This is a genomic window from Fructobacillus apis (assembly GCF_023893635.1).
GTDB classification, from domain to species: domain Bacteria; phylum Bacillota; class Bacilli; order Lactobacillales; family Lactobacillaceae; genus Fructobacillus; species Fructobacillus apis.
This window is the reverse complement of the sequence record NZ_JAMWYK010000007.1, coordinates 1-52909: the sequence shown is the minus strand read 5'-3', so window position 1 is coordinate 52909 and position 52909 is coordinate 1. Positions and strand designations below refer to the sequence as shown.

Below are 52909 nucleotides of genomic sequence, written 5' to 3'. Positions count from 1 at the left end.
AGAAACAAATGAATTGATTAGAATGTATTTAACGGACGTAGCTCAAAATATTTTATACACTTATTTTTGTCCAATTTCTTGACATATGAGCCAATTCGTTTAGCTGACTGTCCCACATCGAATGGCATGTTATCAGCGAGATCCTTTAGCAGTGACTGTACATTATTATCTGTTAATGAATACCCAATAAACAAAATTGGAGAACTTGTTAATTCACTCAATATTTTTGCGTTCACAATGGCAGATGTACGTTTTAAACCCTCATAGTCACGCTGCGTTATGACAAGTGACTCTGGTTCTTCAATGGAGCCGTGAATCTTGTATAGCACATTTAATTCGGAACTAGGCTCAAACAACCCTCGGTTACCAACTTTTTTCGATATTTGATTAAAAAGCGTATCTTCTATGAGCGAATCATAGTTAGTTGTCACAATCATACGAGCTTTTCGAATCATCTTCCCAAATAATTTCAACTCGTTTTTAAACTCTTCTCTTGGCTCTAGATGTTCAAAATATTCAGCAATTCTTCTTTTGAAGGGTGACATTTCATTCTGGTGCGCCTCCTCTGGAGACAGGCTTTGCATCGTTATCTTTCCATCATAAAATGCTGTATCGAACTTCTCTTCCAGTTCTTGAGCCAATTTGGTGTAAACTCTAAATTTATCCTTTTGGAATTGTTGTTCCAATTCATGAAAGCGAGAATAGTAAGATTGTTCTTCTCCGGTCTCCTCCCAAAGGCTTTGTAATAAACCATCCCAATTTAAGGCATTCTTAAAATAGCGTTGCGTTATTCCAGAACCAATGAAAATAACCGGGAATTGATTCTTGTTCTTCAAATCAGATAAAAAGTCCATGTATACCTCCTTTTTAGCATCTTTTAATCCGCTCTATTCGTCGTTATTATAGCAAGTTTCAAAACATCTCTGATTTCCATTTCAGAATATTTTCTGGCCTTTTCACGCGTTTGTAAAAAAGGGGCCCGCTTTTTGGGCGGGGCCCTTTTGTTTTCCCCGTGCTATACTGGAACTAACAAAGGAGATCATCATGCAATCCAAAACCGTTCGTTACCTCATCATCGCCGTTGCCGCCGTCTGCGCCCTTTTCGCCGGCTACCACTACATTCACACCATCAGCGACGACGACAAAGTCAAAAAGACAACACCCGCCAAAAAGTCTACTAAAAAGACTTCCCAAAATGACGATAAAACTGCCAAAGGCATGGATCTAGCCGCCATCAAGTCCGGCGACTTCCGATCCGTTGTCGGCACCTGGAAGAACCCCGCCGGTGACACCTTCGTCTTCGACAAGAACGGCCTCGTCTCCCTCACCTCAAACGGTGAAACCCGTTCCGACCGCGAAGTCTTCCTCGCTAGCGTCGACAGCATCCCCGCCGCTTCCATCGACAAGGGCATGCTCAAGACCTTCATCGGCCCCAAGGACCACAACGTCGGTCCTTCCGGTGCCGTCTCCACCTACTTCATTCCCGCCAACGTCAAGCTCGACGGCACGTCCAACCCAAGCGTTGACCGCATCTACTCCGGCCAACAAATGGACGACCACAACATCTTTACCAAGGTCGATTAATTTGAATTTGTATAAAAAAAGCACCCTTCTGAAATAGGGGTGCTTTTTTGTTATGTGCTTTTTTATTGCTGTGCTTGCTGTTGGTGCGTCAAAGCCAACATGAAAGGGCGGGTTGTGATGCCCGCCCTTTTTTGTGGTTCGAAAAAAGCAGCGCCCGAATGGGTGCTGCTTTTGTTTTTTCATTTATTGCTTCTTCTTAGAGAAATACCAAGCGAGTGCGAACGAGCCGACCAGTTCCCCGACCAGCACGCCGTCCACCTTCCAGCTTGCTTCCTTTTCCGTATCCGGCAGTGGTCGCTTTCCCAGCTGGATGTTTTCACCCGCCTTCGTCTGCACACCGTCGTCCGTATCCACCTGTGGCAACCCGTTCCTTGGCTCCGGAGTCGGATTTACTTCCGGCTTAATCGGATCCACGTTATGGTGGTCCGGCACCACTGGCGTTGGGTTAGGCAGCGGATTGACCGGTGTTGGTTTTGGCGTTGGATTTGGTGTTGGTTTAGGGCTAGGATTTGGCTGTGGGTTTGGTGTGGGCTTTGGCGTTGGATTTGGCGTTGGGTTAGGCGTTGGCTGATCGTGGTGCTTCTTACCAGCATCTGCCGTTCCGGACCCCTGCGTCACACCTTGGTAAACCGTGATGCTTTTCTCGGGAATGCTATCCCCGTTCACCTTGGCCGTGTTGGCATAGGCCTTCTGACTGCGCCCATCCGTTATCCGGCTATCCACATCAAACAAGTAAGACTGTTTGATATCACCAATCGTAACCGAAAAGTCGTTGTTGTCTTGATAATGGATGTCACTATCAGGCACCAACTCGCCCGGCGTAAAGTTGTTGGCATCCTTGTTATAGACCGTCTTTCCACCCTTCACAGAACCCGGCACAATCTCCTGGAAAGGCCCCATGTTATCCGTCAAAACGGCGTTTTTAATCGGAATGTCCATCGCGTCCACCCGAATCTGCCAGTGAATCAAGTTCTTATCCTTCGGGTCAAACCATGACCACTTAAAGATCACCTCGTTCGCCGCTGGACCATTCCCTGGGTCAATGACGACATCCGTCGACTTATCACCAAAGCCCCAATCAATGTGGTTCTTTTTACGTACGTGCGTCCCGTTTGGCCCAATGGTCAAACCGAGCTTCAGCTCACCGTGCACCGTGTGGTCCTTCACGGCGTTCTCCGCGTACTGGTTGAAGGTCACAGTAATCGTCTTCTGATTCTTGTCCACGTGCACGCTTCCGAAAACGTTTCCGGAATGAGACATGATGTTAAAGTCATCGTCGGTCAGCGTTTCGAGCTGCTCCGGAATGTGAATGGTCAGCGTGTCCCCAGCGTGCAAGTTCGAATTATCCGGCACAGAAAAGAACCAGTCCGCTTGTAAATCATCGTAGTAACCAAAGTGGCTAGCACCTGGGTGCGATAAATCAAGCAAGTGCACGTCAGTGATGAAGTCCTTTGGATCTAACACTGCAGCAGAAGCGGAATGTCCTTCGTGGAAGCCCGCAAACTCGTTTTGATTTCCTGTAAACGATAAGGAAGAAAGAGCCAAAAAGACCGCAAAAACAAGGAGTACCTTGTAGGCCAATTGATTGACTGCGGACGCGAAAGCTCCTTTGTTCTTCTCCCTTTTGGCATGTGGCGTATTTTTAAACATCACAACACCTCCTATCCCTGTTATACGCCTCTTTTAAAAATTTGAACAGGAATTCGCAATGATTTGTTTAGAATCTTGAGTGGCTGGGAAAGATGTCGAATAGGACGCGGAAGTGACATGTTAGGCGGTCGGGTTTGACTTTGCTAGGAGATTAGGAATGACGGGAGCAAAATGGAGGTAGAAATGTACAAAAGGAGGTCCATATGATTACGAAGAAACGTCGAAAGCAGATTGAGAAGCTGGCGGTGAAGACGAGGAAGAAGTTGACGCTGGATGAGAAGGAAAATTTAAGGCTCCCTTCTTATCTTCGGCTCTTTGACATCGACCTTGGTCTGGCGGACTTATCGGCGAAGTCAGTCAATGCTTATCTCACTTATGACGTCAAAAAGAAGAAACCTAAGATTTACGTGGATGCACACCAGTCTCCTGAGCAATTCCTTTATTCATTAGTACATGAAATGGGACATCTGCTTTTAGAGTGGCAAGTCGACATCACTTCCGCCGTGATGAATATGGAGGAAATTGAAAAGAAGCAACGTGTTAACAAGGACGAACGGCTCCTGGCGACCAGTTATAAAAGTCGAGATCGTGATGGTGAGCGCGACGATTCGGGCAGTGATGATGCGAGAAAAGAGGCCGAGGCCGACTATTTTGCGACGTGTTTTTTGATGCCAAGAAGAAGCACCCGATCGCTTCTTCGTTGGGCCTGTGAACCAAAGCTAGACCTTTTAGACGCCATCAGCACCATCGCCTGGTACTTCGACGTTGAGCAAAGACGAGCTCATCTGCGCATTAATGAATTGATGGGAAAGGAAAAAGGTCAGTAACAATGAAAAAAGACAGAAAGGAGCACAAGGCGACGGCCGCCTCTCGTCAAAACGATGACGATTTGTTCGCCGACACCCTTCAGGACGACAACCTGAAACCGCCATGCAACATCGAAGAAATTACGCTGAATACCGCCTCGCTTTTACAGCATCTCTTGGGTAAAGAACTGAAGGCGAAAATAAAATTACGAAAACGGTTGGTCTACGGCTTAATAATCACTTTTTCCCTCATCACGATGCTTATTTTTTACATCGTTTTCTTCTTGAGCGAACGCGTGCACCCAGAGGTTCAAAAGTGTTTGATCATCGGACTTTTCGGAAACCTCTTTGGTTTACTCATGATTTTGTATCGCTACGCCTTCTCTGACACAGAGAAAATCATGAAAAGTCTCAACGCTTTATTGCAGCAAATCTAAGAAAAAAGCAGCCTTTTGGGCTGCTTTTTTTTAATTCGCTTGTGGATAATTTGAATGGACTTCTGCACTTATTGACAGAGTTATCGACAGATTTACGAATATTTCGGGTAGTTTTCGTAAAAAACAGTCGATAACTCGGTGGAAAAGTGAATGAATAAGGACCAAAGGGGTCCTTCTAAGGAAGTTATCGACAAGGAAAGTGGTTGAAGACAAAAGAAAAACCCAGCCGGGAGGCTGGGGTGTGGGAAATGTTGGGTGTTCACCAGCAGGTTTATTGAGTAATTACATTTCCATTTTGATCATAATTATTGTTCCATTCAGTTTCAGCAGCTGTAGTTGCAGAAGTGGCCTTTTTAAGATCATCTTTTTTAGCTTCCAATGTATCGTGATAAGCCTTTGCATTGGCAACGTCCTTAGCATGATTTTGCTTTTCTGCTTTGAGCTTTGCTGTGGTCATGTTCAAATCATCAGCAGTTGCGTCCAACTTGTCTTGCAAACGACTAATCACACCAGAAACGTTGGCAGGATCAAAGTTTAAATTACCATCAGCAGCATAAACACCACCACCAACAGTAAAGAATGCTGCGGCTGAAGCGATTGCTACCATTGAACGACGTGACGTCTTCTTTGCTACGTTTGAGTAACGTTGTACACGAGTTTCCATATTTTATATTCTCCTTGTTTCTCTATCTTTAACTGCTTTCATTGTAGTCCGAATGCCCATCTCATGCGGTTAAGACTCGGTTACTAATCAACAGTTTGGTAACAAGACACCCTGTATTTGTTTCGATACCGTGGCGATTATGTGAAAAAATTACTTTTGTCGTTGTTTCGACACTTGCCCGAAACATAGTGGAACTTTGTGGTGGGAATAAGAAAAAGGTCTGAGCATTACTCAGACCTTTTTCTTATTCGAGACCAGCTAAACGACGCTGCATCATGTTTGCTTCCCATGTGATGTACTGAAATACCGCTTGCCGTTCTTCCTTTGTCGAGAACTCCCAGAAGTCACAGTAGTCGTTATTATATTTCGCCACGATGGCCCTTGCTTGTTCTAAATTAATCATTGATTAGTACCTCAATTTCTTTTTCGCTAACTTTAGGAGGAAGAATATCCTCTAAACTTTCAGCATCTTCAACAAAATCTGTCACGGTGTTCGTGTAGTCCTTAAACACTATATTTAACATGACCTGTGTTTTAAACCGTTCTTTAATCGTATGCACGTTTTCTCTTGCATGAACGTAACTACTAATAAAGGCTTGCTTCGGAACCACTCGTCCCTCTTCTTCCGCCCTGACTTTAGTAAAACGCCACGCGTCTTCCGGGCTTTGGTGCACAAAGTATATATCTGCTTTATAGCCACGGTTTAGTACGCGCTCAACATTCTGCATTGACTTTGGTCTTGAAAATGTTCCATCTAAAATGAAGGAATACCCCTTTGAAACCACTTCTGTGAATGTATAGTCGACCAACAAAGAAGACCCTCTTTGAAAATCTTCAGCATTTTTTCCGTTATAAGTTCGAAATTGTGATCGAAAGCGATCGGCATCAATTAAAGCGTAACTTGGACCGAATACCTGTGACAAACTCTGAACCATTTCGGTTTTACCAGCCCCAGGTGTACCAGCCATGAAAATTGCTGCTTTTCTACGAGGCTTATCCGAATAACTAAACATCATCTGCAAAAACTCTTTTTTATGAGCTTTCGCATATACAACTGAATTATCTACCATCCTCTCTCCTCTCACTGCATGCGATGTTACTTACGGCGATCGGTTTGTTCATTCACCGTAAGTAAATCATCGTTTGTTGAAGAAAGCGAGAAAATATTTGTTTTCATGTCATTTAGGACACCGCCCGGCCCTATTTAACATTTTTGCTGGATTTTGGTCGCTGGTCCGGGGCAACAAAAAAAGCACACCGCAGGGTGTGCTCGACTTGGCGTTATTTGGCGTTTGTAGGACTAGGCTTGAACGCTTCGTTTGAAGGCGTGCCCTCGGCTGGCACGCCGTTTTGGACAGCCTTATCCTGCTCGCGATCCTCAGACGTCTTCTTCTTCGGCTGGCTCACCGACTCAGTCGTTCTCGGATTCGTCGAGTCGTCCTCCTCCCGGTTCATCGTCATGACCGTCGTCAGCGTGACCGCCAGCGCCACCAGTATAATAATCAGCGAAATCACTTTTTTCCTCTTCAAAACGTGCCTTCTTTCATCATTCTTATCGATGCAAAATTAGTAGATGTGTTCAATATTTATGCTACGCTTTTCTGCTTGAAAGTACAAAAAAGCAGCCTCGGTGGGCTGCTTCTTTTAATTAACATGATGCGTCGTGTCGCAGCAGTCTTTCGACTTATGTGAGCCCGCTTCCGTCTCCGTCGCCGTAATAACGACCGCCAGGATGGTCACAGCCGCAATCAGCATGACCCAGGCCTCCTTGGCGTTAATCTTCACCAATGGTGCTTCGTTCTTCATCTTACGTCTCCACCTGTTTAATAAAAAGTCGAGGCCATTCGCCTCGATTTTTCATGCTTACTTGTGTGATGAGTGATCCATGTCGCAGCATTCTGACATCTTGCTTGATGAGTGACTCATTGACATCGACTTGTGGTGGTCCATGTTGCAGCAGTCGTCTGACTTCTTGTTTGATGCCTGGATGGCAACAAAGGTTCCGGCTACGATAACCACAACGATCACGGCGGTGATAATTGACCAGGTCTTCTTTGATACGTTCTTGAACATTCTTCTCTCCGATTTCCAATTACTTTTTTCGATAATTTATACCGAATCTAAACATCAACTCATTCAGTGTATCACGGTTGAACGCCTTCGCAAAGGCGTTTTTAGCGGTTATGAGGGCGTTTCAACGTTCTTTTTTCATTGGTTTAGTTGAGACGAATTCTAATGTTAGTTGCAACCTTAGAAATTTTGATGGACTTTTAGGATTGAACGGGTGTGGCCTTGAGTTCGAAACGTTTTAAACGGAATTGGTCTGGTGGGAATACGGGGAGGAAATTTTTTTGTTTTTTTGCCCGGTTGTCTCCGCCATCTGGTGCAGGTTTCTGATCGCTGGTCCGGGGTGTGGCCGTTGGAAGCGCTGGCGGCTGCGGTTGGCGGGGCCCTTTTGATGGCATTTTGGTGCACAAAAAAAGCAGCCGGCTGGCTGCTTTTTGTTTTTCCAAAGGGAAAATCGTAATGATTAACGCTTTGAGAATTGTGATGCCTTACGGGCCTTCTTAAGACCTGGCTTCTTACGTTCCTTCATACGAGCGTCACGAGTCAAAAGACCAGCTTGCTTCAATGCTGAACGGAAGTCAGGGTCAACCGTCAACAACGCACGGGCGATACCGTGACGAGTTGCACCAGCTTGACCAGAGAAACCACCACCGTTAACGTTAACGTTAACATCGTAGTTACCCAAAGTATCAGTAGCGTTGAATGGTTGCAAAACAACTTCACGCAAGTTAGGGAAAGGAATGTAATCTTCGATTACCTTACCGTTCATCTTAATAACACCAGTACCTGGTACCAAACGTACACGGGCAACAGAGTTCTTACGACGACCAGTTCCAATGTATTGTACTGCTTCAGCCATGTTATCGGTCTCCTTTCTTAAACTAACTTGTTGATGTCAAGCACTTCAGGCTTTTGCGCTGCGTGGTTGTGATCTGCTCCAGCGTAAACGTGAAGGTTCAAACCTTGCTTGCGACCCAAAGTCGTCTTTGGCAACATACCCTTGATTGACAATTCCAACAACTTTTCAGAATCCTTCTGACGGTAGTCACCGGCAGTACGTTCCTTCAAGCCACCTGGGTGGTTTGTGTGGTGGTAGTAAATCTTGTTTGATGCCTTCTTACCAGTCAACTTAACTTCCTTGGCGTTGATCACGATGACGTTGTCACCCATGTCGACGTTAGGCGTGAAAGTTGGCTTGTTCTTTCCACGCAAAATTGAAGCTACTACAGTAGACAAACGTCCCAATGCAACGTCCTTTGCATCGATGATGTACCACTTCTTTTCAATTTCGCCTGGCTTTGCTAAAAATGTTGTACGCATAATGGCGCGCTCCTTTTATTAGTTGTTTACAGTGTCGAATCGTTCCTTACTCGACGGTTACAATAAGTTTCCGGGGCTTATCGTGAGGTAAACAATACCGACTAATAGTATATAAAATTCCCGGTCTTATGTCAACGAAAACTTCGCTATTCGCTCGTGATTGAGCGGATTTTGCAATCTTTTTCGTTCACAGTTTAGAAACTAATTTTACCAGAAAAGTCAGGGGCGAATCTGACTGATTGCTTTTCTTTCCTATTTTTTTTAGAAATCGACGTGGTGAGTCGTGCGTTTAGCTGTTGGCGGGGCCGTTTTGACGGTTGGTATGGCGTTGTGAGCCGGCCCAGGATGGGGCCGGCGTTTTTATAAGAAGAAAGGGAGCAGCTTATCCTTTTAAAAAGACCCCCTCTCCTTATTTTAAATAGTAAAAAAAGATTTCGTTTTTATTACTTAAATTAGACATATTTGAAATAAAAGGTTAGAATATGTACTGATAAGAATAACAAGACGGAGGTTTCAAATGGAACGAAACACATCGAACACGCGACTCCTCACTGGTCTGATTTTGACCTGCTTGACTCTTTTCATGTTTGGAATCAGCCAAAGCCTGCAAGCATCAGCTAGCGAGGACAACCAATACATCAACGGCGTATCCTTAACGGATATCTCGAATCCGAACGCTAACGGTCACTACGGTCCCATCGACGACATGCAAGTGACCTACAACTTTGATGTGAAGACCGGCGACATCGCTAAAAACGGTCGTGACTTCTCAGTCAAAGTGCCAAAGCAATTCAATATGAAGACATCCTTCAGCTTTGACATCAAGGATTCAGCTGGCAACGTGGTCGCCACGGCCCAAACCGACACCGACACCAGCGAAGTCAAGGTGCACTGGACCGACATCGCCGCATCCAAGAATCAAAGCAGCGATATCAAGGGTGCCTTTGATTTTCGTCTGACCTGGAACTTGACCCAAATCAAGACTGGTGAAAAGACCAAGATTGACTGGATGCTTCCAAACGGTGGCAACGTGACGCCCAACTCAACCGACGTTGTGGTCAACCCCGCCGCTGATGACAACCCCGATGAGAAATTCACGAAGTGGGCCTGGTTCGATCCAAAAGACCCTAAGATGATTCACTGGGCCATCCGTGTCAACCGTGCTGAATCACACATTTCAAACGCGGTCTTGAATGATCAAATCGGACCCAACCAAAAGTTGAACGACGGAATTGTCGGTATCAAGGTCCACTACAACAGCAAGGACGGATCCGACTTTACCGGTCTCGGTAAAGTTGACGCTAGCCAGATTGTCAACGTTACCGATAAGGGCTTCCAAATCAACTTCGGTGACATCGACAATACCTATTTGATTTACTACTCAACCGAAATTACCGGCGCTGCTTCTGACAAGCACTTCAGTAACCACGCCAAACTGACCGGTGACGATTTCAAGAGTATCGTCTTGGACGTCAACTCACCTGAATACTCAGGTGGTGGTGACGCTGACTACCACGGTAATGGTGGCAACGGTGATAATGGCGGAAACGGTGGTAATGGTGGTAACGACACCCCAGATACACCAAGCCCTGCACCAACGCCAGATCCAACACCAATCGTTCCCAACAAGGGTAATGACGGTGACAATAACGGTGCCAAGTCTGACCACAATGACAGCAAGCCCGCTGAACAACCCGTTCAACCCGCACACCCAACTGCCAAGGTTCCTTCAGCATTGCCAAAGACCGCAAAGACTGCTCAAGCATCCTTTGCCTTTGCAGGACTCGCTCTCTTGAGCACGGCCGCCGGACTCTACTTTACAAAGAATAAGAAATAAAAACAGTGCAAACGGAAGCTAAGGGTTCTATCCTTTAGCTACTTTGCTTAAACGTTACTAAATAAAGGTTGGCGCTCGTTTATTCGAGCGCCTCCTTTTTTATACCCGTTTGGAATAAAGGCGGATTTTTGGAGAGGAACCTGCTATGCTTGCTTTGGGTAGCAATACCCCTCCTTTCTCAGGTGGCGGCATCACGTCACCACCTTTCATTGTATTTGCCTCTTGGGGCCCGTCACCCCGTGGTTGGCATGAACTTTTTCCCTTTTTTGTTTTGTTTGAACAAAAAGAGCGGTCGAAGTCTTTTGGATTTCGGCTGCTCTTTTTTAGGAGAAAAGTCGGTTTGTCCACTCTTCTGATTACGAAAAGAAACGGCGGCCGCTATTGCAGCCACCGCCATTCCAGAGTAAAAAATCGTCAAATGAATACTCCGCAGTATTCAAACAGTAGGGTTGGAATGAACAAACCATCGAAATCGAAAAAATGAAAGTTCCTGCCGTCCCAATCATTCTTTCACCCTGTTTCCAAAGGCGTTTTGATGCAAAGCGTTGTGATGCGGTTTCTTGTTGGGGTGGAATCATGTTTCTAGGAGAGGCGCTACGGTTTTGTCTCAATCCTAAACGGCCAGTGCAAACCGTTAGCAGGTTAAAGGGGAGTCGCCAGTACAGATCCAGCTAAAACATTCTCGATTCTACACGTCACTTGCTCTTGCAGGGCCGCGCCCCGGCCTGTGACAGCTCTTTTCTCTGCTTTATTTATACCATGGCCCGTAATAACCCACAAGAATTATTTTCATATTTTTGCACTTTTCGTCGATGTTATACAAATATTTTAATTATGTATTGTAAATACTGATGTGAACGGATTTGTAGCCCTTTCTTTTTCTTTTAGACACGCCAAAAACGATGTCGATTCGACATCGTTTCGCGAGAACTAATGGCCATCATCGTGTCCGATCATCAAAACTAATGACCGGTGAAGCCGTCAATGAAACCTTTACCAAATTCTGCAATCATCAAAACGTGAGAGAAACCGAAGCCACCCTGCGTGTTGGCCATTTCTTTTTCTGTTAATGATGCGTAGTGATTCAAAACATTTTCTTTCATCGCTGTTCCTTTCCTTAAATGCTCAATGCCTAGCGGTAGTGACGCGTCGAATGCATCTTGTGCGTCAGCATGTACTTTAAGGTTTTTCCGCAGCCATGCCCAAAGTCGTAAAGAATACCACCAGCACGGATATTCCCTAGTTCCTTTGGGCTTAACGTTATTCCATTGGCTAAATCATTCATGGAAGTTGCTCCTTTTTCTGGCTACTTCTTAAAGACCGTCTCCAGCATGCCACGAGCAAAGCTATCCACGAAATCAAAGGCAAAGCCAAAGCCCTTCTTAATCAGGCCAATGCAGTGTCCTCCATGGACTAACTCAAGTTCGGAGTTGGAAAGCGTCTTAAAGTTGTTCAATTCGTTCATCTCATCCACCACCCTTCTTAGCGCAACAGCGCGTAGACATTCTTCTTAAAGAGGTAAACTTGCTTGCCTAGCGCTCGTCCCAGAAGGTAGCCCAAGATGTTGTCTCCTCCCGTTACGCTCTTCAGCTCGTCATTCGTTAACGTAGCGAAGTTGTCTGTTAAATTCTTATTCATTGGAAGACCTCCTTTGGTCTTATGGTGAAACACGGGTTCTACAGTCCGAATAGGAATCCGTAGATAAACCCAAAGGTTAAATCACGAAAGGCGTTGCCGTAGTAACGCCCTAAATCAAAGTAGGACGTTATCTGTCGTACCCCGCCACCGTTCACAAGCATCAGGTCTTTTGGGCCTAAGGCTTGGTAACTTCTCAAGGCCTGGTTCTTTTGCATACCGCCCTCCTTTTTAACGGCGCCATTAGTTCTGACTTAGTTATAGCAGGCTTCAAAAGCCCTGTAAATAAGGCTTTCTATCGATACAAAAGGGTCTATTTGTTTGAAAAATATTCGATTTTGGAATAAATTTTTTGGTGTTTTTTGGGGGTTGAGTTCGAGGGATACTGCTTTTGAGGCTTGGTCGGGTCTGACTTTGCAAGACAGGTAAATTGGAATTGTGCAGGGGGTTTCAAAGTAGTTACAAGACTTTCAGCTATGATGTGTAGTGATAAGTCGCAAAAATTTCTTGAAAATATTTTTTTGGATTTTAAGTAAGTGCCAGTAAATAAGAAAAAGCAGCCGGAGGGGCTGCTTTTTTGATTGAACAATTAATGATTCACCAACTCCTGATAGTGCGGATTCTTTTCCAGCAGTTCTTCGTGGGTGCCATCCCCCACCACGCGACCATCCTTTAGCATGACCACCCGGTCCACCCGTTCGGCAATGGTGAGCCGGTGAGCAACAAAGAGGATGGTTTTGTTCTTTAATTTGAGCAGGTTATCGATCACTTTCTTCTCGGTCAGCAGATCGAGGTTTGAGGTTGATTCATCCAAAACCAGCACGGAACTATCCCGAAGGAGCGCCCGGGCGATGGCTAGCCGCTGACGCTGCCCACCCGAAATACTGCCAGAAGGTGACAGTTCGCTGTTGAAGCCCTGGCTCATCGATTGAATATCCTCAAGAATGCAGGCCGTCTGACAGGCCTCGATGATTTTCGCCTGGCTGATACCATCCGGACAACCAAGCAACAGGTTCTCCAGCACCGTTCCGGTAAAGACCTGCACCTCTTGTGGCACGTAGCTGATGAACTTCCGAAGTTGCTGCTTTGGGATTTGCTTCATTGGCTGTCCCATGTATAAGACTCCCCCACCGTCTCCCTCCAGTTCCAAGAAGCGCACAAGCAGTTTGGCAAGCGTCGACTTACCAGAACCCGAGACGCCGACCAGCGCCAGCCGCTCCCCCTGCTGCACGGTTAGGCTCATCCCCTTCAACACCGGCTGTCCATGCTGATACTCGAAATCCACGTTATCCAGGAATAAGAGCGGCCCCTCGTTGTCGATGTCCACCGGTTGCGCTTCAACGAACTCCGAAGGTACCTCAAAAACTTCGTTCAAGCGCTTTGCCGCCACGACGGCCGTCTGGATTTGGCTCTGCAGGTTCAGGAGCGTTTGCAGCGGTTCCGTGAAATAGGCCAAGAGCGCGTTGAAAGCAACGAGCACCCCCGACCGTCAACTCGCCACCGATGACGAGCTTCGCACCCTGCCATAGAACGAACACCTGAAAGGCCAACTTAATGAACATTTTCATGGCATCTTCGATGATGGCTAGCTCGCTCTTTTTGAACGAAGCGCGCAAAAACGTTACGTAATTTTGATCGATTTTTTCGTAAGCAGGCTGCTCAGCGCCAAGCGCCTTGACTGTCTCCATCCCCGTTACGTTCTCGATGATGGCCGACTCCACGTCGGATCCCGCCTGCAAGGTGGCGAGGTTCTTTTGATGTAAAGGACGCACGAAAAGAACCATCACTAAGACGTAGCAAGGAATGGCTAGCAGTGCAATCAGGCAAAGGCGTGGGCTGTAGAAACAGAGCACCGCACTCATGACAACGAGTGTTCCAATGTCCAACAACACCGACAAAACGGTTCGGGCGACCGCCTCGATAATGGTGTTTGCGTCGTTGAAGCGGGAGGTGATTTCACCCACCCGCCGCGTGTAAAAGAAGGTCATCGGCAGCTCGAAAAGGTGCTTCGCATACGGGATGAGGATGTCGATTGACAGGCGCTGACCCAGCACGACGAGCAGGTACTGCTGTGTGTAGGCCATCAGTTGTTGTAAGGCGTAGGCACCAATCAAGGCGAGTGACGTCAGCGCCAAAGTGTTCAGCTCACCTATCGGAATCAGGTGGTCGACAAGCTGCTGAAGAAAGCCTGAGCCAACGATGGCGATGACGGTTGTTAAAAGCGTGGCGCAGACGATTTTAAAAATCAGCGCCTTCTGCTTCAAGATGATGGGAAAAAAGGAGCGGAGTCCGGCCGTTTTCCCCTGCTTGCCCTTTTCGAAGCGGTTGGTTTCCTCAAAGAAAAGAATCACCCCTGTCCACTGTTTGCTGAATTCGTCTTTTGAAAACACCTTGCGGCCAACCTGGTTATCGGGATCTAAAACGTGGATGCCCTTCTTGCTCACCTTCCAGATGACGTAGAAGTGCTCGAGCAGGTGTTTGCCGGCTGGCTTTTGAACGTGCGCGATAGCCGGAAAAGGTAGCGCTTGCTCCTGTTCGAATAGAGAAGCGTCCGCCTTGATGGCTGTCGTGGAGAGGCCGAAGGATTCGGCCGCGACTGATATTCCCAGAGCCGACGAACCGTTCAAATTCGTCTTCACCAACTCGCGCACCCGCGCAATCGACACCTCCCGTCCGTGTGCCGACAGCACCATCGCGAGCGCCGCCGCGCCACAGTCCCGCTCGTCTACCTGTGCAATGTAATGTCCCTTCATTCTTTCTCCTTTCACTGAAAAAGTCCCACCCTGCCCGGAGGCATGTGGAACCAACAGTTACAGTACAAATGGCAGGAAATCGTTCAAGTTATTAGCTATGCTTCGATTCATTTCGCTCGATAATGTATTGGGCCACCGCTAAGATGACATACAAAAAGATGATCACGTTATCGATTGCCAAGTTGAATTGATGCAGCGCCGAACCCGTACCACTCGGTACAAAACACATCATCAGCAAGTTCATCCCCAACATGATCAAGATGTAGGATTCCGCGTAGGCCATGGCGTCCGCCCACAAAATCAACATGACGGACACCAACAAGAAAAGCCAGTTCACTCTGTTCAAAATTGTTTTCATCGCTATCTCTCCTTTGTTCGTTGTGACGTTTTCGGTTTGTTCGCCAAAAATATAGCACCGCAATCAACATTTTGAAATCTTCTTTTCCGTTTAGGTCACGAGGCGGTCGACTTAGGACAGATGCCTTGAAAAAGAGCGAAAAAAGATGACGGGGGCGATTAAACTGTGGGTGACAATGAAAGGAGGATAAGATGGCCGTACTTTTTCCTTATTTAAAAGCAGCAGCCTATATTGCGACCATTGCCGGCGCGATCGCTGCGTATGTTGCCGTTGCTACCTATCTAGAAAACCGTCGGATTCGAAAGGAGGAAATCGAAAAAGAAAAAGTGAAGGCTTCGGTGAATGTGCTGGGTAACTTTTCAATGAATGTATTACCCATGATTGAGCATTTTGAGGATAATTGGTTTCAGTGCTTTGAAAAAATACTTAGAGATACAGGGCACAATGAATCTCTTCATCACCAAAATATCAAAACACTTTCAGTCGAAAACCAACGCTCATTAATCATATTCGCTAAAAACGAAACTGGAGCGAGTGAGATTTTTAATCAATTAGACCAGATCTGCATTTACATCAATCATCATTTGGTAAAAGAAGATCTCATTCACGACATTATGTACAAGCCGACCATTATTTTTATGCAGCAAAACGAAGATGTCTTCCTTTGGCAATATCATCATCGTCACCAATTCACCAATCTTTGTCGTGTCTTGAAGGAATGGCATTACCCGATTGAAATCAATTAGGAGGTTTTTTTATGACCGCAATGAACGAACAAGAGTTGAACGCATTAATCAAACGAAAACTAGACGAGCAAGCTCACCGACTGAGCGACCCGTCTTTTGATTTCGAAAACCCAAACAACAACCCCAAAATCACCATCGAAGTCATCCTCAAGCAGCAATAACGCCCGCACGTCCTCCAAAACTTCAGCCCACAAAAAAACACCACCGAATCGGTGGTGTTTTTTATTAATCCATTAGTCGTTGAAGCTAACAGTCTCATCCCCAGCAAAGGCAGCCAGGCGAGCCGAGTGAATCGTCAGCTCAAGCAAGACTTCCTCTTCTGGGTGCGGGTGATTTTTGTGGAAGACCGGGTTCGTGAAGCAGTCCTTCACGTCTTCCCAGGTCTTTTCTGACGGCGCCATCGTCGCGTTGTTTGATTCCACACGCTTACCACCCTCAGCCATGTTCATCACCGTCATGATGGCGACCTTGTCGTTTTGCTTCAGGTCGGCCATCTTCTTGGTGTCCGGCTGGCTCACCAAGTACCAGTGGTTGCTGTCTTCGGGATCAATTCCGAAGCCCATGATACGAAGGCTTGGTTGTCCAGCCTGTTCCGTTGCGACGTAAATCAGGCCGTTTGCGGCCATCGCGTATTCTTCAAATAAAGTCATATCGTTCTCCTCTTCATTCTCGAATCTTGGTGTTTAGTCGGCCGGCTGATTGTCGGTCTCCTCTTGCTTTAAGTCCTGGCTACCATCGTACGAAATATAATCCAGGTAAAGGCCAGCGGCCGGCGCCGTGTAGCGGGCCTGCTCACGGTCTTTAGCCGCAATCAACTTCGGAATACAGTCCGTCTCCCGACGTCCCGTTCCGATTTCAAGCAGCACACCGACCATGATTCGAATCTGGTTGTACAGGAAGGCGTTCCCCTCGAAGGTGAAAACAAGCTCGTGCTCGTCTTCCTTCACGTCGACATCGGCTCGGGTAATCGTTCGAACCGTGGTCGCCGTCTGGTTACCAGAGGCGGCAAAGGTCGCAAAGTCCTGCTCCCCAATCAGGTCGGGCAGGGCCTTTTCGATGCGCTTTGGGTCGAGCTTCCAGTGGAAGTGCCCCGTGTAGCGTCGCTTGAAGGGGTCGACGTAATCCTGGGTCGACACGCGGTAGTAGTAACGCTTGTTGTGCGACGAGAAGCGGGCGTGAAAGTCATTGTCGACCTGCCGCACTTCGTGAATCAGGATATCGCGGGGAAGAATGGTGTTCAGTCCCTTCCGGACACCTTCGCCTGGAATGTCGAAGGGCAGGTCGAAATGGACGACTTGCCCGTTTGCGTGCACCCCTGTATCCGTGCGGGATGCCCCCACAACTTTAATGCGTTCCTCTGGATTCTTTCCCATCTGGTTCACGGCTTTAATCAGCTCACCCTGAACGGTGCGGTGGCGCTCGACGCCGTTTTTACTTTGAATCTGAAAGCCCAGAAAGTCCGAACCATCATAGGCAACAACTGCACGATAACGTGGCATCTTCTTCCCCCTTTCCCAATAAGATTTTTAGTTAAATTACGAAACAAATAATAGGATGATGAACACGACCAAAAGGGCCAGGCTGGAAACAAGCACCAAGGTGTCGTTTCTCGTGTAGGCCAGTTCCCGGTAGCGCGTCCGGCCCTCGGCCGTTTCAAAGCCGCGGACTTCCATGGCGTTGGCCAAGTCGAAAGCACGCTGTAAGGCACCAACAAAGAGCGGCACTAACAACGGCACGACGGCCTTGGCACGCTTCATCAAGGAACCAGTCGACATGGACATCCCACGTGACTTCTGCGCCTTCATAATCTTGTCCGTTTCCCCCATCAAGAGGGGCACGAAGCGAAGCGCAATGGACAGCATCAAGGCCAGTTCAGCAACCGGCACCTTCACCGCCTTCAACGGCTTCAACAACGATTCAATCGCGGAGGCAATTGACGTCGGTGGCGTCGTGATGGTCAGAATCGTCGACATCAAGACGATGAGCACGAAACGAACCACAACGTAGATTCCGTTAATCAAGCCCGGTTGGGTCACCTTGATGAAGCCCAACTGAAAGAGCACGGGCGTCCCGCCTGAAAAGGCGAGCTGCAAAATAACGGTGAACATGATCAACCACAAGATGGGCTTCAGTCCACGCCAGTAGAGGCCGAGCCCCTGCTTCGTCAGCAGCAAGGCTAAACCAAGGAAGGCCGCTGACCAGGCGTAGGTCCCCCAGTTTTGGGCGAAGACCAGAACGAAGACGTAGCCAATCGTGACCATGATTTTCGTTCTTGGATCAATCTTATATAAGAAGCCATCACCCGGAACGAACTGTCCGATAACCAAGTTATTCATGGTGGTCACCTCCTTCTTCGAAGAGATGTCCATCGCTTGGATGGTAGGCGTGAGCCTTCTTCATACGACCGGCGGTCACTTCTTCGTCGTTCGTCTTTTCGAAGGCCAATGCCATCTTTTCTTCCAATGCGTGGCCAAGCTTTTCTTGTCCCTTGACCATGTTGGCCAGTTCCTGAATGTTCTTGGCCCAGTGGTCGAAGTGCGCAATGCCCTTCACCATCAAAACGCGTTGGAAGACGACGCTTTCTGGCAAATCCAGGTGTTGGTCGGCAAACCACCAACGTGGACGGGAGAAGAGTTCTTCCGTCGTTTCATCGGCGGCAATATGACCATCTTTCATGACAATGACACGGTCGGCCAAGGCCAGCACCTGCTCCATCTGGTGGGAGATAATGACGATGGTCTTGCCAGCTTCCTTCAAAGAAGAAATCAGGGCCAGTAGTTCTTCTTGCCCCTGCGGATCCAAACCGGCGGCCGGTTCGTCAAAGACCATAATCTGTGGGTCCATGGCCAGCACACCGGCCAAAGCAACCCGTCGCATCTGTCCACCGGACAGGTTGAAGGGCGATTGTTCAAGGTAGTCTTCCGAGAGACCGACTTGAGCCAAGGCCTTCTTCGCAGCGACTTCCGCCTCTTCCTGCGTTGAACCAAAGTTCAGTGGCCCGTACATCACGTCTTCTAACACGGTTGGCGCAAAAAGCTGGGCCTCCGGGAACTGGAAAACCATGCCGACTTGCGCCCGCACGGGCGCCAGGGACTTTTCCTTCGTCTTGTTGGTGATGACCATCCCGTTCACGTTGACCTGCCCCTCGGAAGGCAGCAGGAGGGCGTTCAGTTGTTGCACCAAGGTCGACTTTCCAGAACCCGTCTGTCCGATAATGGCTGTGATTTGATTGTCGTTAAAGCTCACATTGATGTCCGAAAGCACGGGAACCGTTTGCTTCCCCGCGCCGTAATGGAAATCTAAGCCTTCGATTGTGATAGCCATTCCACTAACTCCAAGATGTTGTTCTTCGTTGCTGATGCGGGCACGCCGAGCGCCTGGCTCATTTCAACCGCAAAGGGTTGGGCCAGGCCGAGCTTCTTCAGTTCGCTGCCGCGCGAAAAGAGCTTAGCGGGCGCTTCGTCGTACAAGAGCTCCCCGTCATCGATGACAACGACGCGGTCCGCTTCGGCCGCTTCTTCCATGTCATGGGTGACCATTATCAAAGTCAAATCCGACCCATGCTTTTCTTTCAGATCTCTCAAGGTCGACATGACCGCCTGCTTGCCCTCGGGGTCGAGCATGGCTGTCGCCTCGTCCAAGATGATCACTTTGGGCTGCAAGGCCAAAACAGAGGCCAATGCCACACGCTGCTTCTGACCACCAGAAAGCGTGTGTGGTTCGCGGTCGGCGTATTCTTCCATGCCCACTTGTCGCAAGGCTGCTTCAATCCGGGCGGGCATTTCGATGCTTGGCATCTGGCGGTTTTCAAGTCCGAAGGCCACGTCGTCGGCAACGGTTGCGCCAACAAACTGGTTGTCCGGATTTTGAAAGACCATCCCGATGTGACCACGAACTTCCGTCAACGTTTGCTCGGTCAACTTCGTTCCAAAGACATGGACGTCCCCTTGTTTAAACTCCAAAAGACCCAGTACTAATTTGGCCAAAGTCGATTTCCCCGAACCGTTGTGTCCGACGATGGAAAGCCATTCGCCGGCCTTAACGTTCAGATTAAAGTTTTGGAACAATTCACCTGATTCAGGGTAGGCGTATGTCAAATTTTTGATTGTGATTGCGTCTGTCATTATCGTCTATTTTACCATATTGGCAAGGGTCGGGCCTGACTTTACCAGCCCTCACTAATCAAAGAGCATACAAAAAACCCTGACCTTGCGGCCAGGGTTTTGTTGGTTAAAAGAATTAGTCAACTAACTCCAAGATAACCATTTGTGCAGCGTCACCACGACGTTGCACAGTCTTCAAGATACGCGTGTATCCACCGTTACGTTCTGCGAAACGGGGTGCGATATCTTCGAACAACTTCTGCAAAGCAGTTTGGATGCGGATGTTGTCGCCGTCTTCCTTGACGTCGGCAACTTCGTTGCGCATGTAAGCTGCTGCCTTACGGCGGGCAGCCAAGTCGCCCTTCTTACCGAGCGTGATCATTTGATCGGCAGTCTTGCGGATTTCCTTGGCACGTGCTTCAGTGGTCTGAATACGTCCGTTGATCAACAAGTCCGTCGTCAAGTCACGCATCATTGCCTTACGTTGTGATGATGTACGGCCTAACTTACGGTATGACATCGGTCAATCCTCCTTTATCTAAACTTTTGATGAATTAATCTTCTTGACGGAAGCCCAAGCCCATTTCAGTCAACTTTTCTTGAATTTCGTCTAATGACTTACGTCCGAGGTTACGGACCTTCATCATGTCGGCTTCTGAACGGTCAGTCAACTCTTCGATAGTGTTGATGCCCGCACGCTTCAAGCAGTTGTATGAACGAACTGACAAGTCCAAGTCTTCGATTGGAGCGGCATCAGCAGCTGCGTTAACAGGCGCTTCAGACTCAACCATAACGTTGGTTTCTTGTGCTACTGGGGAAATATCCGTGAACAAGTTCAGGTGTTCTGTTAGAATCTTTGAACCAAGACTCAATGCGTCGGATGGCTTGATTGAACCGTTCGTCCAAACTTCCATCGTCAACTTGTCAAAGTCATCACGGGAACCAACACGCTTTTGTTCAACGTGGTAGTTTACCCGCTCAATTGGCGTGTAAATTGAATCAACCGTTAAAACACCGATTGGCATTTCATCACGTAGTTGCTTGTTTTCTTCAGCTGAAGCATAACCGCGACCCTTAACAGCCGTAACCGTCATGTGCAATGACTTTCCGGCTGCCAAAGTTGCAATGTGCAAGTCTGGGTTAAGAACTTCAACGTCTGCTGAACCAACTAAGTCGGCTGCAGTAACGTCCTTTGGACCTTGAACATCAATTTCCAAAGATTGTTCTTCAGCTGAATCCGTAGCAAAGACAACTTTCTTCAGGTTTAAGATCAGCTGTGTAACGTCTTCTACAACACCGTCAACGGTGGAGAATTCGTGGACAACACCGTCAATTTGAACAGTGTTGATTGCTACGCCTGGAAGCGATGACAGCAAGACACGACGAAGGGAATTTCCCATAGTCGTCCCATAGCCACGCTCAAGAGGTTCTACGATGAACTTACCGTAGTTGGCATCCTCTTCGATGTTGTGAATATCTGGCTTTTCAAATTCAATCATCAGTTAACTCTAACCCCCCTCTTTTCAAAGCAAAATGCAATGAAAATCAATTAAACACGACGACGCTTTGGTGGGCGTGATCCGTTATGGGGAACTGGGGTAACATCCTTGATTGACGTTACTTCAAGACCAGCTGCGGCCAATGCACGAATTGCTGATTCACGACCTGAACCAGGGCCCTTAACCGTTACAGCAACGGTACGCATGTTAACGTCCAATGCTGACTTAGCGGCTGCTTCAGCTGCCATTTGAGCAGCGAAAGGCGTTGACTTACGTGAACCCTTGAATCCAAGGGCACCGGCTGATGACCAGGCAACAGCGTTACCTTGTGCATCCGTAATCATGATGATCGTGTTGTTGAAAGTAGCGTGGATGTGTGCCACACCAGATTCAATATTCTTCTTGACGCGACGCTTGCGCGTAGTGCGAACTGCCATAATATGCCTCCTTCTTTTTCTTATAATTTCTCGGATGAGCAAAACTCATCAACATTACACAACTTTGGTTGTGATAATCATTTCTCACGAAAGTGAGGCTCTAATTAAAATTGGCTTAAGCCGCTTTTACATTAAAGAGTTGGTAAGAAAAATTACTTCTTCTTACCTGCAATTGCCGTAGCTGGGCCTTTGCGTGTGCGGGCGTTGTTCTTCGTGTGTTGTCCACGAACGGGCAATCCCTTACGGTGACGAATACCACGGTATGAGGCGATTTCTTGCAATCCCTTGATATCAAGTGATACCTTACGACGCAAGTCACCTTCCAACTGCAAGTTCAATGAAGCGATTGCTTCACGGATCTTGTCTTCGTCATCAACTGACAAGTCACGAACACGGATGTCTTCTGAGACACCGGCCGTAGCCAAGATCTTTTGTGCAGTGTTTGAACCGATTCCGTAGATGTATGTCAACCCAATGACAATTCGCTTGTCACGGGGCAAATCGATACCTTCAATACGAGCCATAACAATTTACCTCCTTTTAATATTTTGAATGAACCATAAAGTTCTATTTCAAGTGTTTTTTATGTGGTAAGTGAAATTACTTACCTGCACGTTGCTTGTGCTTAGCGTTGGCTGGGCAAATAACCATTGTCCGACCGTTACGCTTGATAACGCGGCAAGCTTCGCACATCTTCTTTACTGATGGACGTACCTTCATAATCTATTCCTCCTATTCGGTTAACTGATTATTGACCGAATTCCGTTTAACGGAACCGGTAAGTAATACGACCCTTTGTCAAGTCGTAGGGTGACATTTCAACTGTGACGCGGTCACCTGGCAAGATACGGATGTAGTTCTTACGAATCTTACCGGAAACATGCGCCAAGATTACCGCCCCGTTTTCAAGTTCGACTTGAAACATTGCGTTTGGCATCGTCTCTTTGACTTTACCTTCAATTTCAATGACATCGTTGGCCACGCAGATTACCTCCTATGTAACCATGTTCAACATAATCGATAAGTGCTTAACCTATCAAATTATACCAGAGTTACCTTAGTCTGACAAGAAAAGCCTAGTTCAAGGCATCCAAGACAGTTTTAACGGCTGAATAGATTGTATCCAAGTCGCCTTCCCCGTCAATGGTGTGCAAGACATTGTGCTTTTCGTAATAGTCAACCAATGGCAAGTTTGCTTCCTTGTTGACTTCCAAGCGGTGAGCGATAACATCTTTCGTGTCATCTGCTCGACCACGACCCAAGAGTCGTTCCACCAAGACATCGTCAGAAACTTTGAAGTACAAAGTTGCGGAAACCGCATCATCACGTTCTGACAAGAATTGGTCCAAGAACTTGGCTTGGTCTTCATTTCTTGGGTAGCCATCTAGCATGAATCCGTTTGAAAGCACGTCGTCTTGGTTCAACCGATCGGCGACCATGGCGTTCGTGATTTCATCAGGTACTAGATTTCCTGAATCTATGAAGGACCGTGCCTTCTCACCCAAAGGCGTGTTTTCCTTCAAGTTCGCACGGAAGATGTCACCGGTTGAGATGTGAACCATCGGATAATCGGCAACAATCTTTTCAGCTTGGGTTCCCTTACCTGCACCAGGCAGGCCCAAAAGAATTAAGTTTTTCGTCATGACGAGACTCCTTTTTAACTAGTGGATGAACCCAACGTAGTTTTTCTTTTGCAGCAAACCATCGATTTGACGGAGCAAATCGAGGGTTACCCCGATTGTGATTAGAAGGGATGTTCCTCCCAATCCAATCTTTTCATTCAATCCCCATACATCCGAAGCAATCAACGGTACCAAGGCAACAAAGCCAAGGTAGAGGGATCCAACAAATGAGAGTCGCAGCAACATCTTGGTGATGAACTGTTGCGTTTCAACACCAGGACGAACTGGGACAATGTAGGCACCTTGCTTTTGCAGGTTCTCAGAAAGCTTTTCTGGGTTAACCTGAACAAAGGCGTAGAAGTAAGTAAAGAGAATGATCATCACAGTGTAGAAGATCGCTCCGGTCGTCGTCTGCATTGAGAAGATTTCCTTCAAGATCTTGAACCACTGTTCACCAGAATACTTACTCTGGAAGGCGAAAAGAATCGTTTGTGGCGTGGAAATCAATGACGATGCAAAGATAACCGGGATAACACCAGAAACATTCAACTTCAAAGGTAGGTAGGCTTCTGCACCGTAAGATACAGCGGAACGCGTGTATTGGATCTGAAGCTTACGTGAAGCTTCGTAGAACCAAGTCGTAATCCCAATTACCAAGATAATGGCAAGTGCGAGGACGGTCACGAACACCCAACCGTTAACGAGTTGTGACTTAGAAGCCTGCAACACGTTTTCCTTGAAGATGTCATAGAAAGAACTTGGGGTTTGGGAAATGATACCAGAGAAGATGATCATGGAAACACCGTTTCCAAGACCCTTTTCGGTAATCATTTCACCGAGCCACATGGCAAAGAAAGTACCCATTGTCATGACCGAACCAATCAAAAGGAAGGAGGTCACGTTATTGGTTTGCTTGACCAAGCCATAGGCGGCTAAGGAGTTGAAACCAGCCGTAATTCCGACTGATTGCAAAAAGGCAAAGACGATCGTTAAATACCGGGTTGCTTGATTCAGCTTCCGGCGACCAACTTCACCTTGCTTACTCCATTCGACAAAACGCGGCACGATATCTAACTGCAGCAACTGCACAACGATTTGCGCAGTAACATAGGGTGAAACTCCCATCGCAAAGAGGGAGAAGTTCAACAGACCCCCACCCGAAAAGATATTTAAGATGTTCAAAAGACCAGAGTTGGCCACTGACTGCAAAGCAGCAGGGTTAACACCTGGCACCGTAATGTGAACTCCAATTCGATAAACGAAGAGAATCAAAACGGTCCAAAGCATCTTTTTGCGAATATCTTGTTGACGGATGGCATTAAATAACGTGCGGAACATTAAATCACCTCGGTGTTTCCACCAGCTTGTTCGATTGCCTTAGCAGCGGCAGCTGAGAACTTGTGTGCCTTAACAGTCAACTTCTTGTCAAGTTGTCCGTTGGCCAAGATCTTAACGCCGTCTTTTTGGTTCTTTACGAGACCAGATTCAATCAACAAAGCAGGCGTTACTTCAGTTCCGTTATCAAAGACATTCAACTTGTCCAAGTTAACAACGGCGAATTCCTTACGTGAAATGTTAGTAAATCCACGCTTTGGAATACGACGGTACAAAGGCATTTGTCCACCTTCGAATCCAAGACGCGTCTTAGAACGGGCCTTTTGACCCTTTTGTCCACGTCCAGACGTCTTACCGTTACCGGATGATGTACCACGACCTACACGGTTGCGTACTGAGCGTGACCCAGCAGCAGGTTGTAATTCGTTCAATTCCATGGTTGGTCCCTCCTTTTCTAAATTTTTTTTACTTTACTTCTTCAACAGAGATCAAGTGTGCAATATGGAAGATTGCACCACGTGTCGCTGCGTTATCTGGCTTCACCACTGAGCTTGATACCCGGTTAAGTCCAAGTGACTTAACGATGGCACGTTGCTTAGGCAAGCGATGAGCCGCACTCTTAATCAAAGTGATCTTCAAATCAGCCATAGTATCGCTCCTTATTCAGCCAAGTGTTCCAAAGAAACACCACGCATCTTTGCAACATCGTTTGCGTCCTTCAACTGTGACAAACCGTCAAAAGTTGCACGGACAACGTTAACTGGTGTTGATGAACCAAGTGACTTAGCAGTCACATCGTTGATTCCAGCCAATTCCATAACGGAACGAGTAGAACCACCGGCAGCAACTCCAGCTCCTTCTTCGGCTGGCTTAATCAAAATCTTTCCACCAGCGTGTTCTCCAAGAACATCGTGAGGAATAGTCGTACCAACCATTGGGACAGTGATCAAGTTACGCTTTGCGTCTTCGACAGCCTTGCGGATAGCTTCTGGCACTTCTTGTGCCTTACCAGTTCCGAAACCTACGTGACCTTGCTTGTCTCCTACGACAACCAAAGCACCGAAACGCAAACGACGTCCACCCTTAACAACCTTGGTAACACGGTTAATTGCGACAACGTTTTCTTCTAATTCACCTAATTCTTTAGGGTTTACGAATTCAACCATTTGTTTATTCCTCCTTTCCTTAGAACTTCAAGCCGTTTTCACGAGCTGAATCAGCCAATGCCTTGATACGTCCGTGATAGACGTAACCACCACGATCGAAGACAACTTCTTCGATCTTAGCAGCCTTGGCGTTCTTGGCGATCAATTCACCAACCTTAACGGCTTGTTCTACCTTAGTACCGGTAACATCGGCACTTTGACTTGAGGCACTTGCTAGCGTTACACCCGCTACGTCATCAATCAATTGAGCGTAGATGTTTACATTAGAACGGAAAACGTTCAAACGTGGGCGAGCAGCAGTACCAGAGACTTTTCCGCGGACGCGCTTGTGGCGACGTGCACGGAGCTTGTTCTTATCTGGTTTTGAAATCATAGCTGTGCTTTCCTTTTCTAGGCGGCTCAAGCCACCTGTTCAATTAAAACTTTTGTATCAATAATAAGACGGTTATAAGAAGCTTTAAGCTTACTTACCAGTCTTACCTTCCTTACGCTTAACAACTTCGTTTTCGTAACGAATTCCCTTACCCTTGTATGGTTCGGGTGGGCGTACGGCGCGAACTTCAGCAGCAAAGTCACCGACCAATTGCTTTGAAATTCCTGAAATCTTGATCGTCAAAGCATCTGGTACTTCAACTGACAAGCCTTCACGTTGTTCAAAGTCAACTGGGTGTGAGTAACCAACTGACAAGTTCAAAGTAGAACCCTTCATTGCGGCACGGTAACCAACTCCGACCATCTTCAAAGTCTTAGTGAAACCATTGGTAACACCTTCGATCAAGTTGATGAAGTTTGCGGTTGTCGTACCGTGCAATGCACGGTGCTTCTTGTCTTCGGCTGCACGAGTGAAACGAACTTCCGTTCCATCCATGTGCATCGTGATTTCAGGGTTGATCGTGTATGACAATTCACCCTTAGGTCCCTTAACCGTTACGTGTTGTCCGTCCTGCTTAACTTCAACGCCAGCTGGGACAGTAACTACTTGATTTCCAATACGGCTCATGGTAAGTCTCCTTTCTTAGATATATTACCAAACGTAAGCCAGCACTTCGCCACCGACTTGCTTAGCACGTGCTACCTTATCAGTCACAACTCCGTTTGAAGTTGAAACGATAGCGATACCAAGGCCGTTCAAGACCTTTGGCATGTCTTCGGCCTTGGCGTACTTACGCAAACCAGGCTTTGACACACGCTTAATACCAGTGATGACACGCTGTTGATCTTCCCCGTACTTCAAGAATACGTTGATAACACCTTGCTTGTTGTCTTCAATGTATTCTACATCACGGATGAAACCTTCTTGCTTCAAGATCTCAGCAATGCTCTTCTTCATTTTTGATGCTGGAATTTGAACGGAAGCGTGACGGGCCAAGTTGGCGTTACGAATCCGAGTCAAAAAATCAGCGATTGGATCAGTCATAGACATCTATCGATATCCTCCTTTTATAATTTTGAACGTGTTCACAATTGACACGCTCTTAAGAAAAAGAGAAGTCCTTCTCTTCTTCTTAAAAACGTGCCACTCGTAAGAGTGACCGTTTTTAAATTGTTTACTTAGCAAAAGGCATGCCCAAGCCAGCCAACAATTCGTAACCTTCTTCGTCAGTTTGTGCAGTCGTTACAACAACGATGTCCAAACCGCGAACCTTGTTAACCTTGTCAAAGTCGATTTCAGGGAAAATCAACTGTTCACGGATTCCCAACGTGTAGTTTCCGCGACCATCAAAGGCCTTACCAGAAACACCGTGGAAGTCACGAACACGTGGCAAAGAGATGTTAATCAACTTGTCCATGAATTCGTACATACGTTCTCCGCGCAAAGTAACCTTCGCTCCGATTGCCATACCTTCACGCAAACGGAAACCGGCGATTGACTTCTTAGCACGCGTAATTACTGGTTGTTGTCCAGCAATTTGCTTCAATTCTTCAACCGCTTCATCGAGGTTCTTTGAGTTTGAAACTGCATCACCAACACCCATGTTCAAAACGATCTTTTCGATCTTAGGTGCTTGCATGATTGAAGTAAATTCAAACTTCTTGATCAAAGCAGGTTGAACTTCATTAACATATTTTTCTTTTAATTCATTTGCCATGATAATGATTTCTACCTTTCAATTATATAGCTTTTAATTAGCCCAACTTGTTGCCGGACTTCTTAGCAAAACGTACTTTCTTTCCGTCTTCAAACTTGTATCCAACCTTCGTTGGTTCGTTAGTTGAAGGGTCAAGTACTTGCACGTTTGATGCGTGGATAGGTGCTTCAGTATTGATAACACCACCCTGTGGGTATTCGTTAGAAGGCTTTTGATGCTTCTTAACGAGGTTTACGCCTTCGACAAGAACACGGTTCTTAGATTCGACAGTCTTAGTAACTGTTCCTTCCTTACCCTTGTCCTTACCTGCAATGACGCGAACCTTATCACCTGTTTTTACAAACATGATTGGCTCCTCCTTGTAAGTATTAGAGCACTTCTGGTGCCAATGAAACGATACGCGTGTAGTTAGCGTCACGCAATTCACGTGCAACTGGGCCAAAAATACGCGTTCCAACTGGTGACTTGTCATCCTTAACGATAACAGCAGCGTTTTCATCGAAGTTGATGTATGATCCGTCAGTACGACGAACATCAGATACAGTACGTACGATGACGGCCTTTACGACGTCACCCTTCTTAACGTTACCACCAGGAATAGCTTGCTTAACAGTAGCAACAATCATGTCACCGATGCCAGCAACCTTACGGCCAGAACCACCGAGCACTTTAATCGTCAAGATTTCACGTGCACCAGAGTTATCAGCCACTTTCAAACGACTCTCTTGTTGAATCATGGTTCATCCTCCTTGTTAGCAATTATTACAGACGATTGGTTTCCTAATTAAAGGATAACGGCCTCTTCAATGACCTTAACCAAACGGAAGTGCTTCGTTGCAGACAAAGGACGAGTTTCCATGATTTCAACGATGTCGCCTTGCTTGGCGATGTTGTTTTCATCATGGGCCTTAAACTTCTTCGTATAGCGAACTCGCTTACCATATACTGGGTGGTTGACGTAAGTGTCAACGGCAACAGTAATTGTCTTTTCCATCTTGTCGGAAACGACACGGCCGCGGTTGACCTTACGAGCGTTACGTTCTTCACTCATTTTTCAGCTTCTTCCTTTCGTCTTACTTGTTGGCTTGTGCCAACTGTTGTGCACGAATGACAGTCTTCACACGTGCGATGTCCTTACGAACTTTTGAAATACGGGCCGTGTTTTCCAATTGACCAGTAGCCAATTGGAAACGAAGGTTGAACAATTCTTCCTTGAATTCGGCTTCGCGCTTTTGCAAATCCGCAAGTGACAAAGCGTTTAATTCATTTGCTTTAGCCATTATTCAGCCTCCCGAGCAATAATCTTTGTACGTACAGGCAACTTGTGTTGTGCGAGGCGCAATGCTTCGAGGGCGACTGGCTTAGCCACGCCACCAACTTCGAACATTACCTTACCACGCTTAACTGGGGCAACCCATCCTTCAGGACTACCCTTACCGTTACCCATTCGAACACCAACACCCTTAGATGTATATGACAAGTGAGGGAAGATCTTGATCCAGACCTTACCACCACGCTTCATATAACGGGTCATTGCAATACGGGCAGCTTCGATTTGCCGGTTAGAGATCCAGCTTGAAGTCACTGCTTGCAAGCCGTAATCACCGAAGGCAACCGTCTTTCCACCCTTTGCTTCACCACGCATGTGGCCACGGTGTGGACGACGGAACTTAACACGCTTTGGTACTAACATGTTGCTTCCCTCCTACTTGTTCTTCTTCTTTGGCAATACATCTCCACGGTAGATCCACGTCTTGATACCCAAGTTACCGTAAGCAGTAGCTGCTTCGTCCCATGAGTAGTCAATGTCGGCACGGAGTGTGTGGAGCGGAACAGTTCCTTCAGTGTATTGTTCGATACGTGACATGTCAGCCCCGTTCAAACGACCTGAAACAACAACCTTGATTCCCTTTGCACCGGCACGGCGGGCACGTTGAATAGCACCACGCATTGCACGACGGAAGGCAACACGGCGTTCCAAATCACCAGCGATTTGCATACCCACGAGGTGAGCTTGCAAGTCTGGCTTCTTAATTTCAACAATGTTGATGAAGACACGCTTGAAGCGTCCACGTTCATCAACGTTCGTCAACTTAGCTAATTGAGTCCGCAACTTTTCAACTTCGGAACCACCCTTACCAATAACCATTCCTGGCTTGGCAGTGTGCAAAGTCAAATCGATACGTGACTTCGTTGAGCGTTCGATTTCGACACGGTCAACTGAAGCATCCGTCAAGTTTTCTTCGATGTACTTACGAATACGCAAGTCTTCAAGAAGTTGGTTAGAAAAGTCTGCCTTATCAGCAAACCACTTCGCATCCCAGTCACGGATGACACCGACACGGAAGCCAGTTGGGTTAATCTTTTGACCCATTACTTTTCCTCCTTCTCTGCTACCACAATCGTGATGTGGCTTGTGCGCTTGTTAATTGCAGAAGCAGATCCCTTTGCACGAGGACGGAAACGCTTAAGCGTTGGTCCTTCGTTTGCGAATGCTTCCTTAACGATCAAATCTTCACGGTCAAGTGAAAAGTTGTTTTCCGCGTTTGCAACTGCTGAGTTCAATACCTTGTAAATATCTTCAGTTGAAGTATTTGGCAAGAACTTTAGGATTGCAAAGGCTTCGTTTACATTCTTCCGACGAATCGTATCAAGAACTAAGCGTGCCTTACGAGGGGCAACGCGAACGATCTTGGCAGTCGCCCGAGCTGATGTTACTTGTTCAGCCATTTTGCATTTCCTCCTTACTTAGTCTTCTTATCGTCTACTTTGTGACCCTTGAACGTACGAGTTGGAACAAATTCACCTAACTTGTGGCCAACCATGTCGTCTTGGACAAAAACAGGAACGTGCTTGCGACCGTCATAAACTGCGATCGTGAATCCGATGAAGCTTGGGAAAATCGTTGAACGACGTGACCAAGTCTTGATCACTGACTTCTTTTCTTGGTCCGCTTGGGCCTCGATCTTCTTAAGCAAGTGCGGGTCCGCAAATGGTCCCTTTTTCAAACTACGAGCCATTAGTTATCTCCTTTCCCTTACTTACTCTTCTTACGACCACGAATAATAAACTTAGTAGAGTTCTTCTTCGTGTTACGAGTCTTCTTACCGGCAGTCTTCTTACCCCAAGGTGAGAGTGGTGATGGCATACCAACAGGTGCCTTACCTTCTCCTCCTCCATGAGGGTGATCGTTAGGGTTCATAACTGATCCACGAACGTGTGGACGCTTACCGCGCCAACGGTTACGACCAGCCTTACCCCAGTTGATCAATGAGTGTTCTGCGTTACCAACTTGACCTACAGTTGCACGTGCAGTTTCGATAACCAAACGTACTTCACCTGAAATCAAACGAACGATGACGTACTTGCCGTCATGTCCCAAAACCTGTGCTGATGCACCGGCGGAACGTGCCAATTGACCACCCTTACCAGGCTTCAATTCGATGTTGTGAACCAAAGTACCTTCAGGAATGTTCTTCAATGGCAAGGCATTACCGATCTTAATATCGGCATCAGAACCAGATTGAACCTTATCGCCAACCTTAAGTCCCTTAGGCGCCAAGATGTAGCTCTTGATTCCATCTTCGTATACCAACAAAGCGATGTTTGCTGAACGATTTGGATCGTATTCGATCGCCTTAACAGTGGCAGACTTGTTGTCCTTCACCCGCTTAAAGTCGATGATACGGTAGGCTTGCTTGTGTCCACCAGCCTTGTGGCGAACAGTCATACGACCAGATGCGTTACGCGCACCAGTCTTTGACTTCTTTGCCAACAAACTCTTTTCGGGCGTTGACTTCGTGATTTCAGCGAAATCAGAAGAAGTCATGTTACGACGTCCGTTTGAGGTTGGCTTATATGTCTTGATAGCCAATGTCTTTTCCTCCTATTAAAATTAACCTTCGTTAAAGATTTGAATATCTTTTGAGTCAGCCTTCAAAGTAACAGTAGCCTTCTTCATCTTACGAGTGAATCCGACATAGCGACCTTGACGCTTCTTCTTACCGCGAACGTTTGCGGTGTTCAAGCGTGCAACTTGTACATCGAAGATTTCTTCGATGGCGCGCTTGATTTCTGGCTTAGTGGCCCGTACGTCAACTTCAAATACGTAGCGCTTCATTTCTGTTTGCGCCATTGAAGCTTCGGTAATGATTGGACGACGGATAATATCGCGTGCTTCCATTAGGCGAGACCTCCTTGGATTTCTTCAATCGCTGATTGAACAACCACCAACTTGTCCGCGTTTACCACGTCCAAGACGTTAACGCCTGCAGCCGTCATTACTTGAACGTTGTCCAAGTTTGAAGCGGCGCGCATTGCGTTTTCGTTGTCGTTGTCAACGATAACCAAGGCCTTTGAGTCAACAGCCAAGTTTGCAAGAACTTCCTTGAAGTTCTTTGTCTTAGCTTCTGAAAAGGCCAAAGCGTCAACTACAACCAACTTGTTATCAGAAAGCTTTTGTGACAAAGCTGACTTCAAGGCCAATTGGTAAGCCTTCTTGTTAATACGGTAAGCGTATGAACGAGGAGTAGGACCGAATACGATTCCACCACCACGCCATTGTGGCGCGCGGATAGAACCTTGACGGGCACGACCAGTTCCCTTTTGCTTCCAAGGCTTACGTCCACCACCAGAAACCGCTGAACGGTTCTTAACGGCGTGCGTTCCTTGACGCATTGATGCGCGTTGCATCAATACAGCATCAGTGATCACGGCGTTGTTAGGTTCTACGGCGAATACTGCTTCGTTCAAATCCAAATCAGCAGCCTTTGAACCATCTTGCTTTAATACAGCAACTTTAGTCATGATTGATTGTTCTCCTTTCTGTTAGTTTAGTTTTCTTCTGAATCAGCAGCAGGTTGTGCACCGGCCATCTTGATTTCAGGGTGTTGTGCGTTTGTCTTAACCGTTGACTTGATTGTCAACAATGACTTGTTGGCACCAGGGACGTTACCCTTCAACAACAAGAGGTTGTTTTCAACATCAACGTTTACGATTGCAATGTTTTGCATCGTACGCTTACGGTTTCCCATGCGACCAGGCAAAAGCTTACCTGGGAACACGCGGTTGATAACCGCACCCATTGAACCTGGGCGACGGTGGTAACGGGAACCGTGGCTCATTGGTCCACGTGATTGACCGTGGCGCTTGATAGCACCTTGGAATCCGTGTCCCTTAGTAATACCAGTGACGTCTACATATTCACCGGCTTGGAAAGTGTCAACAGCAATTGCATCCCCAACGCTGTATTCGCCTTCCGCATCACGGACTTCACGAATGTAGCGCTTAGGGGCAGTGTTGGCTTTTGCAACGTGGCCTTGTTCAGGTTTGTTTGACAAAATCTCGCGCTTGTCTTGGTAACCCAACTGCAAAGCGTTGTATCCATCAGTTGCTTGCGTCTTAACTTGCAAAACAACGTTTGGAGTAGCTTCAACAGCAGTCACGGCGATCAATTCACCAGATTCAGTGAAAACCTGAGTCATACCGACTTTACGGCCTAAGATACCTTTAGTCATGACTTATTCTCCTTTATTTCGTCGCTAGTTACGATTAACTAACGGGGTGGTACTGATTAGAGCTTGATTTCGATTGCAACACCTGCTGGCAATTCAAGCTTACGCAATGCGTCAACTGTCTTGTCAGTAGGGTTCACAATGTCGACCAAACGCTTGTGCGTCCGCATTTCGAACTGTTCGCGGGCATCCTTGTACTTGTGTGGTGAGCTAAGCACCGTGTACAAAGAGCGTTCAGTTGGCAACGGAATAGGACCAGCGATTTCTGCGCCGGTACGCTTTGCCGTTTCAACAATCTTGTCCGCTGATTGGTCCAAGATACGGTGTTCGTATGCCTTCAAGCGGATACGGATCTTCTTTTGTGCCATTTTCTGCCTCCTCGTTGATTTTGTAAATCAGCTAACTCCGATCAAAAACCGACAACACATGTTGTGTTTTGCGCGCCCATGGCAACGCGGCCGCGCGTGTCGCAACCTTAATCATCATCGCTAAACGTTGATACACCAGTCTTTTTAGCGGGTTTGCATCGGCATCCCCAAAAGGCGTACTTGACTATAATAGCAGAAAAACCCTTGATACACAAGGGTTTTTCCGATTTAATTCAATTAATTTTTCCGAAATTTTGTTCCCGGTTTTGCGTCAGAAAAATCCCCTTTGCAGGAAACTTTTTCTTTTCTGTCTACGACTATTTTACGACTTTTTGAGTTTAAATTCCAAAAAGGCGTCGTTGTACTTTTGCGTCCAATAAGGATTGAAGTTTTCATAGACCTGCAACTTATCTAAGAGCGACTGCTTAGGATAGAAGCCTTCGTTGTTCTTAACCGAATCAGGCAGTAGTTCCTTGGCATCCTTGTTCGGCGTGGCGTAGCCAATGTACTTGGCGTTCTTTGCCGCCACGTCCGGACGGCTCAGGTAGTTCATCAAGGCGTAGGCCGCTTCTTTATGCTCTGCCTTCTTCGGAATAACCAGGTTATCGAGCCAAAGGTTCGATCCATCCTCCGGCACCTTGTAGGCCAGGTCCTTGTTCCGCGACATGGCGTTGCGGGCTTCACCGGAGTAGGTCACGGCGAGGTCACCTTCACCCTGTGCCATGTAGAGCTTCAATTCATCCCCCACGATGGCTTTGACGTTTGGCATCAAAGAGGAGAGCTTTCCCTGCGCTGCCGCAATGTCCGCGACGTTCTTGTCGTTCACGGATTTGCCCTGTGATAGCAAAGTCAAACCCAACACGTCGCGGGCAGAGTCCACCAGCAACAAACGGTGGCGGAATTTGGCGTCCCAGATGGAGGACCAGTCTTTCAGCTCGTCCTCGTCCACGACTTTTTTATTATAGAGAATTCCGAGCATTCCCCAGAAGTATGGCAGCGAGTATTCGTTTCCCCTATCAAAGGACTGGTTCAGGAAAGTCTTGTCGAAGTGGTCGACGCCAGTCAACTTACTCTTATCCAGTTTAGCGAGCAAGCCACCGTCCTTCAACTTGGCGACCATGTAGTCGGAAGGCACGGCGAGGTCGAAGTTCGTTCCGCCCTGCTTAATCTTCGTGTACATGGCCTCGTTGGAGTCGAAGGTCTGGTAGTTCACCTTGTAGCCCGACTCCTTTTCAAAATCCTTCAAAATTTCCGGATCGATGTAGTCTCCCCAATTATAGAAGGTAATCGTGTCCTTCTTTCCGGAAGACTGCTGGCTGCGGCTGGCCGTTAAGGCTGCCTGCAGGCCGATAAATAATACGAGAAGCAAAGCGATTTCCGAAAAAGTCATTAGCAATTTCTTCATTTGACCTTCTCCTTCAACTTCGTCTTCTTACCCTTTTGCTTTTGGCTGTAGGCGTAGTAACCGAGTACCAGCACGAAGGCAACGAAGAGCATGAGCGTTGACAGTGCGTTGATCTCGAGCGAGACACCCTGGCGGGCACGGGAGTATACCTCGACCGCCAAAGTCGAGAAGCCGTTTCCCGTGACAAAGAAGGTCACCGCGAAGTCATCCAAGGAATACGTGAGGGCCATGAAGAAACCAGCAACGATTCCGGATGAAATGACGGGCAACGTGACCTTGGTCAGCACCTCCGTTGGCTTGGCACCCAGGTCCTGAGCGGCCAAGACCAAGTCGCGGTTCATCTCCTGGAGCTTTGGCAGCACCATCAAAACCACGATTGGAATTGAGAAGGCAACGTGGGCCAAGAGCACGGTCAAGAAACCAAGCTTCAACCCAAGGGCCGTCATCAAGATCAGGAAGGCCGCCCCGATGATGACATCGGGCGACACGAGCAGCACGTTGTTCAAGCCGAGCAACGTTTCCTTCAACAGTTTGCGCTGCGCCCGGAAGATGGCAAGCGCCCCGATGGTTCCCACGACCGTGGCAATCAGCGATGAGGCCAGCGCCAGAATCAGCGTGTCCAGCACAATCTCAAGCAGGCGCGTGTCCTCCCAGAGTTCCTGGTAGTGAACAAAGGAGAAACTTTCAAAGGCCTGCATCGTCTCACCCCCGTTGAAGGAATAGACGACCAAAAACAAGATGGGCGCATACAACAAAAAGAAGGCGAAGGTAAGCCAGGCGCGTTCGATGATTTTCATTAGTGGACTCCCTTCTTCTTTTTCTTCTTGTCACCAGTCAAGGCCATCGTCAACGCCATGGCGATGATCAAGACCACACCGATGGTCGATCCAAAAGACCAGTTCTGCGTCACGAGGAAGTGTTCCTCGATGGCAGTACCCAGCGTAATCACCTTGTTTCCACCAATCAGGCGGGTAATCATGAAGAGTGACAGGCTGGGAATAAACACCGTCTGCACACCCGTTTTTACACCAGGCATCGACAATGGCCAGATGACCTTCTTCAAAGTCTGAACCGACGAGGCCCCAAGGTCCCGCGATGCGGCGGACAGCAAAGGATCAATGTCGAGCAGCGCGTTATAGATTGGCAGCACCATGAACGGCAGTTCGATGTAGGCCGCTACCAGCAAGAACGCTCCGTTTGTAAACAGCAACTGCGTCGGACCGAAGCCCATGCTTTCCATGGCTGTGTTTAGCAGGCCGCCCTTCCCAAGCAAGCCGATGAAGGCGTAGGTCTTCAACAGCAGGTTAATCCAGGTTGGCAGGATGACGAGCAACAACCAAAAGGAGCGGTGCTTCAACTTGGTCAGGCAGAGCGCCAACGGGTAGGCGATGACCAAAGTGACCAGCGTGATCAAAAAGGCGTACCAAATCGAGTTCACCGTCATGGCCAGGTAGGGACCCGAAGTGAAGAACTCCTTGTAGTTATCAAGCGTAAAGCCCTGCCCCGGCACGTTCACCGACTGAACAACCAAGAGGAGCAGCGGTGCAACGACAAAGGCGATGAGCCAAATCCCGTAAATCCCGAGGTAGGCCTCGGTAAAGCGTTTCTTCGTCTTATTCATGGTCGAACACCTCGGGCACCTTGTCCGCTGAATCCGATGGGTCGGTCGGCGTCTCCTCGTCCTCGTAGGCTTCCAAACGCGCGTCGAACTCCTCTTCGGATTCGTTGTAGCGCATCACGTGGATGTCTTCGGGGTCAAAAGTCAGACCCACCCGTGCCCCAATTTCCGCCGGGTTCGTGACCTGCACCTGCCAGAGGTTCAAATCCTCATCCTGGGCCATGATTTCGTAGTAGTCACCACGGAAGGACTGGTTCTTGATGGTCACGACCAGTTTTCCTTCCTCCGGCGTGGTCAAGTCGAGGTCCTCGGGCCGGAGCACGACTTCGACCGCCTCGTTTTTGCGCATGCCCGCGTCGACGTTTTCGAAGTCCTTACCAACGAAGTGGACCAGGTAGTCGTCCTTCATGATACCGGGCACGATGTTGGATTCCCCGATGAAGTCGGCAACGAAGTGGTTGACCGGTTCGTCGTAGATGTCTTCCGGCGTCCCCTGCTGCTGGATGACCCCGTCGTTCATGACAAAGATCCAGTCGGACATGGCCAAGGCCTCTTCCTGGTCGTGGGTAACGAAGACGAAGGTGATGCCGAGTCGGCGTTGGATGGTCCGCAGTTCCGTCTGCAAAACCTTACGCAACTTGTAGTCCAAGGCTGAGAGCGGTTCGTCCAAAAGCAGCACTTCCGGATCGTTCGCCAAGGCACGGGCGATGGCGACACGCTGTTGCTGTCCACCGGAGAGCTCGTTGATCTCGCGGTTCTCGTAACCAGAGAGCTTGACCAAAGCGAGCATCTCCTTCACCTTTTCCTCGATGACCGTTTCAGACATCTTCTTCAAACGGGGGCCGAAGGCCACGTTGTCGTAAACGTTCATGTTTGGAAAGAGCGAGTAGTTTTGGAAAACGGTGTTCACCCGACGCTTTTCGGCCGGCTGGTCGTTGATAACGTCCCCATCAAAGACCACCTTTCCACCGGATGGCTGGAGTTGACCCGAAATCAGCTTCAAAATGGTGGACTTTCCGGAACCAGAAGGACCCAAAAGGGTGTAGAACTGACCGGAGTCCAGGGTTAAATCGATGTTCTTCAACACTTCGGTTTCCCCGAAGGCCAAGGCCACCTGCTTAAATTCAAGAATTTGTTCTGCTGTCATGTCTTTTCTCCAAAGTGATTGCTGGTTTCCATTTTACAACGGGCGGTGTGCTGTTTAAAGCTTTATTCCACCAATTTTCAAAAAGGCCCCGGGCTGTGATGCCCTGGGCCGGAGGTGCTTCGAAGCGCGCAGCGCGTTTTTCCATGAATAAAAAAGTCAAAAGCGACTGAGATTGGATTTTTGGGCACAAAAAAACCAGGCTAGCAGAGCTAACCTGGTTATTCATCAGACTCGGTTGAAGCTTAAGCTTCTGAACCGTGGGCCTTGATGATTTCTTCTTGGATGTTCTTTGGCACAGCTGAGTAGTGGTCAAATGACATCTGGAACGTACCACGTCCTTGCGTTGCTGAACGCAAAGTCGTTGCATATCCGAACATTTCTGACAATGGCACTTGAGCTGAAACAGCCAAAACAGCACCACGGTTTTCTTGTCCTTCGATCAAACCACGACGTGCGGAAACGTGTCCCATCACATCACCAAGGTTTTCTTCAGGAACAACGATTGAAACGGCCATGATTGGTTCCAAGATAACTGCACCGGCAGTCTTAGCAGCTTCCTTCAATGCAAGGGAAGCGGCGATCTTAAATGCTGATTCAGAAGAATCGACATCGTGGTAAGAACCATCGTACAAACGGGCCTTCAAGTCAACCAATGGGAATCCAGCCAAAGGACCAGCGTTCAATGAGTCCTTCAAACCTTGTTCAACTGAAGGGATGTATTCACGAGGAACAACTCCACCGACGATGTTGTCTTCGAATTCGAATCCAGCACCTTCTTCGTTTGGAGAGAATTCGATCGTAACATCTCCATACTGTCCCTTACCACCAGACTGACGCTTGAAGAATCCACGAGCTGAAACAGTCTTCGTGAAGGCTTCACGGTAAGCAACTTGTGGCGCACCAACTTGGGCGTCAACGTTGAATTCACGCTTGATACGGTCAAGCGTGATGTCCAATTGCAATTCTCCCATTCCGGCGATCAACGTGTCACCCGTTTCAGGGTTCGTTGAGGCACGCAATGAAGGATCTTCTTCAGACAACTTTTGCAAAGCAGTAGCCAACTTATCTTGGTCGGCCTTCGTCTTAGGTTCGATGGCCAATTCGATAACTGGTTCTGGGAATTCCATTGATTCAAGAATCAATGGGTGAGCCGTATCAGTCAATGAGTCACCAGTAGTGGTGTTCTTCAAACCGATCGCAGCGGCGATGTCTCCTGAGAAGACTTCGTCGATTTCAGTACGTGACGTAGCGTGCATTTGGAGCAAACGTCCAACACGTTCACGCGTATCTGACGTCGTGTTTTGTACGTATGAACCTGACTTCAATGAACCAGTGTAGACACGCATAAACGTCAAACGTCCAACGAATGGGTCCGTCATGATCTTAAATGCCAAAGCGGCGAATGGCTTTGAGTCATCGGCAACCAATTGAACTTCTTCATCAGTCTTTGGATCAGTTGCTTCGTATGGGCGAACTTCCAATGGTGATGGCAAGTAGTCAACAACGGCATCCAACATCATTTGAACACCCTTATCCTTGTAGGCAGAACCTGCAAGAACTGGGTAGAATTCGAGGGCCAACGTTGCGCGACGGATAGCTGCCTTCAATTCGTCAACAGAGATTTCTTCTCCGCCAAGGTACTTGTCCATCAATTCTTCGTCGACATCAGCAACCGCTTCAATCAACTTTTCGCGACGTTCTGCCACGATGTCCTTGTAGTCGTCAGGAATTGGCTTTGGTTCCCATGATGAACCGTGTTCATCAGTTGGGTAGTAAGCTTCTTCTTGGATCAAGTCAATAACACCTTCGAAGTCGTCTTCGGCACCGATTGGCCATTGGATGGCTTCGGCGTTAACTTGAAGACGCTTGTGCATTGATTCAACTGACATACCAAAGTCGGCACCCAACTTGTCCATCTTGTTAACGAAAACAATACGTGGAACGTTGTAAGTCGTGGCTTGGTGCCAAACAGTTTCGGTCTGTGGTTCAACACCAGCAGCCCCGTCCAATACGGCTACGGCACCATCCAAAACACGGAGGGCACGTTCAACTTCGATCGTGAAGTCAACGTGACCTGGCGTATCGATGATGTTGACACGGAATGGGTCGTTTTCGTATTGGTCAGTAAATCCGCGCCATACGGCAGTAGTAGCGGCAGATTGGATAGTGATTCCACGTTCCTTTTCTTGGTCCATGAAATCCATTTGTGATGCACCATCGTGGGTTTCACCAAGCTTGTGGATCTTACCCGTGTAGTACAAGATACGTTCAGTCGTCGTCGTCTTACCGGCATCGATGTGGGCCATGATACCGATGTTACGCGTACGGTTAAGCTCGTATTCACGTTTAGCCATAATTATCTCCTAATTTTTTCAATTATTTGCAATAAAAAGCGACCTAGTTTTAGTTCGCTTTTTAGATGAAACTATTTGCAACAAGCGTTTGCCTAACCGGAAGGTTAAGCAGCGCTTATCCTACCAACGGTAGTGAGCAAAGGCACGGTTGGCTTCTGCCATCTTGTGCGTGTCTTCGCGCTTCTTAACAGATGCACCGTTTTCGTTAGCTGCATCGATAATTTCCTTGGCCAAACGTTCGTCCATTGTGTGTTCGTTACGCAAACGAGCGTAGTTAACCAACCAACGGAGTCCCAAAGTCGTACGACGTTCTGGGCGAACTTCGATTGGAACCTGGTAGTTAGATCCACCAACACGGCGGGCCTTAACTTCCAATACTGGCATGATGTTTTCCATGGCTTGTTCGAAAACTTCCAATGGATCGTTACCAGTCGTTTGCTTAATTTGGTCGAAGGCATCGTACAAGATAGTAGATGCCGTTCCACGCTTACCATCAACCATCAAACGGTTGATCAAACGTGATACCAACTTTGAGTTGTAAATTGGGTCAGGCAAAACTTCCTGACGCTTCGTGTAACCTTTACGTGGCATGAGTTTTCCTTTCCTATTACTTCTTAGGAGCCTTCGTTCCGTACTTAGAACGAGAAGTCATCCGACCGTCAACACCGGCAGTATCCAACGCACCACGAACAACGTGATAACGCACACCAGGCAAATCCTTAACACGACCACCACGGATCAAGACAACAGAGTGTTCTTGCAAGTTGTGACCGATTCCTGGGATGTATGCCGTAACTTCAAACAAGTTTGACAAACGCACACGGGCGTACTTACGCAAAGCTGAGTTAGGCTTCTTTGGCGTCAACGTACCAACACGGGTAGCAACACCACGCTTTTGTGGGGCAACGTTCTTCGTTGCCATCTTCTTCATTGAGTTGTAGCCGTAGTTCAAAGCTGGTGAGTTTGACTTCGTAGCTTGAGACTTACGTGACTTACGAACCAATTGGTTAATTGTAGGCATCCTACTATTCTCCTTAGTTTTATTTCACAGTTCCAGGTGTATCATTTTTGTCAATAAACAAAAGTGCTCCCGGAAGTCCTGCTTAGACTTGCCTTTACACCGCCCTTTGCAGCGACGTCGCTGACAAAAAGAGCTAATGACTTAAAAGCACGTTGAATATAATAGCAGGTTTATAGGGAATGTCAAGGCTTTGATAGCGCCTTTTTTGAAGAAATTTGTTAAGAATTTCTTGGCTTTGTTTGGGCTGGATTTTCTTGCTCCTCGAAAAAGGTGAACTTTTAAAGTGGCCGGCATTTTAAGGCTGACAAAGTCAGGGGCGACTGTGGCGATTTACTGGCATTCAATTCGAGTGAGTGCCGTTGAAAGGTAATGGATTGAAATGACCGGCGATTTGGGGATTGAAAGTTAAAGGAAGTGGATGGGAAGTGGGCGGCGGTGCTGGGGTTTGAACGTTAAAAGAAGTGGGTTGAAAGTGGGCGGCGAGGTAATTGTTTGATTCTACGCCAGGCGATTTTTAAGGTCTTGGGCGGCGATTTTATTGTTTGATTCTACGCCAGTCCGATTTTTAAGGTCTTGGGCGGCGTGGTAATTTTTCACGCCCTGCGATAATTTCTTCCGGCCCGCGTATTATTCGGCATGGAAAAACTAATACTCTTTTTAATTCAATCAACCATTGCGTCCTTCATCTGCTGCCTGGCAGACCGTTCGGTATCGGGCGTTCCCCTCTTCAAGGCCCGCTCCTTTTGCTTTAGCTGTGAGCGAACCCTGCGGTCGTACGAGCTCGTTCCGCTGTTGTCGGCACTATGCCTCCGCTTCACCTGCCCGAGCTGTCACCAGCGCTTTACGGGCGTCTTTGAGTGGCTCTTCTATGAAGGAATCGTGCCGCTTTTATTGACCTGGACCTTTGATCCTGGTGACGCGCGCAGCTGGCTGTGCTTCCCACTCCTCTTTTGCGCGCGCCAGGATCAACAGAGCCAAAGTGCGAGCACGGATTTCCTGTGGCTGTTGGCGGGGGCCATCGCGGTTTGTCATCACGTTATCCCGGCGGCACTTTTCGTATCGCTGCTGCTTTTTGGGTGCGCCTGGTGTCGATGGTTGGGGGTGGGCGATGTCCCAATCGTTGTGCTGGGGTGGTTGGAATGGGTCGGGGCTGACTTTGGCATGTGGCTGATGATGGCGAGCGTTATCGGACTAATTCAGGCGATTTATACGAAAACGAGACGCATCCCCTTCATCCCCGCTCTGTTGTTTTCCTGGTTGTTGATGCTGCTTTTTAAGGGCATATAAAAACGCGCCCCTTACAGGCGCGCTAATCATAGCAATAAGAAATTTCGTAAGATCTAAACTTTGCTGGATATCTAAATATAGTATCGGTAACGCAGCTTATTTAATAACTTTTAAAAGCCTATTTTTTAGTATTTCCTGAGCTTTTTTTCCAGTTCCTTGCACCTCTAAATCGGCAGCCGATATTTCTAAGAGATTTGTTTGTAGTTGTAGATCTGAATCTCTTTCCTCATAGTGATAAATATCTCCATCAGCAAAATCCATAAAACAAAGTAACAAGGCTCCCATCCCGGTAGTTTTTAGAAATACACCTCGCCAAACTTGTTCATCGAATTGTGCTTTAAAAGCACTCAGATACCTATTCAAACTCCGCAAAAATCGATTTGAATCAAAATCATCGTTTCTTTTAATAATCTCGCCTTTAATGTAATCAATCATAAATGCAAGTGAAATCGAACCTTCACCCGTTCCCAACATTTTTATTTGATTATATAAGCTTGAAGTTTTGTTTTCATTAAGGGCTTGTACCACTGACTTTATTCGGTTCAACGGAGCATACTCCTCTTCATCAATATTACTGTACAAGTCATAAACTATAGATTTATTTACCTTTCTTTGATTGGCATTAATATCAATAAAAACCCGTGTTGCTTGTGGAAGATCGCTATCAGGTAACAGCATCACAGGGATTTCAATATCTACGTCAGAAATATGGTACTTTTCAAAATATCGAGCAATCCCTAACAATCTGTGCTGGCCATCAACAATAGTGAATCGGACTTTTTCGTCTAATTCTAGGTTATTTTCTTCAATTTTTTCTGATACTAATTTAGTCCCATCCTCATCATCATATAAATTAACTCCCAACACTAATGGTGTCGTAAAAAGCAGACTTTTTTTATCAACGTTTTCATGAATAAAATCAGCTATCGAATTAATACGAGATAGATTAGTTCTTCGTTGGATCCCCCGCTCACGTTCCTCAGCAATAACACCGGTTTTCTTTTCTAGATCTCGAATATACTTAAATGCATCTTGAATATCCTTCCGACTGTTTCTATAAGGAAATCGAAATTCAAAATCTACATGTTCTATCAAATATTTAGCATTCATCTTAGTTACAAGATACTCACTCGATAGTTGACTAATTTTGAAGTAAGGTATTTTTTTAACCATTTTCTTTTTTCTACTATCTCCAGTCATTTATTCAAATCTCCGAACTTTAGATTTTCGTCATCCTCATCATCCATAACTTTTTCTTGGGTGAAATTAAAGGATTCTACACTCGCTCTCATTTTTTTCTTTTTTATAAAAGAAAATCCAAGTTGCACGGCTAAACTTATTATTTGAGCTCCAATAACTTCAACATTTTTTAAGCATAAACCTAGCACCAAAAGCAAAATAGAGGAAATAACAACTATCCATTCTTTTTCTTCAAGCATTTTATTGAATGTGATCTTAAGATTCTGTTCCTCTTTAATTTCAATAGTATCGTCATATAAAAAACTATCTTTTTTAAATGCATAAAAATACTTGTGCGCATCAGGGTTGATAGAGAACATTTCAAATGATTCATCTTTCAACTGCCTTTTGTAATTCTTTTTTTGCTCATCTAAAAATTTTCTCGCACGATTTATCGTTTTGGACAAATCGTCTTTTGTCCATACAATAACCAAAGATAATTGTGGATCTGATTCATAAATTATAAATCTATCGCCACTGACATCGTTATGAATCATGATATATTTTCCAGGACCCAATATTACGTCCAAAGCATCACTCAAATCATCGTCTAATAATTCTTTTGTCTTTTTCTTAGCTACCTGTCCGTTACTATTGATTATTTTTCTTAGATTGGATTCGGATTCAATATTATCTAACAATATTTGAATCACCCCTTTAACTGGTAAATTCACAACTTCTCCCCTAAAAAACTTATTATTACCATTATATGGCAACAAATACGTTTATTTCAACGAATGTTCTTTTTAACACGCAATATAAAAACGCGCCCCTTACAGGCGCGCTTAAAACGACTTACTTAATTGTTTCCTTCTCTTCAGCCTTTTGGATTTTCAAAGTGATTTCACCCTTTGAAGCACCAATCATCACCATGTCGGCGGTTGAAATCTCGCCGGATAGCAAGGCCTCGGAAAGCTTGTCTTCAATTTCCGTTTGAATCAAACGACGAACGGGACGGGCTCCGTATTCACGGTCGTAGCCATCCTTAGCAATAGCAGCAACCGCCGCCTTCGTCATCTTAATCTTCACACCTTGTTCGGCCACGCGTTCGAGCAATGACTTAGACAAGAGGCGTACAATTTGTTCAACTTCTGGTTCTTCGAGGGCATCGAAGACGAGCACTTCGTCAATTCGGTTCACGAATTCTGGACGGAAAGTTTCCTTCACCGTTTCGCGAATCTTCTTGGCGACGGCCTCGTTGTTTTCCTTCAAATCAACGGAACCGAATCCAACCGTCTTTTCTTCACGCAAACGGGTAGCACCCAAGTTCGACGTCATGATGATAATCGTGTTTCGGAAGTTTACCCGACGGCCCTTCGAGTCCGTCAAGAAACCATCGTCGAAGACTTGAAGCATCAGGTTGTAGATGTCCTGGTGGGCCTTTTCCACCTCGTCCAACAACACGATGGAGTACGGGTGCTTGCGCACCTGTTCCGTCAACTGCCCGCCGTTGTCATATCCAACGTACCCAGGGGCAGAACCAATCAAACGTGATGATGAGTAACTTTCTTGGTACTCAGACATATCAATTCGAATCATGTTGTCTTCGGAACCAAAGACCAATTCGGCTAAGGCCTTTGCCAATTCCGTCTTACCAACACCGGTTGGTCCAAGGAAGAGGAAGGAGCCCATTGGGCGCTTCGGATCGGCTAATCCTGAACGGGAACGACGGATGGCACGGGCCACCGCGTTAACCGCGTCCTTTTGTCCGATGACGCGCTTACCCAATTCCTTCTCCAAGTTGATGAGCTGGTCGGATTCGGCCTGCTTCAACTGGTTCAACGGCACACCGGTCTGCTGTGAAATGACATCGGCAATGTCTTCTGACGTCACCTTCATGTCGTAGTGATTGTTTTTATTTGACTTCTTTTGTGCACGGGAAACGGCGCGGTCAATCTTTTGACGTAGGGCAATTTCTTGCAGGCGCAAATCAGCCGCACGTTCGAAGTCCATGTCTTCGATGGCTTCGTCCTTTTCCTTTGTGATGTTAGCCAAAGCCGTGCGGTCCTTGTGGATTGGCGTTGAACGATCAACGTCATCGATTTGGACTTTGGCAGCGGCTTCATCCATCAAGTCGATGGCCTTGTCTGGCAAGAAGCGTCCCGTAATGTAACGAGATGACAATTTCACGGCAGCCTGGATGGCATCCTCTTCGATTTCCACCTTATGGTAGGATTCGAACTTTGGACGAATCCCCTTCAGGATGGCGATTGCTTCATCCGTTGACGGTTCGTTTACCGTCACTTGAGCGAAACGACGTTCAAGGGCACCGTCTGCCTCGATTGACTGTTGGTATTCGTCAAAGGTCGTGGCACCGAGCAACTGCAAGCCACCACGAGCCAAGGCTGGCTTCAAGATGTTTGCGGCATCGATCGCTCCTTCGGCCCCACCAGCACCGACCAGGGTGTGCAATTCATCAACGAACAAGATGACTTGGCCGTCTTCTTCAATTTCATCGATGATTTGCTTCAAGCGGGCTTCGAATTCACCACGGTACTTCGTACCAGCAACCAGTGACCCCATGTCCAAGACCATCAGGCGCTTGTGCTTCAAATTGTCGGGCACCTGACCCTTAACAATGCGTTGGGCCAAGCCTTCGGCGATGGCCGTCTTACCAACACCGGGTTCACCAACCAAAACGGGGTTGTTTTTTGTTCGACGGGACAAGATTTGAACGACGCGGCGCACTTCTTGATCGCGGCCGATAACCGGATCCAAGTGCTTCGTGCGCGCAACCTGTGTGAGGTCACGACCCAGCTTGTCCAAAGTAGGTGTTCCTTCAAGTGGCTTTTGCGCCATCTTGCCCTTCTTCATCTGCTTGCGCAAATCAGAAATACCCAAGCGACGCAGAATGGCCTTTTGCAAGTCCGTTAAATTGACATCCAAGGATAGCAAGACGCGAGCTGCCAAGATGGACTGGTCTTGAATCAAGGACAAGAGAATGAGTTCGGTTCCCACCTCGTCTTGACCAAGCGTTTCCGCCTGTTCCTTCGCCCAGTTCAAAATTGAGCCGGCCTTTGGTGAGTAAGCCAAGTACATCTTCTGGTCGAATTCTTGTTCCACACCGAAACCGGTGTAGTGTTCGATTTCTTCTTGAACGTCCTTAGCCTGTACTGAAAACTCGGCAAGGACCTTACCAGCTACTCCTTGCTTTTCCATGGCCAAGGCCAAAAGCAAGTGTTCCGTTCCGACCGCTAAGTGGCGGAAGTACTTGGCTTGGTCCTGGGCGATAGCCAAAACCGTTTTTGCTGAATTTGTGTATTGTGCTGCCATGTTTTCTCCTTTATTCAAAACGAAAACGAGCGAATTAAAACTTGGAACTATTATAACGCAGATTTTGCCATCCGTTAAAGGGTGGGCATTATCAAGATTGAAAAAAGCAGGCCTTCGCCTGCTTTTTCTTTAGTCTGGGTTTTTAAGTGACAATTGCCACTGCAAGTAGGCGTTGATCAACGGATCTAATTCACCGTCCAAGACCGCTTGTGGTTGGTTGCTTTCGTAACCCGTCCGGTGGTCTTTTACCATTTGATATGGGTGCAAGACGTAGGAACGAATTTGAGAACCCCAACCGTTTTCCATCTTTTCACCCGCCAAGGCCGCACGTTCCGCTTCCTTCTTTTCAAGTTCAAGCTGGTAAAGCTTTCCCTTCAAAAGGCGCATGGCGTAATCACGGTTTCCGTACTGGGTACGTTCAACCGTTGATGAAACGACGATTCCAGTTGGTTCGTGGGTCAAACGCACACCGGTCGAAACCTTGTTAACGTTCTGTCCACCTGCTCCACCGGAACGGAACACGTCCATCTTGATGTCGTCTTCGCGAACTTCCACTTCGATTGAATCATCCAATTCAGGCATGACATCGATTGAAACAAACGACGTGTGACGACGTCCAGCAGAATCGAAAGGTGAGATACGCACGAAACGGTGCACACCCTTTTCAGAACGCAAGAATCCGTAGGCGTTGTGCCCAGAAATCTTCAACGTTGCGGAATCGATTCCGGCTTCATCGGCGGCGTTGTAGTTCAACACTTCAACCTTGAAGTCGTGGTCGTTAGCCCATCGGGTATACATCCGGTAGAGGTTTCCACCCCAATCGGCTGATTCCGTTCCACCAGATCCTGGGTGAATTTCCAAGATGGCGTTGTTGCCATCGTATTCCCCAGTCAGCAACTGTTCCAGGTTGTAAGCCGTCACAGCGTCTTGGGTCTTTTCGACCAAGTTGCCCAACTCTTCTGCAGAGTCTTCATCGTCTGGATCTTCCGAAACGATTTCAATCAAAACATCGATTTCATCGGCCGCTTCACCCAATGCTAAGAAAGAGTCGCGACGCTTCTTCAAAACGTTCGCTTGGTCGATGATCCCTTGTGCCTTTTGCTGTTCGTTCCAGAAGGAAGGTTCCGTCATTTGGTTTTCAAAGTCGGCAATTTCTTCCGTTAACGCATCGAGGTCGAGCGTCTTCTCGAAGCCTTCAACCTCCTTGCGGATGCCGGCCAAGGCTTGTTTGGCTGCCACTACTTCCATGGCTTTTCCTCCCATAAGAAAAGCGAACTCATCGTTCGCTTCGTACTTAGGCTGACATGTTTGAACGAATTTCGGCCTTCATGAAAGTCCGAGTTGCATCGTATTCGATGTCAGCAATCATTTTGTTAAAGTTAGCAAATGCTTCGTTTTGGTATTCAACCAATGGGTTCAACTGACCGTATCCACGAAGTCCAACACCTTGACGCAAACGGTCCAAGGCATCGATGTGGTCGGTCCAGTGTTGGTCCACAGAACGGAGGATAACCACGCGTTCGAAGGCCAAGAGTTGGTCTTCGTCGTAAAGGTCTTCCTTCTTGTCCGCCAAGTTATCCAAAGCCAAGTTGTACAACTTGTCCTTGATTTCATCGCGGGTCAAGTTTTGCAAACGAACGGCACCGTGCTTTGGTGAAGTCAATGAAGATTCAAGGAACTTCGTGATTTCATCCAAGTGCCATTCCTTTTGATCCTTACCAGGTGTTTGCGCATCAACCACACGAGCAATTGTACGCTTAACCATTGGCAACAAAACGTCGTCCAAGGACTTCTTTTCATCCAAGACTTGGTCACGTTCCTTATAAATCAATTCACGTTGTTCACGAACAACGTCATCGTATTGCAAAACGTTCTTACGAGTGTCGTAGTTGTTTCCTTCGACACGCTTTTGAGCAGATTCAACGGAACGTGTGATCCAACGGTGTGTAATCACCGTGTCGTCTTCGTCCATGTTCATGCGCTGCAAGAGGGCACGAACCTTTTCGGCACCGAAACGAATCATCAAGTCATCTTGTAATGACAAGTAGAACTGGGAGAATCCGTGGTCTCCCTGACGTCCGGCACGTCCACGCAACTGGTTATCGATACGGCGTGATTCGTGACGTTCGGTCGCAATCACGGCCAAACCACCAAGTTCGTCGATACCAGGGCCCAACTTAATGTCGGTTCCACGACCAGCCATGTTGGTTGCCACCGTAACGGCACCCTTTTGACCAGCGTTTGCGATGATGTCCGCTTCCTTTTCGTTGTTCTTGGCGTTCAACACGTTGTGTGGAATGTTGTGGGCCGTAAGCAACTTATCAACTAATTCAGAAGATTCAACGGAACCGGTTCCAAGCAAGACGGGTTGTCCCTTCTTGTGCAACTCAGCGACGCGGTTAACGACCGCGTTGAACTTTGACTTCAACGATGGGTACAAGAGGTCAGGTTCATCGATACGTTGAATTGGACGGTTGGTTGGGATTTCAGTAACTTCCATGTTATAAATCTCAAGCAACTCTTCTTCTTCAGTCTTGGCCGTACCCGTCATACCAGACAACTTCTTGTACATACGGAAGAGGTTCTGGTAAGTGATTTGAGCCATGGACTTGTTTTCTTCGTGGATTTCCACACCTTCCTTGGCTTCGATTGCTTGGTGCAACCCGTCAGAAAGACGCGTTCCTTCAGAAATACGTCCAGTTGATTGGTCAATCAACTTTACTTCACCCTCTTGAACAACGTAATCCTTGTCGTTCAAGTAGTTGAAGTTGGCTCGGAGCGCTTGGTCCACGTGGTGGGTCAAGGCCGTGTTTTCAGCATCGTACAGGTTGTTCAAGTTGAAGAATACTTCAGCGGCCTTGATTCCCTCAGGAGTCAGTGACGTGTTCTTTGATTCTTCATCAACCTTGTAGTCTTGGTCACGCGTCAACGTCTTAACGAAACGGTCAACACGTTGGTACAAAGGTGAGATACCTGAACCTGGACCTGAAATAATCAATGGTGTACGGGCCGTATCAATCAAAATTGAGTCGGCTTCATCAATCAAAGCGTAGTGCAAACCACGTTGCATTACGCGGTCTTCGGCACGGTTCACCATGTTGTCACGCAAGTAATCGAACCCGATGTTGAAGTTCGTTGAGTACGTGATGTCGGCGTCGTAAGCGGCACGCTTCTTTTCAGGTGAATCATCACCAACGTTAACACCAACTGAAAGGCCAAGCCATTCGTAAAGCTGTCCCATCAACTGCGCATCACGCTTTGACAAGTAATCGTTAACCGTCACAACATGCACACCTTGACCAGCCAAGGCGTTCAAGTAAACCGCCATCGTGGCCGTCAACGTCTTACCTTCACCAGTTTTCATTTCGGCGAGGTTCCCACCGTGCAAAACGATGGCACCCATAATCTGAACGTGGTATGGATATAGTCCGAGCACACGCTTTGCTCCTTCACGAGCAACGGCGAATGCTTCGGGAAGCATGTCGTCAAGGACCTTGGCCATGGCTTTTTGCTGAGCCTTTTCGTCCTTAACTCCCGCCATTTCTTTTTGAATGCGAATTTGGAATTCTTGGGTCTTCTTTTGCAAGGCCTCATCGGACAAGGCCGCCATGTCGTCCGCAAGTGCTTCGACCTGCTTTGCGACTTTGTCAATTTTCTTTAATTTGTGCTTGGAATTATCAAGCATCTTACGAATTGGATTTGCCATCGAATTATCGGTATTCGGTTACCCGAATACGCCCCCTTCATAGAAAGTAGTGATTTCTCTGAATTTATTTTGAAACTAGTCTCTATTATAGCAAAAAAAGCCGAAAAGGAACAGACTAGAGCCATTCCTCTTCAGGCCTTTTTTAATGTTTTAATCTTAGTGGTGTGGCGTTTTGTTCAAGAATTCTTGACCACCCATGTATGGGCGAAGTGCTTCAGGAATCGTCACGGTTCCATCTTCGTTTTGGTAGTTTTCCAAGATGGCGGCAACCGTACGACCAACCGCCAAACCAGAACCGTTCAACGTGTGAACAAGTTCCAACTTGCCTTCAGCGTTGCGGTACGTGATGTGCATACGACGAGCCTGGAAGTCCTTCGTGTTTGAGACAGAAGAAATCTCGCGGTACGTATCTTGTGCCGGCAACCAAACTTCCAAATCGTGGGTCTTAGCAGCTGAGAATCCCATGTCTCCAGTTGAAAGCGTAATGACGTGGTATGGCAAGCCCAACTTTTGCAAGATGTTTTCGGCGTTGTTCGTCATCTTTTCAAGTTCGATGTCTGATTCATCAGCCTTTGAGAACTTCACCATTTCAACCTTGTTAAACTGGTGCAAACGAATCAAACCACGTGTATCACGTCCGGCCGCCCCAGCTTCCTTACGGAATGATGGTGACAAAGCCGTAATTGAGATTGGCAAGTCTTCTGCAGGAATCGTTTCACCTGAGTAGTAGTTCGTCAATGGCACTTCGGCCGTTGGGATGTATGTTTGATCCAAGTCTTGCACGCGGTAAGCATCGTCTTGGAACTTAGGGTATTGACCCGTTCCAAACATCGCTGAATCGTTCACAACGATTGGCGTGATCATTTCCGTGTAGCCTTCTTCACGGTGTTGATCCAACATAAAGTTGTACAAGGCACGTTCCAAACGAGCACCGTCACCAACGTAGTACAAGAAACGGGCACCTGAAACTTTGGCGCCACGTTCAAAGTCCAAAATTCCGAGGTCTTCACCAATTTCATAGTGCGGCTTCAACCATTCGGGTGCCTTTTCCAAAGCGTGTGGACGAGTGGCGTAGTCGGCCGGTGCCCACTTGCGAACTTCAACGTTGCTGTCTTCATCTGGTCCAACAGGAACATCGTCTTCGGCAATGTTTGGCAAGTGCGTCGCGATTTCCTTAACGGCAGCTTCGGCATCGGCCAATTCTTGGTCCATGTCCTTGATTTGCTTAGCCACTTCTTGCATTTCAGCGATGGCAGCCGATGCATCTTCTTTTTGACGCTTGGCAAAGGCGATTTTATCAGACGCTTCGTTCCGCTTAGCCTTCATTTCTTCAACCTTAGCAATCAAGTCACGACGCTTTTGATCCTTTTCAAGCAACGTGTCTAACGTTCCTTCTTCAACGCCACGGTCTTGCAACTTCTTTGATGCTTCTTCCTTGTTCTTACGCAAGTATTTGATATCAAGCATATTTCCACTCTCCTTTAAAACAAAAAGCGCCTTTTCATCCGACAAAAGTCAGGGACGAAAAAGACGCAATCCGTGGTACCACCCAAATTCTACAGGCTAGCTGTAGCACTCATTTTCCGATAACGGTGGGAACCGAGCAGCATTACCTGCTAAACGTGACTCATTGGAGTTTCAACCGGGTAGCTCTCAGCAGCCGCTACCTTTCTGTATGGGTTTACTTATGATGAGTTGATACCTATATTCTAGGGCATGAGGCTCGTTCTGGCAAGCAAAACTTTTGGTAAACCCTATAAAGGCACAAAAAAAGACATACCGAAGTATGTCATTTGATGGGCCATCCTGGATTCGAACCAGGGACCTCTGCGTTATCAACACAGCGCTCTAACCAACTGAGCTAATGGC

Annotated in this window: 71 protein-coding genes and 1 tRNA gene; 7 read left to right on the top strand and 65 right to left on the bottom strand. The window is 47.2% G+C overall.

The window, feature by feature from the left end; genetic code table 11:
- Positions 1–17: 17 nt before the first annotated feature.
- Positions 18–854 (bottom strand): SIR2 family protein, encoded by an 837-nt coding sequence (locus NFX39_RS05780; RefSeq protein ID WP_252443891.1) that lies wholly within the window; start codon positions 852–854, stop codon positions 18–20.
- A 190-nt stretch (positions 855–1044) separates the two neighbouring features.
- On the opposite strand from NFX39_RS05780, the gene NFX39_RS05775 reads away from it, so the two are divergent.
- Positions 1045–1584: a DUF6287 domain-containing protein gene (locus tag NFX39_RS05775; protein WP_252443889.1), complete on the top strand. Its 540-nt coding sequence runs from the start codon at positions 1045–1047 to the stop codon at positions 1582–1584.
- 183 nt (positions 1585–1767) lie between these two features.
- On the opposite strand, the gene NFX39_RS05770 is transcribed toward NFX39_RS05775, so the two are convergent.
- Positions 1768–3234, bottom strand: a complete 1467-nt coding sequence (locus NFX39_RS05770; protein ID WP_252443887.1) for a collagen binding domain-containing protein — start codon at positions 3232–3234, stop codon at positions 1768–1770.
- Positions 3235–3437: 203 nt separating this feature from the next.
- Here NFX39_RS05770 and NFX39_RS05765 point away from each other — a divergent pair, with 203 nt between their 5' ends.
- The gene (locus NFX39_RS05765; protein WP_252443885.1) at positions 3438–4061 is read left to right on the top strand and encodes an ImmA/IrrE family metallo-endopeptidase; all 624 of its coding nucleotides are present in this window, start codon (positions 3438–3440) and stop codon (positions 4059–4061) included.
- A 2-nt stretch (positions 4062–4063) separates the two neighbouring features.
- On the top strand, positions 4064–4477 hold the full coding sequence (locus NFX39_RS05760) for a hypothetical protein (RefSeq protein ID WP_252443883.1): 414 nt from the start codon (positions 4064–4066) through the stop codon (positions 4475–4477).
- Positions 4478–4748: 271 nt separating this feature from the next.
- Here the strand turns inward: NFX39_RS05760 and NFX39_RS05755 are convergent, their stop codons facing one another.
- The 8 genes from NFX39_RS05755 to rplM all read right to left on the bottom strand — a co-directional run bounded on the left by NFX39_RS05755 (position 4749) and on the right by rplM (position 8528).
- Positions 4749–5141, bottom strand: a complete 393-nt coding sequence (locus NFX39_RS05755) for a Rieske (2Fe-2S) protein (RefSeq protein ID WP_252443881.1) — start codon at positions 5139–5141, stop codon at positions 4749–4751.
- Positions 5142–5385: 244 nt separating this feature from the next.
- The gene (locus tag NFX39_RS06425; protein WP_256469587.1) at positions 5386–5514 is read right to left on the bottom strand and encodes a hypothetical protein; all 129 of its coding nucleotides are present in this window, start codon (positions 5512–5514) and stop codon (positions 5386–5388) included.
- Between the two features lie 22 nt (positions 5515–5536).
- A complete protein-coding gene (locus NFX39_RS05750) occupies positions 5537–6211 on the bottom strand; it encodes a zeta toxin family protein (protein ID WP_252443879.1) in 675 nt (224 codons plus the stop codon).
- Between the two features lie 211 nt (positions 6212–6422).
- Positions 6423–6671, bottom strand: a complete 249-nt coding sequence (locus NFX39_RS05745) for a hypothetical protein (protein WP_252443877.1) — start codon at positions 6669–6671, stop codon at positions 6423–6425.
- 114 nt (positions 6672–6785) lie between these two features.
- A complete protein-coding gene (locus tag NFX39_RS05740) occupies positions 6786–6947 on the bottom strand; it encodes a hypothetical protein (RefSeq protein WP_252443875.1) in 162 nt (53 codons plus the stop codon).
- Between the two features lie 57 nt (positions 6948–7004).
- On the bottom strand, positions 7005–7214 hold the full coding sequence (locus NFX39_RS05735; RefSeq protein ID WP_252443873.1) for a hypothetical protein: 210 nt from the start codon (positions 7212–7214) through the stop codon (positions 7005–7007).
- Positions 7215–7671: 457 nt separating this feature from the next.
- Positions 7672–8067 (bottom strand): 30S ribosomal protein S9, encoded by a 396-nt coding sequence (gene rpsI / locus NFX39_RS05730; RefSeq protein WP_252443871.1) that lies wholly within the window; start codon positions 8065–8067, stop codon positions 7672–7674.
- Between the two features lie 17 nt (positions 8068–8084).
- Complete coding sequence (rplM, locus tag NFX39_RS05725) at positions 8085–8528, bottom strand: 50S ribosomal protein L13 (protein WP_252443868.1); 444 nt, start codon at positions 8526–8528, stop codon at positions 8085–8087.
- A gap of 517 nt (positions 8529–9045) precedes the next feature.
- On the opposite strand from rplM, the gene NFX39_RS05720 reads away from it, so the two are divergent.
- Positions 9046–10365: a collagen binding domain-containing protein gene (locus NFX39_RS05720; protein WP_252443865.1), complete on the top strand. Its 1320-nt coding sequence runs from the start codon at positions 9046–9048 to the stop codon at positions 10363–10365.
- A 962-nt stretch (positions 10366–11327) separates the two neighbouring features.
- Here the strand turns inward: NFX39_RS05720 and NFX39_RS05715 are convergent.
- The 8 genes from NFX39_RS05715 to NFX39_RS05680 form a co-directional block, all read right to left on the bottom strand.
- The gene (locus NFX39_RS05715) at positions 11328–11468 is read right to left on the bottom strand and encodes a hypothetical protein (RefSeq protein WP_252443863.1); all 141 of its coding nucleotides are present in this window, start codon (positions 11466–11468) and stop codon (positions 11328–11330) included.
- Between the two features lie 29 nt (positions 11469–11497).
- Complete coding sequence (locus NFX39_RS05710; protein ID WP_252443860.1) at positions 11498–11650, bottom strand: hypothetical protein; 153 nt, start codon at positions 11648–11650, stop codon at positions 11498–11500.
- Between the two features lie 21 nt (positions 11651–11671).
- Positions 11672–11830, bottom strand: coding sequence for a ComC/BlpC family leader-containing pheromone/bacteriocin (locus tag NFX39_RS05705; protein ID WP_252443858.1), 159 nt, complete (start codon positions 11828–11830; stop codon positions 11672–11674).
- Positions 11831–11847: 17 nt separating this feature from the next.
- Positions 11848–12003 (bottom strand): ComC/BlpC family leader-containing pheromone/bacteriocin, encoded by a 156-nt coding sequence (locus tag NFX39_RS05700; protein WP_252443855.1) that lies wholly within the window; start codon positions 12001–12003, stop codon positions 11848–11850.
- A gap of 38 nt (positions 12004–12041) precedes the next feature.
- Positions 12042–12218 (bottom strand): hypothetical protein, encoded by a 177-nt coding sequence (locus NFX39_RS05695; protein WP_252443853.1) that lies wholly within the window; start codon positions 12216–12218, stop codon positions 12042–12044.
- A gap of 371 nt (positions 12219–12589) precedes the next feature.
- A complete protein-coding gene (locus NFX39_RS05690; RefSeq protein ID WP_252443851.1) occupies positions 12590–13375 on the bottom strand; it encodes an ABC transporter ATP-binding protein in 786 nt (261 codons plus the stop codon).
- Positions 13359–14693, bottom strand: a complete 1335-nt coding sequence (locus tag NFX39_RS05685) for an ABC transporter transmembrane domain-containing protein (RefSeq protein WP_252443849.1) — start codon at positions 14691–14693, stop codon at positions 13359–13361. The genes NFX39_RS05690 and NFX39_RS05685 overlap by 17 nt, the downstream gene beginning before the upstream one ends.
- 151 nt (positions 14694–14844) lie before the next feature.
- Positions 14845–15111 carry a hypothetical protein gene (locus NFX39_RS05680; protein WP_252443847.1) on the bottom strand — a complete coding sequence of 89 codons (267 nt, stop codon included), beginning with the start codon at positions 15109–15111 and terminating at the stop codon, positions 14845–14847.
- A gap of 191 nt (positions 15112–15302) precedes the next feature.
- Between NFX39_RS05680 and NFX39_RS05675 the strand changes: the two genes are divergently transcribed.
- Both NFX39_RS05675 and NFX39_RS05670 read left to right on the top strand, forming a co-directional pair.
- Entirely contained in the window at positions 15303–15857 is a 555-nt protein-coding gene (locus NFX39_RS05675; protein ID WP_252443845.1) for a hypothetical protein, read from the top strand.
- 11 nt (positions 15858–15868) lie between these two features.
- Positions 15869–16018, top strand: coding sequence for a hypothetical protein (locus tag NFX39_RS05670; RefSeq protein ID WP_252443843.1), 150 nt, complete (start codon positions 15869–15871; stop codon positions 16016–16018).
- A gap of 72 nt (positions 16019–16090) precedes the next feature.
- Here NFX39_RS05670 and NFX39_RS05665 read toward each other — a convergent pair whose 3' ends face one another.
- From NFX39_RS05665 to rpsL, 40 genes are all read right to left on the bottom strand, one after another.
- Positions 16091–16507: a pyridoxamine 5'-phosphate oxidase family protein gene (locus NFX39_RS05665; protein ID WP_252443841.1), complete on the bottom strand. Its 417-nt coding sequence runs from the start codon at positions 16505–16507 to the stop codon at positions 16091–16093.
- Positions 16508–16540: 33 nt separating this feature from the next.
- Positions 16541–17356: a tRNA pseudouridine(38-40) synthase TruA gene (gene truA / locus NFX39_RS05660; RefSeq protein ID WP_252443839.1), complete on the bottom strand. Its 816-nt coding sequence runs from the start codon at positions 17354–17356 to the stop codon at positions 16541–16543.
- Positions 17357–17392: 36 nt separating this feature from the next.
- Complete coding sequence (locus tag NFX39_RS05655) at positions 17393–18193, bottom strand: energy-coupling factor transporter transmembrane component T family protein (RefSeq protein ID WP_252443837.1); 801 nt, start codon at positions 18191–18193, stop codon at positions 17393–17395.
- Complete coding sequence (locus NFX39_RS05650) at positions 18186–19181, bottom strand: energy-coupling factor transporter ATPase (protein ID WP_252443835.1); 996 nt, start codon at positions 19179–19181, stop codon at positions 18186–18188. The genes NFX39_RS05655 and NFX39_RS05650 overlap by 8 nt, the downstream gene beginning before the upstream one ends.
- Entirely contained in the window at positions 19157–19981 is an 825-nt protein-coding gene (locus NFX39_RS05645) for an energy-coupling factor transporter ATPase (protein ID WP_252443833.1), read from the bottom strand. Before NFX39_RS05645 ends, NFX39_RS05650 begins: the two co-directional genes overlap by 25 nt.
- Positions 19982–20096: 115 nt before the next feature.
- Positions 20097–20480 (bottom strand): 50S ribosomal protein L17, encoded by a 384-nt coding sequence (gene rplQ, locus NFX39_RS05640; protein ID WP_252443831.1) that lies wholly within the window; start codon positions 20478–20480, stop codon positions 20097–20099.
- A gap of 34 nt (positions 20481–20514) precedes the next feature.
- Positions 20515–21459 carry a DNA-directed RNA polymerase subunit alpha gene (locus NFX39_RS05635; RefSeq protein WP_252443829.1) on the bottom strand — a complete coding sequence of 315 codons (945 nt, stop codon included), beginning with the start codon at positions 21457–21459 and terminating at the stop codon, positions 20515–20517.
- Between the two features lie 50 nt (positions 21460–21509).
- Positions 21510–21896: a 30S ribosomal protein S11 gene (gene rpsK, locus NFX39_RS05630; RefSeq protein ID WP_252443827.1), complete on the bottom strand. Its 387-nt coding sequence runs from the start codon at positions 21894–21896 to the stop codon at positions 21510–21512.
- 152 nt (positions 21897–22048) lie between these two features.
- Entirely contained in the window at positions 22049–22420 is a 372-nt protein-coding gene (gene rpsM / locus NFX39_RS05625; RefSeq protein ID WP_252443825.1) for a 30S ribosomal protein S13, read from the bottom strand.
- 76 nt (positions 22421–22496) lie between these two features.
- Positions 22497–22616 (bottom strand): 50S ribosomal protein L36, encoded by a 120-nt coding sequence (gene rpmJ, locus NFX39_RS05620; RefSeq protein WP_213809331.1) that lies wholly within the window; start codon positions 22614–22616, stop codon positions 22497–22499.
- A 46-nt stretch (positions 22617–22662) separates the two neighbouring features.
- Positions 22663–22878: a translation initiation factor IF-1 gene (gene infA, locus NFX39_RS05615; protein WP_010691205.1), complete on the bottom strand. Its 216-nt coding sequence runs from the start codon at positions 22876–22878 to the stop codon at positions 22663–22665.
- A gap of 94 nt (positions 22879–22972) precedes the next feature.
- Complete coding sequence (locus NFX39_RS05610; protein WP_252443823.1) at positions 22973–23539, bottom strand: adenylate kinase; 567 nt, start codon at positions 23537–23539, stop codon at positions 22973–22975.
- An 18-nt stretch (positions 23540–23557) separates the two neighbouring features.
- A complete protein-coding gene (gene secY / locus NFX39_RS05605; RefSeq protein WP_252443821.1) occupies positions 23558–24856 on the bottom strand; it encodes a preprotein translocase subunit SecY in 1299 nt (432 codons plus the stop codon).
- Positions 24856–25290 (bottom strand): 50S ribosomal protein L15, encoded by a 435-nt coding sequence (gene rplO / locus NFX39_RS05600; RefSeq protein WP_252443818.1) that lies wholly within the window; start codon positions 25288–25290, stop codon positions 24856–24858. The genes secY and rplO overlap by 1 nt, the downstream gene beginning before the upstream one ends.
- A gap of 28 nt (positions 25291–25318) precedes the next feature.
- Positions 25319–25501, bottom strand: a complete 183-nt coding sequence (gene rpmD, locus NFX39_RS05595) for a 50S ribosomal protein L30 (protein WP_010691200.1) — start codon at positions 25499–25501, stop codon at positions 25319–25321.
- Positions 25502–25512: 11 nt separating this feature from the next.
- The gene (gene rpsE / locus NFX39_RS05590) at positions 25513–26019 is read right to left on the bottom strand and encodes a 30S ribosomal protein S5 (RefSeq protein ID WP_252443816.1); all 507 of its coding nucleotides are present in this window, start codon (positions 26017–26019) and stop codon (positions 25513–25515) included.
- A 19-nt stretch (positions 26020–26038) separates the two neighbouring features.
- Complete coding sequence (rplR, locus tag NFX39_RS05585) at positions 26039–26392, bottom strand: 50S ribosomal protein L18 (RefSeq protein ID WP_252443813.1); 354 nt, start codon at positions 26390–26392, stop codon at positions 26039–26041.
- 90 nt (positions 26393–26482) lie between these two features.
- Positions 26483–27019, bottom strand: coding sequence for a 50S ribosomal protein L6 (rplF, locus tag NFX39_RS05580; RefSeq protein WP_252443811.1), 537 nt, complete (start codon positions 27017–27019; stop codon positions 26483–26485).
- 24 nt (positions 27020–27043) lie between these two features.
- Positions 27044–27442 carry a 30S ribosomal protein S8 gene (gene rpsH, locus NFX39_RS05575; RefSeq protein ID WP_252443809.1) on the bottom strand — a complete coding sequence of 133 codons (399 nt, stop codon included), beginning with the start codon at positions 27440–27442 and terminating at the stop codon, positions 27044–27046.
- Positions 27443–27566: 124 nt separating this feature from the next.
- Positions 27567–28109: a 50S ribosomal protein L5 gene (gene rplE / locus NFX39_RS05570; protein ID WP_252443807.1), complete on the bottom strand. Its 543-nt coding sequence runs from the start codon at positions 28107–28109 to the stop codon at positions 27567–27569.
- 37 nt (positions 28110–28146) lie between these two features.
- Positions 28147–28455, bottom strand: coding sequence for a 50S ribosomal protein L24 (gene rplX / locus NFX39_RS05565; protein WP_252443804.1), 309 nt, complete (start codon positions 28453–28455; stop codon positions 28147–28149).
- A gap of 22 nt (positions 28456–28477) precedes the next feature.
- Positions 28478–28846, bottom strand: coding sequence for a 50S ribosomal protein L14 (gene rplN, locus NFX39_RS05560; RefSeq protein ID WP_213809341.1), 369 nt, complete (start codon positions 28844–28846; stop codon positions 28478–28480).
- Positions 28847–28893: 47 nt separating this feature from the next.
- Entirely contained in the window at positions 28894–29160 is a 267-nt protein-coding gene (rpsQ, locus tag NFX39_RS05555) for a 30S ribosomal protein S17 (protein ID WP_213809342.1), read from the bottom strand.
- Positions 29161–29182: 22 nt separating this feature from the next.
- Complete coding sequence (gene rpmC / locus NFX39_RS05550; RefSeq protein WP_213809343.1) at positions 29183–29389, bottom strand: 50S ribosomal protein L29; 207 nt, start codon at positions 29387–29389, stop codon at positions 29183–29185.
- Positions 29389–29802 (bottom strand): 50S ribosomal protein L16, encoded by a 414-nt coding sequence (gene rplP / locus NFX39_RS05545; RefSeq protein WP_213809344.1) that lies wholly within the window; start codon positions 29800–29802, stop codon positions 29389–29391. The genes rpmC and rplP overlap by 1 nt, the downstream gene beginning before the upstream one ends.
- Before the next feature lie 12 nt (positions 29803–29814).
- Complete coding sequence (gene rpsC, locus NFX39_RS05540; protein WP_252443802.1) at positions 29815–30483, bottom strand: 30S ribosomal protein S3; 669 nt, start codon at positions 30481–30483, stop codon at positions 29815–29817.
- Positions 30483–30839: a 50S ribosomal protein L22 gene (gene rplV / locus NFX39_RS05535; protein WP_010691186.1), complete on the bottom strand. Its 357-nt coding sequence runs from the start codon at positions 30837–30839 to the stop codon at positions 30483–30485. Before rplV ends, rpsC begins: the two co-directional genes overlap by 1 nt.
- 14 nt (positions 30840–30853) lie before the next feature.
- Positions 30854–31129, bottom strand: a complete 276-nt coding sequence (rpsS, locus tag NFX39_RS05530; protein ID WP_213809347.1) for a 30S ribosomal protein S19 — start codon at positions 31127–31129, stop codon at positions 30854–30856.
- Between the two features lie 17 nt (positions 31130–31146).
- Complete coding sequence (gene rplB / locus NFX39_RS05525) at positions 31147–31983, bottom strand: 50S ribosomal protein L2 (RefSeq protein ID WP_252443800.1); 837 nt, start codon at positions 31981–31983, stop codon at positions 31147–31149.
- A 21-nt stretch (positions 31984–32004) separates the two neighbouring features.
- Positions 32005–32292, bottom strand: coding sequence for a 50S ribosomal protein L23 (gene rplW / locus NFX39_RS05520; protein ID WP_213809349.1), 288 nt, complete (start codon positions 32290–32292; stop codon positions 32005–32007).
- Entirely contained in the window at positions 32292–32915 is a 624-nt protein-coding gene (rplD, locus tag NFX39_RS05515; RefSeq protein ID WP_252443798.1) for a 50S ribosomal protein L4, read from the bottom strand. Before rplD ends, rplW begins: the two co-directional genes overlap by 1 nt.
- 26 nt (positions 32916–32941) lie before the next feature.
- Positions 32942–33625: a 50S ribosomal protein L3 gene (rplC, locus tag NFX39_RS05510; RefSeq protein ID WP_252443796.1), complete on the bottom strand. Its 684-nt coding sequence runs from the start codon at positions 33623–33625 to the stop codon at positions 32942–32944.
- Between the two features lie 56 nt (positions 33626–33681).
- The gene (gene rpsJ, locus NFX39_RS05505; protein ID WP_010691177.1) at positions 33682–33990 is read right to left on the bottom strand and encodes a 30S ribosomal protein S10; all 309 of its coding nucleotides are present in this window, start codon (positions 33988–33990) and stop codon (positions 33682–33684) included.
- 322 nt (positions 33991–34312) lie between these two features.
- Positions 34313–35395 (bottom strand): ABC transporter substrate-binding protein, encoded by a 1083-nt coding sequence (locus NFX39_RS05500; protein ID WP_252443794.1) that lies wholly within the window; start codon positions 35393–35395, stop codon positions 34313–34315.
- The gene (locus tag NFX39_RS05495) at positions 35392–36192 is read right to left on the bottom strand and encodes an ABC transporter permease (RefSeq protein ID WP_252443792.1); all 801 of its coding nucleotides are present in this window, start codon (positions 36190–36192) and stop codon (positions 35392–35394) included. The genes NFX39_RS05500 and NFX39_RS05495 overlap by 4 nt, the downstream gene beginning before the upstream one ends.
- A complete protein-coding gene (locus tag NFX39_RS05490) occupies positions 36192–37016 on the bottom strand; it encodes an ABC transporter permease (RefSeq protein ID WP_252443790.1) in 825 nt (274 codons plus the stop codon). The genes NFX39_RS05495 and NFX39_RS05490 overlap by 1 nt, the downstream gene beginning before the upstream one ends.
- Positions 37009–38160: an ABC transporter ATP-binding protein gene (locus NFX39_RS06450; protein ID WP_420842960.1), complete on the bottom strand. Its 1152-nt coding sequence runs from the start codon at positions 38158–38160 to the stop codon at positions 37009–37011. The genes NFX39_RS05490 and NFX39_RS06450 overlap by 8 nt, the downstream gene beginning before the upstream one ends.
- 242 nt (positions 38161–38402) lie before the next feature.
- On the bottom strand, positions 38403–40514 hold the full coding sequence (gene fusA / locus NFX39_RS05475) for an elongation factor G (protein ID WP_252443788.1): 2112 nt from the start codon (positions 40512–40514) through the stop codon (positions 38403–38405).
- Positions 40515–40634: 120 nt separating this feature from the next.
- Positions 40635–41105 (bottom strand): 30S ribosomal protein S7, encoded by a 471-nt coding sequence (rpsG, locus tag NFX39_RS05470; protein WP_252443786.1) that lies wholly within the window; start codon positions 41103–41105, stop codon positions 40635–40637.
- Positions 41106–41121: 16 nt separating this feature from the next.
- Entirely contained in the window at positions 41122–41535 is a 414-nt protein-coding gene (rpsL, locus tag NFX39_RS05465) for a 30S ribosomal protein S12 (RefSeq protein ID WP_252443784.1), read from the bottom strand.
- Between the two features lie 636 nt (positions 41536–42171).
- On the opposite strand from rpsL, the gene NFX39_RS05460 reads away from it, so the two are divergent.
- On the top strand, positions 42172–42822 hold the full coding sequence (locus tag NFX39_RS05460; RefSeq protein ID WP_252443782.1) for a prepilin peptidase: 651 nt from the start codon (positions 42172–42174) through the stop codon (positions 42820–42822).
- Between the two features lie 96 nt (positions 42823–42918).
- On the opposite strand, the gene NFX39_RS05455 is transcribed toward NFX39_RS05460, so the two are convergent.
- The 7 genes from NFX39_RS05455 to NFX39_RS05425 form a co-directional block, all read right to left on the bottom strand.
- Positions 42919–44022 carry a DGQHR domain-containing protein gene (locus NFX39_RS05455; protein WP_252443780.1) on the bottom strand — a complete coding sequence of 368 codons (1104 nt, stop codon included), beginning with the start codon at positions 44020–44022 and terminating at the stop codon, positions 42919–42921.
- Entirely contained in the window at positions 44019–44735 is a 717-nt protein-coding gene (locus NFX39_RS05450) for a hypothetical protein (RefSeq protein WP_252443778.1), read from the bottom strand. The genes NFX39_RS05455 and NFX39_RS05450 overlap by 4 nt, the downstream gene beginning before the upstream one ends.
- A gap of 121 nt (positions 44736–44856) precedes the next feature.
- Positions 44857–47334 carry an ATP-dependent Clp protease ATP-binding subunit gene (locus NFX39_RS05445; protein WP_252443776.1) on the bottom strand — a complete coding sequence of 826 codons (2478 nt, stop codon included), beginning with the start codon at positions 47332–47334 and terminating at the stop codon, positions 44857–44859.
- A 129-nt stretch (positions 47335–47463) separates the two neighbouring features.
- Entirely contained in the window at positions 47464–48582 is a 1119-nt protein-coding gene (gene prfB / locus NFX39_RS05440; protein WP_252443774.1) for a peptide chain release factor 2, read from the bottom strand.
- A 46-nt stretch (positions 48583–48628) separates the two neighbouring features.
- Entirely contained in the window at positions 48629–51040 is a 2412-nt protein-coding gene (secA, locus tag NFX39_RS05435; protein ID WP_252443772.1) for a preprotein translocase subunit SecA, read from the bottom strand.
- Positions 51041–51196: 156 nt separating this feature from the next.
- On the bottom strand, positions 51197–52507 hold the full coding sequence (serS, locus tag NFX39_RS05430; RefSeq protein WP_252443770.1) for a serine--tRNA ligase: 1311 nt from the start codon (positions 52505–52507) through the stop codon (positions 51197–51199).
- A 330-nt stretch (positions 52508–52837) separates the two neighbouring features.
- Positions 52838–52909: transfer RNA gene (locus NFX39_RS05425), tRNA-Ile, on the bottom strand.

Bases quoted from the DNA above. Each gene is read 5' to 3' on its own strand.
- NFX39_RS05780 (WP_252443891.1), bottom strand. From the start codon at position 854: ATGGACTTTTTATCTGATTTGAAGAACAAGAATCAATTCCCGGTTATT.
- NFX39_RS05775 (WP_252443889.1), top strand. From the start codon at position 1,045: ATGCAATCCAAAACCGTTCGTTACCTCATCATCGCCGTTGCCGCCGTC.
- NFX39_RS05770 (WP_252443887.1), bottom strand. From the start codon at position 3,234: ATGTTTAAAAATACGCCACATGCCAAAAGGGAGAAGAACAAAGGAGCT.
- NFX39_RS05765 (WP_252443885.1), top strand. From the start codon at position 3,438: ATGATTACGAAGAAACGTCGAAAGCAGATTGAGAAGCTGGCGGTGAAG.
- NFX39_RS05760 (WP_252443883.1), top strand. From the start codon at position 4,064: ATGAAAAAAGACAGAAAGGAGCACAAGGCGACGGCCGCCTCTCGTCAA.
- NFX39_RS05755 (WP_252443881.1), bottom strand. From the start codon at position 5,141: ATGGAAACTCGTGTACAACGTTACTCAAACGTAGCAAAGAAGACGTCA.
- NFX39_RS05750 (WP_252443879.1), bottom strand. From the start codon at position 6,211: ATGGTAGATAATTCAGTTGTATATGCGAAAGCTCATAAAAAAGAGTTT.
- NFX39_RS05740 (WP_252443875.1), bottom strand. From the start codon at position 6,947: ATGAAGAACGAAGCACCATTGGTGAAGATTAACGCCAAGGAGGCCTGG.
- NFX39_RS05735 (WP_252443873.1), bottom strand. From the start codon at position 7,214: ATGTTCAAGAACGTATCAAAGAAGACCTGGTCAATTATCACCGCCGTG.
- rpsI (WP_252443871.1), bottom strand. From the start codon at position 8,067: ATGGCTGAAGCAGTACAATACATTGGAACTGGTCGTCGTAAGAACTCT.
- rplM (WP_252443868.1), bottom strand. From the start codon at position 8,528: ATGCGTACAACATTTTTAGCAAAGCCAGGCGAAATTGAAAAGAAGTGG.
- NFX39_RS05720 (WP_252443865.1), top strand. From the start codon at position 9,046: ATGGAACGAAACACATCGAACACGCGACTCCTCACTGGTCTGATTTTG.
- NFX39_RS05715 (WP_252443863.1), bottom strand. From the start codon at position 11,468: ATGAAAGAAAATGTTTTGAATCACTACGCATCATTAACAGAAAAAGAA.
- NFX39_RS05710 (WP_252443860.1), bottom strand. From the start codon at position 11,650: ATGAATGATTTAGCCAATGGAATAACGTTAAGCCCAAAGGAACTAGGG.
- NFX39_RS05705 (WP_252443858.1), bottom strand. From the start codon at position 11,830: ATGAACGAATTGAACAACTTTAAGACGCTTTCCAACTCCGAACTTGAG.
- NFX39_RS05700 (WP_252443855.1), bottom strand. From the start codon at position 12,003: ATGAATAAGAATTTAACAGACAACTTCGCTACGTTAACGAATGACGAG.
- NFX39_RS05695 (WP_252443853.1), bottom strand. From the start codon at position 12,218: ATGCAAAAGAACCAGGCCTTGAGAAGTTACCAAGCCTTAGGCCCAAAA.
- NFX39_RS05685 (WP_252443849.1), bottom strand. From the start codon at position 14,693: ATGGTGCTGTCGGCACACGGACGGGAGGTGTCGATTGCGCGGGTGCGC.
- NFX39_RS05680 (WP_252443847.1), bottom strand. From the start codon at position 15,111: ATGAAAACAATTTTGAACAGAGTGAACTGGCTTTTCTTGTTGGTGTCC.
- NFX39_RS05675 (WP_252443845.1), top strand. From the start codon at position 15,303: ATGGCCGTACTTTTTCCTTATTTAAAAGCAGCAGCCTATATTGCGACC.
- NFX39_RS05670 (WP_252443843.1), top strand. From the start codon at position 15,869: ATGACCGCAATGAACGAACAAGAGTTGAACGCATTAATCAAACGAAAA.
- NFX39_RS05665 (WP_252443841.1), bottom strand. From the start codon at position 16,507: ATGACTTTATTTGAAGAATACGCGATGGCCGCAAACGGCCTGATTTAC.
- truA (WP_252443839.1), bottom strand. From the start codon at position 17,356: ATGCCACGTTATCGTGCAGTTGTTGCCTATGATGGTTCGGACTTTCTG.
- NFX39_RS05655 (WP_252443837.1), bottom strand. From the start codon at position 18,193: ATGAATAACTTGGTTATCGGACAGTTCGTTCCGGGTGATGGCTTCTTA.
- NFX39_RS05650 (WP_252443835.1), bottom strand. From the start codon at position 19,181: ATGGCTATCACAATCGAAGGCTTAGATTTCCATTACGGCGCGGGGAAG.
- NFX39_RS05645 (WP_252443833.1), bottom strand. From the start codon at position 19,981: ATGACAGACGCAATCACAATCAAAAATTTGACATACGCCTACCCTGAA.
- rplQ (WP_252443831.1), bottom strand. From the start codon at position 20,480: ATGTCATACCGTAAGTTAGGCCGTACATCATCACAACGTAAGGCAATG.
- NFX39_RS05635 (WP_252443829.1), bottom strand. From the start codon at position 21,459: ATGATTGAATTTGAAAAGCCAGATATTCACAACATCGAAGAGGATGCC.
- rpsK (WP_252443827.1), bottom strand. From the start codon at position 21,896: ATGGCAGTTCGCACTACGCGCAAGCGTCGCGTCAAGAAGAATATTGAA.
- rpsM (WP_252443825.1), bottom strand. From the start codon at position 22,420: ATGGCTCGTATTGAAGGTATCGATTTGCCCCGTGACAAGCGAATTGTC.
- rpmJ (WP_213809331.1), bottom strand. From the start codon at position 22,616: ATGAAGGTACGTCCATCAGTAAAGAAGATGTGCGAAGCTTGCCGCGTT.
- NFX39_RS05610 (WP_252443823.1), bottom strand. From the start codon at position 23,539: ATGACGAAAAACTTAATTCTTTTGGGCCTGCCTGGTGCAGGTAAGGGA.
- secY (WP_252443821.1), bottom strand. From the start codon at position 24,856: ATGTTCCGCACGTTATTTAATGCCATCCGTCAACAAGATATTCGCAAA.
- rplO (WP_252443818.1), bottom strand. From the start codon at position 25,290: ATGGAATTGAACGAATTACAACCTGCTGCTGGGTCACGCTCAGTACGC.
- rpmD (WP_010691200.1), bottom strand. From the start codon at position 25,501: ATGGCTGATTTGAAGATCACTTTGATTAAGAGTGCGGCTCATCGCTTG.
- rpsE (WP_252443816.1), bottom strand. From the start codon at position 26,019: ATGGTTGAATTCGTAAACCCTAAAGAATTAGGTGAATTAGAAGAAAAC.
- rplR (WP_252443813.1), bottom strand. From the start codon at position 26,392: ATGATTTCAAAACCAGATAAGAACAAGCTCCGTGCACGTCGCCACAAG.
- rplF (WP_252443811.1), bottom strand. From the start codon at position 27,019: ATGAGCCGTATTGGAAATCAAGTAGTTACTGTCCCAGCTGGCGTTGAA.
- rpsH (WP_252443809.1), bottom strand. From the start codon at position 27,442: ATGTCTATGACTGATCCAATCGCTGATTTTTTGACTCGGATTCGTAAC.
- rplE (WP_252443807.1), bottom strand. From the start codon at position 28,109: ATGGCAAATGAATTAAAAGAAAAATATGTTAATGAAGTTCAACCTGCT.
- rplX (WP_252443804.1), bottom strand. From the start codon at position 28,455: ATGTTTGTAAAAACAGGTGATAAGGTTCGCGTCATTGCAGGTAAGGAC.
- rplN (WP_213809341.1), bottom strand. From the start codon at position 28,846: ATGATTCAACAAGAGAGTCGTTTGAAAGTGGCTGATAACTCTGGTGCA.
- rpsQ (WP_213809342.1), bottom strand. From the start codon at position 29,160: ATGAGTGAAGAACGTAACGCTCGTAAGGTCAACCGCGGCCGTGTCGTT.
- rpmC (WP_213809343.1), bottom strand. From the start codon at position 29,389: ATGGCTAAAGCAAATGAATTAAACGCTTTGTCACTTGCGGATTTGCAA.
- rplP (WP_213809344.1), bottom strand. From the start codon at position 29,802: ATGTTAGTACCAAAGCGTGTTAAGTTCCGTCGTCCACACCGTGGCCAC.
- rpsC (WP_252443802.1), bottom strand. From the start codon at position 30,483: ATGGGTCAAAAGATTAACCCAACTGGCTTCCGTGTCGGTGTCATCCGT.
- rplV (WP_010691186.1), bottom strand. From the start codon at position 30,839: ATGGCTGAACAAGTAACATCAGCTCGGGCGACTGCCAAGATCGTTCGC.
- rpsS (WP_213809347.1), bottom strand. From the start codon at position 31,129: ATGGCTCGTAGTTTGAAAAAGGGACCATTTGCGGACCCGCACTTGCTT.
- rplW (WP_213809349.1), bottom strand. From the start codon at position 32,292: ATGGAAGCACGCGATATTATCCGTCGTCCAATCATTACCGAAGCTTCA.
- rplD (WP_252443798.1), bottom strand. From the start codon at position 32,915: ATGACTAAAGTTGCTGTATTAAAGCAAGATGGTTCAAAGGCTGCTGAT.
- rplC (WP_252443796.1), bottom strand. From the start codon at position 33,625: ATGACTAAAGGTATCTTAGGCCGTAAAGTCGGTATGACTCAGGTTTTC.
- rpsJ (WP_010691177.1), bottom strand. From the start codon at position 33,990: ATGGCACAAAAGAAGATCCGTATCCGCTTGAAGGCATACGAACACCGT.
- NFX39_RS05500 (WP_252443794.1), bottom strand. From the start codon at position 35,395: ATGAAGAAATTGCTAATGACTTTTTCGGAAATCGCTTTGCTTCTCGTA.
- NFX39_RS05495 (WP_252443792.1), bottom strand. From the start codon at position 36,192: ATGAAAATCATCGAACGCGCCTGGCTTACCTTCGCCTTCTTTTTGTTG.
- NFX39_RS05490 (WP_252443790.1), bottom strand. From the start codon at position 37,016: ATGAATAAGACGAAGAAACGCTTTACCGAGGCCTACCTCGGGATTTAC.
- NFX39_RS06450 (WP_420842960.1), bottom strand. From the start codon at position 38,160: ATGACAGCAGAACAAATTCTTGAATTTAAGCAGGTGGCCTTGGCCTTC.
- fusA (WP_252443788.1), bottom strand. From the start codon at position 40,514: ATGGCTAAACGTGAATACGAGCTTAACCGTACGCGTAACATCGGTATC.
- rpsG (WP_252443786.1), bottom strand. From the start codon at position 41,105: ATGCCACGTAAAGGTTACACGAAGCGTCAGGAAGTTTTGCCTGACCCA.
- rpsL (WP_252443784.1), bottom strand. From the start codon at position 41,535: ATGCCTACAATTAACCAATTGGTTCGTAAGTCACGTAAGTCTCAAGCT.
- NFX39_RS05460 (WP_252443782.1), top strand. From the start codon at position 42,172: ATGGAAAAACTAATACTCTTTTTAATTCAATCAACCATTGCGTCCTTC.
- NFX39_RS05455 (WP_252443780.1), bottom strand. From the start codon at position 44,022: ATGACTGGAGATAGTAGAAAAAAGAAAATGGTTAAAAAAATACCTTAC.
- NFX39_RS05445 (WP_252443776.1), bottom strand. From the start codon at position 47,334: ATGGCAGCACAATACACAAATTCAGCAAAAACGGTTTTGGCTATCGCC.
- prfB (WP_252443774.1), bottom strand. From the start codon at position 48,582: ATGGAAGTAGTGGCAGCCAAACAAGCCTTGGCCGGCATCCGCAAGGAG.
- secA (WP_252443772.1), bottom strand. From the start codon at position 51,040: ATGGCAAATCCAATTCGTAAGATGCTTGATAATTCCAAGCACAAATTA.
- serS (WP_252443770.1), bottom strand. From the start codon at position 52,507: ATGCTTGATATCAAATACTTGCGTAAGAACAAGGAAGAAGCATCAAAG.